At 35.3% G+C, this 57,671-nt stretch carries 60 protein-coding genes, 3 pseudogenes, 2 riboswitches and 1 other annotated feature (2 of these 66 only partly in view); of the genes and pseudogenes, 22 read left to right on the top strand and 41 right to left on the bottom strand.

What is annotated here, in order from left to right:
- The 5 genes from BM211_RS11400 to BM211_RS11380 all read right to left on the bottom strand — a co-directional run.
- Positions 1-151, bottom strand: partial view of a copper homeostasis protein CutC gene (locus BM211_RS11400; protein WP_090997269.1) — the 5' portion only. Its footprint begins 530 nt before the window's first position; 151 of the gene's 681 nt are visible here — the first part of the coding sequence; it begins with the start codon at positions 149-151; its stop codon lies off the left edge, out of view.
- Positions 152-210: 59 nt separating this feature from the next.
- Entirely contained in the window at positions 211-1,365 is a 1,155-nt protein-coding gene (locus tag BM211_RS11395; RefSeq protein ID WP_035434001.1) for an acyl-CoA dehydrogenase family protein, read from the bottom strand.
- A 207-nt stretch (positions 1,366-1,572) separates the two neighbouring features.
- Positions 1,573-2,202, bottom strand: a complete 630-nt coding sequence (locus BM211_RS11390; protein WP_035434004.1) for a YdcF family protein — start codon at positions 2,200-2,202, stop codon at positions 1,573-1,575.
- A 512-nt stretch (positions 2,203-2,714) separates the two neighbouring features.
- Positions 2,715-3,212 (bottom strand): GNAT family N-acetyltransferase, encoded by a 498-nt coding sequence (locus BM211_RS11385; RefSeq protein ID WP_090997266.1) that lies wholly within the window; start codon positions 3,210-3,212, stop codon positions 2,715-2,717.
- Positions 3,213-3,224: 12 nt separating this feature from the next.
- Positions 3,225-3,803 (bottom strand): GNAT family N-acetyltransferase, encoded by a 579-nt coding sequence (locus tag BM211_RS11380; protein ID WP_035434006.1) that lies wholly within the window; start codon positions 3,801-3,803, stop codon positions 3,225-3,227.
- A 109-nt stretch (positions 3,804-3,912) separates the two neighbouring features.
- On the opposite strand from BM211_RS11380, the pseudogene BM211_RS11375 reads away from it, so the two are divergent.
- Positions 3,913-4,734: pseudogene (locus BM211_RS11375) on the top strand (alpha/beta fold hydrolase).
- A 66-nt stretch (positions 4,735-4,800) separates the two neighbouring features.
- Here the strand turns inward: BM211_RS11375 and BM211_RS11370 are convergent.
- From BM211_RS11370 to BM211_RS11320, 11 genes are all read right to left on the bottom strand, one after another.
- On the bottom strand, positions 4,801-5,613 hold the full coding sequence (locus tag BM211_RS11370) for a GNAT family N-acetyltransferase (RefSeq protein WP_177206923.1): 813 nt from the start codon (positions 5,611-5,613) through the stop codon (positions 4,801-4,803).
- A gap of 270 nt (positions 5,614-5,883) precedes the next feature.
- On the bottom strand, positions 5,884-8,196 hold the full coding sequence (locus tag BM211_RS11365) for an AAA domain-containing protein (protein WP_371261868.1): 2,313 nt from the start codon (positions 8,194-8,196) through the stop codon (positions 5,884-5,886).
- A 400-nt stretch (positions 8,197-8,596) separates the two neighbouring features.
- Entirely contained in the window at positions 8,597-9,982 is a 1,386-nt protein-coding gene (locus tag BM211_RS11360) for a sensor histidine kinase (RefSeq protein ID WP_035436419.1), read from the bottom strand.
- A 1-nt stretch (position 9,983) separates the two neighbouring features.
- Positions 9,984-10,661, bottom strand: coding sequence for a response regulator transcription factor (locus BM211_RS11355; protein WP_090997327.1), 678 nt, complete (start codon positions 10,659-10,661; stop codon positions 9,984-9,986).
- 90 nt (positions 10,662-10,751) lie between these two features.
- A complete protein-coding gene (locus BM211_RS11350) occupies positions 10,752-11,999 on the bottom strand; it encodes a DUF1015 domain-containing protein (protein WP_090997257.1) in 1,248 nt (415 codons plus the stop codon).
- Positions 12,000-12,068: 69 nt separating this feature from the next.
- Positions 12,069-13,241, bottom strand: a complete 1,173-nt coding sequence (locus tag BM211_RS11345) for a 3-phosphoglycerate dehydrogenase family protein (protein WP_090997254.1) — start codon at positions 13,239-13,241, stop codon at positions 12,069-12,071.
- Between the two features lie 12 nt (positions 13,242-13,253).
- Positions 13,254-14,336 (bottom strand): 3-phosphoserine/phosphohydroxythreonine transaminase, encoded by a 1,083-nt coding sequence (gene serC, locus BM211_RS11340; RefSeq protein WP_035436429.1) that lies wholly within the window; start codon positions 14,334-14,336, stop codon positions 13,254-13,256.
- Between the two features lie 212 nt (positions 14,337-14,548).
- Complete coding sequence (locus BM211_RS11335) at positions 14,549-14,740, bottom strand: DUF378 domain-containing protein (RefSeq protein WP_090997252.1); 192 nt, start codon at positions 14,738-14,740, stop codon at positions 14,549-14,551.
- Between the two features lie 368 nt (positions 14,741-15,108).
- Positions 15,109-15,315: an NETI motif-containing protein gene (locus BM211_RS11330; RefSeq protein WP_035436431.1), complete on the bottom strand. Its 207-nt coding sequence runs from the start codon at positions 15,313-15,315 to the stop codon at positions 15,109-15,111.
- Between the two features lie 4 nt (positions 15,316-15,319).
- The gene (locus BM211_RS11325) at positions 15,320-16,495 is read right to left on the bottom strand and encodes an MFS transporter (RefSeq protein ID WP_035436434.1); all 1,176 of its coding nucleotides are present in this window, start codon (positions 16,493-16,495) and stop codon (positions 15,320-15,322) included.
- A gap of 221 nt (positions 16,496-16,716) precedes the next feature.
- Positions 16,717-17,613: an intracellular short-chain-length polyhydroxyalkanoate depolymerase gene (locus tag BM211_RS11320; protein WP_035436435.1), complete on the bottom strand. Its 897-nt coding sequence runs from the start codon at positions 17,611-17,613 to the stop codon at positions 16,717-16,719.
- Positions 17,614-17,807: 194 nt separating this feature from the next.
- Between BM211_RS11320 and BM211_RS11315 the strand changes: the two genes are divergently transcribed.
- The 3 genes from BM211_RS11315 to BM211_RS11305 all read left to right on the top strand — a co-directional run bounded on the left by BM211_RS11315 (position 17,808) and on the right by BM211_RS11305 (position 20,799).
- A complete protein-coding gene (locus BM211_RS11315) occupies positions 17,808-18,224 on the top strand; it encodes a MarR family winged helix-turn-helix transcriptional regulator (protein WP_035436439.1) in 417 nt (138 codons plus the stop codon).
- A gap of 17 nt (positions 18,225-18,241) precedes the next feature.
- Positions 18,242-19,441, top strand: a complete 1,200-nt coding sequence (locus BM211_RS11310; protein ID WP_090997247.1) for an MFS transporter — start codon at positions 18,242-18,244, stop codon at positions 19,439-19,441.
- Positions 19,442-19,536: 95 nt separating this feature from the next.
- The gene (locus BM211_RS11305; RefSeq protein WP_035436443.1) at positions 19,537-20,799 is read left to right on the top strand and encodes a serine hydrolase domain-containing protein; all 1,263 of its coding nucleotides are present in this window, start codon (positions 19,537-19,539) and stop codon (positions 20,797-20,799) included.
- A gap of 40 nt (positions 20,800-20,839) precedes the next feature.
- Here BM211_RS11305 and BM211_RS11300 read toward each other — a convergent pair whose 3' ends face one another.
- The 3 genes from BM211_RS11300 to BM211_RS11295 all read right to left on the bottom strand — a co-directional run bounded on the left by BM211_RS11300 (position 20,840) and on the right by BM211_RS11295 (position 21,902).
- The gene (locus tag BM211_RS11300; protein ID WP_035436444.1) at positions 20,840-21,208 is read right to left on the bottom strand and encodes a hypothetical protein; all 369 of its coding nucleotides are present in this window, start codon (positions 21,206-21,208) and stop codon (positions 20,840-20,842) included.
- Positions 21,205-21,342 carry an NAD(P)H-dependent oxidoreductase gene (locus BM211_RS25920; protein WP_141771627.1) on the bottom strand — a complete coding sequence of 46 codons (138 nt, stop codon included), beginning with the start codon at positions 21,340-21,342 and terminating at the stop codon, positions 21,205-21,207. The genes BM211_RS11300 and BM211_RS25920 overlap by 4 nt, the downstream gene beginning before the upstream one ends.
- Positions 21,343-21,650: 308 nt before the next feature.
- Complete coding sequence (locus BM211_RS11295) at positions 21,651-21,902, bottom strand: hypothetical protein (protein ID WP_035437014.1); 252 nt, start codon at positions 21,900-21,902, stop codon at positions 21,651-21,653.
- 100 nt (positions 21,903-22,002) lie between these two features.
- A riboswitch (SAM riboswitch) is annotated at positions 22,003-22,101 on the bottom strand.
- 147 nt (positions 22,102-22,248) lie between these two features.
- Between BM211_RS11295 and BM211_RS11290 the strand changes: the two genes are divergently transcribed.
- Entirely contained in the window at positions 22,249-22,440 is a 192-nt protein-coding gene (locus BM211_RS11290; protein WP_035436446.1) for a hypothetical protein, read from the top strand.
- Between the two features lie 324 nt (positions 22,441-22,764).
- Here the strand turns inward: BM211_RS11290 and rraA are convergent, their stop codons facing one another.
- Positions 22,765-23,244 carry a ribonuclease E activity regulator RraA gene (gene rraA, locus BM211_RS11285; protein WP_035436449.1) on the bottom strand — a complete coding sequence of 160 codons (480 nt, stop codon included), beginning with the start codon at positions 23,242-23,244 and terminating at the stop codon, positions 22,765-22,767.
- Positions 23,245-23,366: 122 nt separating this feature from the next.
- Between rraA and ybaK the strand changes: the two genes are divergently transcribed.
- Complete coding sequence (ybaK, locus tag BM211_RS11280; protein WP_035436452.1) at positions 23,367-23,840, top strand: Cys-tRNA(Pro) deacylase; 474 nt, start codon at positions 23,367-23,369, stop codon at positions 23,838-23,840.
- A gap of 34 nt (positions 23,841-23,874) precedes the next feature.
- Here the strand turns inward: ybaK and BM211_RS11275 are convergent, their stop codons facing one another.
- A complete protein-coding gene (locus BM211_RS11275; protein ID WP_035436454.1) occupies positions 23,875-24,117 on the bottom strand; it encodes a hypothetical protein in 243 nt (80 codons plus the stop codon).
- A 221-nt stretch (positions 24,118-24,338) separates the two neighbouring features.
- Between BM211_RS11275 and BM211_RS11270 the strand changes: the two genes are divergently transcribed.
- Complete coding sequence (locus BM211_RS11270; protein ID WP_090997245.1) at positions 24,339-25,637, top strand: histidine--tRNA ligase; 1,299 nt, start codon at positions 24,339-24,341, stop codon at positions 25,635-25,637.
- Positions 25,638-25,748: 111 nt separating this feature from the next.
- On the opposite strand, the gene BM211_RS11265 is transcribed toward BM211_RS11270, so the two are convergent.
- From BM211_RS11265 to BM211_RS11235, 7 genes are all read right to left on the bottom strand, one after another.
- Complete coding sequence (locus BM211_RS11265) at positions 25,749-26,345, bottom strand: hypothetical protein (protein ID WP_035436456.1); 597 nt, start codon at positions 26,343-26,345, stop codon at positions 25,749-25,751.
- Positions 26,346-26,567: 222 nt separating this feature from the next.
- A complete protein-coding gene (locus BM211_RS11260) occupies positions 26,568-28,223 on the bottom strand; it encodes a putative ABC transporter permease subunit (protein ID WP_035436459.1) in 1,656 nt (551 codons plus the stop codon).
- Positions 28,216-28,941, bottom strand: a complete 726-nt coding sequence (locus BM211_RS11255; protein ID WP_035436461.1) for an ABC transporter ATP-binding protein — start codon at positions 28,939-28,941, stop codon at positions 28,216-28,218. The genes BM211_RS11260 and BM211_RS11255 overlap by 8 nt, the downstream gene beginning before the upstream one ends.
- Positions 28,942-29,123: 182 nt before the next feature.
- Positions 29,124-29,318, bottom strand: a complete 195-nt coding sequence (locus tag BM211_RS11250; protein WP_035436464.1) for a hypothetical protein — start codon at positions 29,316-29,318, stop codon at positions 29,124-29,126.
- A 169-nt stretch (positions 29,319-29,487) separates the two neighbouring features.
- Entirely contained in the window at positions 29,488-30,504 is a 1,017-nt protein-coding gene (locus BM211_RS11245) for a tyrosine-protein phosphatase (protein ID WP_141771626.1), read from the bottom strand.
- Positions 30,505-30,612: 108 nt separating this feature from the next.
- Entirely contained in the window at positions 30,613-31,458 is an 846-nt protein-coding gene (locus BM211_RS11240) for a hypothetical protein (protein ID WP_090997239.1), read from the bottom strand.
- A 49-nt stretch (positions 31,459-31,507) separates the two neighbouring features.
- Positions 31,508-32,260, bottom strand: coding sequence for a GNAT family N-acetyltransferase (locus BM211_RS11235; protein ID WP_090997236.1), 753 nt, complete (start codon positions 32,258-32,260; stop codon positions 31,508-31,510).
- A gap of 163 nt (positions 32,261-32,423) precedes the next feature.
- Here BM211_RS11235 and BM211_RS11230 point away from each other — a divergent pair, with 163 nt between their 5' ends.
- Together BM211_RS11230 and BM211_RS11225 are read left to right on the top strand one after the other, a co-directional pair.
- Positions 32,424-33,263, top strand: coding sequence for a DUF2785 domain-containing protein (locus BM211_RS11230; protein WP_035436470.1), 840 nt, complete (start codon positions 32,424-32,426; stop codon positions 33,261-33,263).
- A 285-nt stretch (positions 33,264-33,548) separates the two neighbouring features.
- Complete coding sequence (locus BM211_RS11225; protein WP_090997233.1) at positions 33,549-34,031, top strand: NUDIX hydrolase; 483 nt, start codon at positions 33,549-33,551, stop codon at positions 34,029-34,031.
- A gap of 181 nt (positions 34,032-34,212) precedes the next feature.
- On the opposite strand, the gene BM211_RS11220 is transcribed toward BM211_RS11225, so the two are convergent.
- Positions 34,213-34,392 (bottom strand): hypothetical protein, encoded by a 180-nt coding sequence (locus tag BM211_RS11220; RefSeq protein ID WP_090997231.1) that lies wholly within the window; start codon positions 34,390-34,392, stop codon positions 34,213-34,215.
- A gap of 67 nt (positions 34,393-34,459) precedes the next feature.
- On the opposite strand from BM211_RS11220, the gene BM211_RS11215 reads away from it, so the two are divergent.
- Positions 34,460-34,762: a hypothetical protein gene (locus tag BM211_RS11215; protein WP_090997228.1), complete on the top strand. Its 303-nt coding sequence runs from the start codon at positions 34,460-34,462 to the stop codon at positions 34,760-34,762.
- Positions 34,763-34,879: 117 nt separating this feature from the next.
- Here BM211_RS11215 and BM211_RS11210 read toward each other — a convergent pair whose 3' ends face one another.
- Positions 34,880-35,194: a hypothetical protein gene (locus BM211_RS11210; RefSeq protein ID WP_090997225.1), complete on the bottom strand. Its 315-nt coding sequence runs from the start codon at positions 35,192-35,194 to the stop codon at positions 34,880-34,882.
- Positions 35,195-35,309: 115 nt separating this feature from the next.
- Here BM211_RS11210 and BM211_RS11205 point away from each other — a divergent pair, with 115 nt between their 5' ends.
- The 4 genes from BM211_RS11205 (at position 35,310) to BM211_RS11190 (ending at position 37,274) form a co-directional block, all read left to right on the top strand.
- Complete coding sequence (locus BM211_RS11205; protein WP_218160798.1) at positions 35,310-35,936, top strand: WXG100 family type VII secretion target; 627 nt, start codon at positions 35,310-35,312, stop codon at positions 35,934-35,936.
- 102 nt (positions 35,937-36,038) lie between these two features.
- Positions 36,039-36,569, top strand: a complete 531-nt coding sequence (locus BM211_RS26445; protein ID WP_177206920.1) for an HNH endonuclease family protein — start codon at positions 36,039-36,041, stop codon at positions 36,567-36,569.
- Positions 36,570-36,594: 25 nt separating this feature from the next.
- A complete protein-coding gene (locus BM211_RS11195; RefSeq protein ID WP_090997223.1) occupies positions 36,595-37,047 on the top strand; it encodes a YrhA family protein in 453 nt (150 codons plus the stop codon).
- A gap of 23 nt (positions 37,048-37,070) precedes the next feature.
- Positions 37,071-37,274: a bacteriocin immunity protein gene (locus BM211_RS11190; protein WP_090997325.1), complete on the top strand. Its 204-nt coding sequence runs from the start codon at positions 37,071-37,073 to the stop codon at positions 37,272-37,274.
- Between the two features lie 48 nt (positions 37,275-37,322).
- Here the strand turns inward: BM211_RS11190 and BM211_RS11185 are convergent, their stop codons facing one another.
- Positions 37,323-37,730 (bottom strand): hypothetical protein, encoded by a 408-nt coding sequence (locus BM211_RS11185; RefSeq protein ID WP_090997220.1) that lies wholly within the window; start codon positions 37,728-37,730, stop codon positions 37,323-37,325.
- A 114-nt stretch (positions 37,731-37,844) separates the two neighbouring features.
- A complete protein-coding gene (locus BM211_RS27085) occupies positions 37,845-37,967 on the bottom strand; it encodes a hypothetical protein (RefSeq protein WP_256217073.1) in 123 nt (40 codons plus the stop codon).
- Positions 37,968-38,093: 126 nt separating this feature from the next.
- On the opposite strand from BM211_RS27085, the gene BM211_RS11180 reads away from it, so the two are divergent.
- On the top strand, positions 38,094-38,384 hold the full coding sequence (locus BM211_RS11180) for a hypothetical protein (protein WP_090997217.1): 291 nt from the start codon (positions 38,094-38,096) through the stop codon (positions 38,382-38,384).
- 788 nt (positions 38,385-39,172) lie between these two features.
- Here the strand turns inward: BM211_RS11180 and BM211_RS11170 are convergent.
- Entirely contained in the window at positions 39,173-40,159 is a 987-nt protein-coding gene (locus BM211_RS11170; protein ID WP_090997211.1) for a tryptophan--tRNA ligase, read from the bottom strand.
- Between the two features lie 41 nt (positions 40,160-40,200).
- Positions 40,201-40,414, bottom strand: a binding site (T-box leader).
- A 136-nt stretch (positions 40,415-40,550) separates the two neighbouring features.
- On the opposite strand from BM211_RS11170, the gene BM211_RS11165 reads away from it, so the two are divergent.
- The 3 genes from BM211_RS11165 (at position 40,551) to BM211_RS26440 (ending at position 42,641) form a co-directional block, all read left to right on the top strand.
- Positions 40,551-41,705, top strand: coding sequence for a 1-deoxy-D-xylulose-5-phosphate reductoisomerase (locus BM211_RS11165; protein ID WP_090997208.1), 1,155 nt, complete (start codon positions 40,551-40,553; stop codon positions 41,703-41,705).
- A 64-nt stretch (positions 41,706-41,769) separates the two neighbouring features.
- Positions 41,770-42,222 carry a GNAT family N-acetyltransferase gene (locus BM211_RS11160; protein WP_090997205.1) on the top strand — a complete coding sequence of 151 codons (453 nt, stop codon included), beginning with the start codon at positions 41,770-41,772 and terminating at the stop codon, positions 42,220-42,222.
- Positions 42,223-42,258: 36 nt separating this feature from the next.
- A riboswitch (cyclic di-AMP (ydaO/yuaA leader) is annotated at positions 42,259-42,400 on the top strand.
- A 97-nt stretch (positions 42,401-42,497) separates the two neighbouring features.
- Complete coding sequence (locus BM211_RS26440) at positions 42,498-42,641, top strand: hypothetical protein (RefSeq protein WP_090997202.1); 144 nt, start codon at positions 42,498-42,500, stop codon at positions 42,639-42,641.
- Between the two features lie 38 nt (positions 42,642-42,679).
- Here the strand turns inward: BM211_RS26440 and BM211_RS11150 are convergent, their stop codons facing one another.
- Positions 42,680-43,201 carry a CGNR zinc finger domain-containing protein gene (locus BM211_RS11150; protein WP_035437029.1) on the bottom strand — a complete coding sequence of 174 codons (522 nt, stop codon included), beginning with the start codon at positions 43,199-43,201 and terminating at the stop codon, positions 42,680-42,682.
- Positions 43,202-43,340: 139 nt separating this feature from the next.
- Here BM211_RS11150 and BM211_RS11145 point away from each other — a divergent pair, with 139 nt between their 5' ends.
- The 3 genes from BM211_RS11145 (at position 43,341) to BM211_RS11135 (ending at position 45,437) form a co-directional block, all read left to right on the top strand.
- Positions 43,341-44,528 (top strand): MDR family MFS transporter, encoded by a 1,188-nt coding sequence (locus BM211_RS11145; RefSeq protein ID WP_090997196.1) that lies wholly within the window; start codon positions 43,341-43,343, stop codon positions 44,526-44,528.
- A gap of 121 nt (positions 44,529-44,649) precedes the next feature.
- Positions 44,650-45,072, top strand: a complete 423-nt coding sequence (locus BM211_RS11140) for a DUF5391 family protein (protein ID WP_256217078.1) — start codon at positions 44,650-44,652, stop codon at positions 45,070-45,072.
- Positions 45,073-45,116: 44 nt separating this feature from the next.
- On the top strand, positions 45,117-45,437 hold the full coding sequence (locus BM211_RS11135) for a YqfO family protein (RefSeq protein ID WP_035436495.1): 321 nt from the start codon (positions 45,117-45,119) through the stop codon (positions 45,435-45,437).
- A gap of 350 nt (positions 45,438-45,787) precedes the next feature.
- Here the strand turns inward: BM211_RS11135 and BM211_RS11130 are convergent, their stop codons facing one another.
- From BM211_RS11130 to BM211_RS11105, 6 genes and pseudogenes are all read right to left on the bottom strand, one after another.
- A complete protein-coding gene (locus BM211_RS11130) occupies positions 45,788-45,961 on the bottom strand; it encodes a Fe3+ hydroxamate ABC transporter substrate-binding protein (protein WP_090997193.1) in 174 nt (57 codons plus the stop codon).
- 377 nt (positions 45,962-46,338) lie between these two features.
- Positions 46,339-47,328: pseudogene (locus BM211_RS27510) on the bottom strand (MMPL family transporter); the annotation flags it as partial.
- 1,050 nt (positions 47,329-48,378) lie between these two features.
- A pseudogene (locus BM211_RS27505) lies at positions 48,379-49,284 on the bottom strand (MMPL family transporter); the annotation flags it as partial.
- Between the two features lie 468 nt (positions 49,285-49,752).
- Complete coding sequence (locus BM211_RS11115; RefSeq protein WP_090997186.1) at positions 49,753-52,278, bottom strand: glycoside hydrolase family 3 N-terminal domain-containing protein; 2,526 nt, start codon at positions 52,276-52,278, stop codon at positions 49,753-49,755.
- A 97-nt stretch (positions 52,279-52,375) separates the two neighbouring features.
- Entirely contained in the window at positions 52,376-53,641 is a 1,266-nt protein-coding gene (locus BM211_RS11110; protein WP_177206922.1) for an MFS transporter, read from the bottom strand.
- Between the two features lie 47 nt (positions 53,642-53,688).
- A complete protein-coding gene (locus BM211_RS11105) occupies positions 53,689-55,986 on the bottom strand; it encodes a glycoside hydrolase family 3 C-terminal domain-containing protein (protein WP_090997180.1) in 2,298 nt (765 codons plus the stop codon).
- A 154-nt stretch (positions 55,987-56,140) separates the two neighbouring features.
- Here BM211_RS11105 and BM211_RS11100 point away from each other — a divergent pair, with 154 nt between their 5' ends.
- A complete protein-coding gene (locus BM211_RS11100; protein WP_090997177.1) occupies positions 56,141-57,433 on the top strand; it encodes a helix-turn-helix domain-containing protein in 1,293 nt (430 codons plus the stop codon).
- Between the two features lie 212 nt (positions 57,434-57,645).
- On the opposite strand, the gene BM211_RS11095 is transcribed toward BM211_RS11100, so the two are convergent.
- Positions 57,646-57,671, bottom strand: the 3' end of a protein-coding gene (locus BM211_RS11095) for a GNAT family N-acetyltransferase (protein WP_090997174.1). It continues 382 nt past the right edge of the window; 26 of the gene's 408 nt are visible here — the last part of the coding sequence; its start codon lies beyond the right edge, outside the window; its stop codon occupies positions 57,646-57,648.

Raw genomic sequence — 57,671 nt, 5'->3', positions numbered from 1 at the left:
GAATAGAAACAGCGCGTATCACGTTTTTTATTAACGCAAAGCTTGGTGTAAGACCACCTTCTGTAAAAGCTGTAATTAATTCGATCCGTTTCCCACCGCCACGCTCAATCCGTTTGGCATCTTCTAAACATGTTGCGATGACTTCTAGCATTCTTAAACTCCTTTTTGTACATTGTCCATTTTATTATATACGAAAAAGGATAGTAGTACCTATTTTTTAACACCAAAATCTTGCAAAGCATTCTGTGCTAATAATGAAATTGTCATATCATCCATTGGAGGATTATGAAGGCCAGCTCGCACATGTAAATAATAACGGTGTAATGGATTTTTTTCAGATAAACTCCTTGCTCCGACGATACGCATCGCCTTATCAACTATAGAAATCACTGCATTTGTCACCGTATACTTCACCGCAGCCATCTCGGCTTGCATACACTGTTTATTTTCTTCTTCATACCGCTTTGCAACACTATATAAAAACGAACGGGATTGCAGCAACTCTAATTCTATTTCTCCTATTAATCTTTGCACATTTGGCACCATTGCAATCGGCTCTTTCAAACTATTCGGTTGATACGTTGCAGCAAATTGCAAAGCATACTGCCGCGCTGCTTGGGCAATTCCGAGATAACAAGCCGGAATGTGAAGAAGCCATCCTCTTCTCTTTTCTATATTACGAGGAGAAATTTTCTCAACAAAATATTTATACGGAACTGCTACTTGTTCTAAAATTAAATCATGACTTGCTGTACCGCGCATAGCTACACTATCCCACGTTTCTTCAATTGAAACACCCTCTGTATGACGCGGAACAAGAAATTCACCTACTTCTTCCGTTCCTTCTATAGATGCGGAAACAAAGAAATAATCTAATACCGGTGCCATTGTTGTAAATGTTTTTTGTCCTGAAATAATCCACTTATCTCCTTTTCGTAATGCTGTTGTCTCTAGCCTTCCTCCTCTTGTCGGACTCCCCGTGTTTCGTTCCGTTGCAGCACGGTTTATAAGCGCTCCGTTTTTCACCTTTTTGCAAAGCCAAGAAAACATTCTCTTATCCCATGAACGATTTTCTGAAAGTTCATGCATAATCCCAAGATGCCATCCCATACATAGTGCCGTTGCACCATCGCCTTGTGCAATGTATTCTTGAAAAAGTAAAAGATCATATAAGGATATGCCTATCCCACCTTCGTCCTTTGGAACTGTCCATGATGTATACCCAATTCCCTTTAAATCTACTACATTTTCAAAAGGAAATGAATACAATTTATCTAACTGCTGTTCTCTCTTTGAAAATAGAGTGATATATGGTTGTAATTTACTAAGCCGCTCTTGTTGCTCTTTCGTTCTTACAAAATCCATTTCATCAATCCTTTCATCGTCATCCTAAAATTATATGCATACAATTCTCTTTAGTTATTACACGACAAAAATTTCGTTCATGGATACTTCACTTTACACATTCTTTTCCTTAAACATATTAATCTACACTTCAATTGTCTCACTATTCCGATATAAAAACAATGTTTTAAACAAAAAAAGATTTCCTAATACATTAGGAAATCTCCCTTACCCATCACCCTTGAAAAACCGAACAGGTAAGGATGCAACATAACCAATATAAGAACATAACTCTTTAAAAAAGAACGGTAACTCTGTGTCTAGGCTGCGGTACGCAGACGTTGGTGTTGGTGAAGAATATGCATCCATACCGAGATGCTTAGCAATTCGCATCGCTCGTTTCATATGAAGTGGATCACTTACAATTGTATACGTTTGTATGCCATTATCTTTTCCAATCTGCAGAGCATTTTTTAAATTCTCTTCAGTAAAACGCGACTCCGTTTCAATTAAAATATCTTCATCCTTCACACCATGCTTTAATGCATATATTTTTGACGTACGTGCTTCTTCTAGTTCCGCTTCAAATTTCGTACCACCTGTAAAAATAATTTTTTTAACATCTCCATTTTGATAGAGAGAAATGGCATGATTAATTCTCTCGCGAAGCACCGGTGACGGTTTTCCATTCCAAGAAGCAGCCCCTAGCACAACTGCCGCATCTGTATTAACTTGATCTGTCTTAGAACGATAATGCCAAATATCATACGCCGCATACCCGACAAATACAATAATGGAACCAAGTATGAATAAGAGTGCCTGTACCACCCTTAATTTTATACTTCTTTTTTTCTTCATAAACTTATAGCCCCCGTAACTCATACATACTTTATACAAAATTCGTTTAATCGAATAATCGGTCAACTTGTTATTTGAATTCATCTGAAAGAAGGTATCTTCTTTAAAAGCAGTTCTATAATAGAGATTGTAATAAAAAGAGACTTTTATATTTCACATTAAGATATATCCGTTCCATTTTTTCACCATCTAAGTCACCGCTATGCAAGATTCAACATAATCGCTACATGCTTGCTCCTTTTGTTTCAAACTTTGCATGTGGTAGGAAAAGGCCTTGACCGCTTCTATGCGCGGCCAGATGCTCTCGTCCCCCCAAAAAAGAAAATGTTTTTAAATTATATAAAAATGGTCTATTTACAATAACAACTTATATTTCTCTCAAACTCTCAACTTCTATATTGTAGCGAATTTTTCCGCAGAATGGAATCATGAAAAAAAAGTATATAAAATACGTAATCATTTTGTAAGAAAAAAATGCCCCTAGCATACTAGGAGGCATTTCTCTTTGACTGTTATTTCAAAATCCAATATTTCATATCATCTTCCTGTAGCACACAACAAAAACCAGATTTCTCCAATACTCTTGCAGAAGCAGTATTACTTGTTAAACATTCCGCCTTAATTGTCGTTATATTCTCCTGATTTAATAACCACTCCACAAGGCCTTTTACCATTTCTGTAGCATATCCTTTTCCTTGGTAATCTGGGACAATACTATAGCCTATTTCAACAATTCCATTTACATCTGGACCGCCTTTACAGCCCATATCACCAATTATTGTATCATCATCTTTATGAATAATAAGACCACTCCACCTACTACTCTCTGGATTTTCCTGTAGCCTCTCTGCTTTCCAAGGTAAAATTTCCGCATAATCAAGCATTGGCCATTGATTCGAAACTTTATAAGGAATTACTTTTGAAAGCTCCTCATTCCCTTTTATTGTAGCCTCTACTAATTCTAATGTGAAAGTAATCATTTTTAAACGTTCTGTTTCTATATACGGCAACTTTATCCCCCTCTACCTATAACACATTAATTTATTTTCTAACTGTTCTTTTATACTTGGCCAATCTGCTGAAATAATACTATAAACAACCGCATCCCTCACGTATCCATTTGGAAGTTGGCGTTCATTTCGCGTTACTCCTTCTTTAACTGCCCCTAACCTTTCAATTGCTCGTTGTGACTTTTCATTACGAGCATCGGTTTTAATTTGGACACGTAACATGCCTAGCTCTTCAAATGCATAGCGAAGCATCATATATTTGCACTCTGTATTTACACTTGTTCGTTGTACAATTGGACTGTACCAAGTATGCCCAAGTTCGGCTGTTTTACAATCAATTGATACGTTGTATAGCCGCGTCGTTCCCACAATCTCATTTGTTGTTTGATCAATTACAGTAAACGGAAGGTCAATTCTCTTTTTATACTTTTCTATTGATTCTTCAACTAATCTTTCCATATCTTCCATGCAATCCATTTTCGCGATTAAATATGTCCAAATATCTGGGTATTTTTCAATGATGGCATACAATGGTCTTACATCATTTATAGATAGTAACTGCAATTTTGCTCGATTATGTACAATTTCCACTGGACAGTCCCCTTTATTTTTCATTTCAATTATATAATAATATTAATTGTATAAATTTTCAAAACTTTGGACCAAAAAAACTTTAGGAGGAAATATATTTTGAAACGTTATTTTATTAAAAATAGATGTACATATTACAGAATGGGGAAGAAAAAATACCCCTGTAATCTTTTGTTTACACGGATTAGGCGGCACGAGTCTTAGCTTTATCGAAATTGCTGAGCAACTTAAAGAGGAGTATAGGGTAATTGCAATTGATGCGCCTGGACACGGTAAAACAGCTCCATTTGAACAAGCTGAAGAATACGAAATGCCTCGTTTGGCGACGTGGCTAAATGACTTATTGGATCATCTTGATATTGGCCAATTTTATTTCTTATCACATTCTTAGGGAAGTTTTGTATCATTATTTTATTTAGCGGAATATCCAAAAAGAGTAAAAGGTTCCATTCTCATTGATGGCGGTTATCAAACGAAAAGACTTAAGAACCAAACTATGGAAGAAGAAGTAGCGTACTATGAAAAAGATTTTGAAGAATATGTGTTTGATGATTGGAAAGGGTTCTTCAATAGTGAAAAAAAAGTATATACAAGGTGGTCTCCACTCATAGAAATGTCAGTAAAGGATCTTGGCTTCGAAAAAAACAATAAAATATATTGGCACGCAAGAGGCATAACAGCTGGAAATATTATTAAAGCTATGCATAAACACGAAACAGCAGATATTTATGAAAACTTGCCATCCAATATCATATTACTAAGAGCTACATTGCCGAGCAGCTGGAACGAATACCGAGATAAGACAGCAAATATTTTTGAGCAGAAAATAAGAGGAACCGTAAAATGCATTCCTAATACAACTCATATGCTACATTGCGATAATCCAGAGGTTGTAGCAGAGGAAATAAGAAAAAATTGGTCTTGTTCTTAATTAACTATCCCCACCTCTCTTCTTTGCTTTTGTCTATGTCTTGAGGTGGGAGAATCTTATTGTCCGTTAATGCATGATAAATGTAAAACTATAGTCTGTTACTTCTTTAAAACCAAGTTTTTTGTATAAACTTCTAGCCGAGATATTATTAGAAGATGTTTGTAAAATAGGGGTTTTACCACGCTTCAAGCAATCTGAAATCATATAAGACAATAATATCCCCCCATATTTTTGTCCACGAAATTGTTCTTCAACATAAAATGTTGTGAATTCAATGTAATTCTTTGTATAACTTCCATATCTCCCCACTCCGATTGGAACATTGTCATGCATAACAAAAAAAATCCCTTTCTCAATATCATTGCTTATTTTTTCTTTATTGATTAAACGCTGCAGCTGCTCCTCACTACTCGGCTGAAAAAAATGAATAAAAAATTTATGAATGTATGATATGTCATATTCATTATGAATTGCTTTTCTAACTATTGAAATATCTGTATCATGAATCAATTTTTGACTATATACATAATGAATATCTCTACTAATTTCTTTCTTTATCCCTAAATACTTAAAAATACTTTCTACATATTCACTCTTCCCAGCAAGAAGTATAGAATTTCTTTTCAAACACTTAATCTGTTGTGCGATAACTTCAAGCTTGGTTTTGTCTTTTACCCAAAATGTAGTAAAAGATGCATTCCCTTCATCCTTTATATACAAAATACTCGTTACTTTATTGTCAGCCCTCTCCACATACCATTCTCCAAGTTGTTCATTTTCTAAACCTTGAATCGCTAATGTCTGAAACATCTCTTCCCTATATAAACAACATCGTATTTCTTCTTTACAATTTTCATCTATTGCTGTTAACAATTCCATTTCTTTCACCTCATAACATTTATTCGACAAATTCGACATCATTCCTTTACACCAAATAACCCCAGGAACTTTTTGTCTGAGGTTATTTTTGATTTATTTCCTAAACTATATGAATCCATTTTAATTTTCCGTCATATAGATTGCTGCTATGCAGAAAAAAAGAATCCTACACTTGCTTTCTCCTTTTGTTTGAACTTCGCATGTGGCAAAAAAAGGCCCTGACCGCTTCTATGCATGGTCAGATACTCTCGACCGTCTAGAAAAATGGTTTTATGTCTTTATATCTAAAAACCCTTTTAATACTCCAATTGTTTGCGGTGCTTGTAGTCTCGCTGTTATATACGGAAATTCCGGACTACCATCAAAGATCATCTGAGATGTTAACGGGGCACCTATCCACATGATTTCATCATCGATGATAACAAATGGCATTACTTTATTTTGACGATGCACTTGTACGTTTTTTATCGGAACTTGAGCTTCTGTATAGATCATTACGGATGCTTCTGCACGTGCTAATGCTTGCCATACCCTCTTATCCATGCGACTTGAATTAGGAATGGATATAATAATTTTCTTTTTCGCTAAAATTATATCTTTTAATAATACTTTCGTTTCTTCTTTGCTTGTTTGTACAAACCACCGCAATCTTTTCGTAATCTTCCGCTCTAGAATTGATCTTGATGTTGTACGATCATACACATCTCCTTGCCTTTGTAAATGAGAGGTTAAATGAGATAAAGCTTGTTTTCGCGAAAGATTTTGCCTCATATACTGACAATCTGATAGCTGAATAAATTTCCCCCTCGCTCTCGTTACTGCAACATTAACGAGGCGGTGATTTTTTTGATCAAAGAATAGCACACCCGGCCGTTCTTGCGGATAACTATCAACTGTATCGAATAAAATCATATCTCGCTCAGATCCTTGAAATTTATGAACGGTTGCTGCTAGTACAGGCGCATTTTTGAACTTTGTTTTCTGAAGCAATTCCCTAATGCATGTTGATAAAAAACGCGACTGTGCACGATATGGAGTTACAATACCAATTGACGGTATTCCATCCATTAAACCAATTAGCGTAAGCTGCATTGCTATTAGTCCAGAAAAAATATTATAACGTGAACTTGATGCTACGTCTTTTAATGAATAAGCGCCCATATTACTTGTATCTAGTAAAACTGCTGCTTCTTTCATGAAAGGCTGTAAAGTCGCTATTTTATCTCGCTCTGTAACAGAAGGATGATTGAACACTTCATTTTTATAAATAAATTCGTTTGTAAAGCTTGAAATATGCGGATGCATACGACGCTGCTCTTGCAACATGTATAAGTTCGGATGCTTTTTACGTTCATTTACCGCTTCTACTATACCCGCATGGTAAAACATATCTTCTTTTAGCCACTTATTCACAAGTTCATGGTTTGATAAGGCAATTGGTGGTAATTGTAAAAAGTCTCCGCACACTACAATACGTTTTCCTAAAGAAGCTGCTAATGCAATTTGCGGAACATATGCCATACTTACTTCATCTACGACTACAAGGTCAAACGTTCTTTCATAAACAAGTGAATCGATTGCACATTTCGATAATGTTGCCCCAATGACTTTTGCATTTTCAATATACTCTTTTTCAACCTCTTTCACTTTTGCTTTTTGCTTGCGAAGATCTCCTTCTATTTCCTGCATTTTTCTCTTTTCAGCAGAAGTCGCTTTATAAGAAAGAATTTTTTGTCTTAATTCTTGTCTTAATTCTTCTAAATAAAGCCTTTCTTCTTCCCATTCTTCATTTGTTGATTCCACTAATCGCGTAGTTAGTAACGTTTCATGATTACGAATTTGGTCATTTTGACTAAAACCATACCGAATCACATCTCCCGGTACCCACTTTTCTTTTTTCTCAATTTGCCTTGTTACTTCGCCCATTAATACATCAACCGCTGCGTTACTATGAGCTAATACAAGAACAGATTTTCCACTTTGATAATGCGTTGCAATAATGCGTGATAAATTGTATGATTTTCCGGTTCCTGGTGGTCCCCAAACGTACGTTGTTGCATTATAAAAAGCACGGTATGCAAGTTCATTTTTCACTGTTTTCATTTTCGCAATATGTTTTGGTTCACTCGTTCCTTGTAGTAACCGTTTCACGCGCTGACGCCTTTGTTTATCTTTTCTTACTTCTTTTAAACGTTCTTGCAACTGTTCTAAAAGCTGCCACGGCTCACTGTACAACGCCGCTTCCTGTATATGTTGCTGCATATAACAATTGAGTTTGACTTCAATGTCTAAGCCTTGAACAGATAGTACTTCCCCAGTTGCTTCCTCACCGTCAAATTCAATTCGAATCGGTGTTCCGTCTGGTAAACTTACTTCAGAAATGAGTTGAAATACATAAACACTACTTTCATAATCTGTATATAAAAAACGTCCATTTATAATGGATAATTTACTTCCACCAACTGTCTTCCAATGTTTAATTTCAAATGCTAACGCTTCATGCCACTCTTTCATTGTTTCTGTTAATGAAGGAGTTTGCGCAGATGTAATCATGTTTAAGTCTCCTTCCTCTACTGCAAACATACTTTCTCACTATACCACAAATCTATAGCTTGCCTAAACGTGAAAAACTTCCTGATGGAGAATAGATGAAGTGTTTTGAAATAGAACATTAAAAAACCGCAGCAAAATTTTACTGCGGTCTTTCGTTTTATCAATCCTTTTTGTACAAGCTTTCTATTACGTAATATCAGCACGCAGTTACTCATCTAGCATTCTTTCCTCGTTTTTAAACATAACTATAAATTTTTCGATATTTAAATCGCTGCTATGCAGAATCCAACATGATTTGCACTTGCTTTCTCCTTTTGTTTTCAACATTGCATGTGGTAGGAACGGGCCCTGACCGTTTCTACGCACGGCCAGATACTCTCGTCTCCCCTCTAAAAAGAAAAGGGGTTTTATTTCGTTTTTTTATTTGTATTTATATAGTTCTTTTCGGAAGGTAAATTGTAAACGTAGTCCCCTCGCCTTTTACACTGTGTACAGTAATACTTCCTTCATGAAGATCAATAATTTTTTTCACAATCGAAAGCCCTAATCCACTACCTTCAATTGTTCTATTTCGCGCCTCATCTACTTTGTAGAATCGATCAAAAATCTTGTCAATCTCATCTTCGCTCATACCAATCCCTGTGTCAGAAATCGTAAGACACAATTCCGTGTCTTTCTCTTCTCCATCAAATGAAATGGTCCCGCCACTCTCTGTGAATTTAATACTATTCGTCAATAAATTTGTCCACACTTGGTGGAGCAAGTTTTCATCTCCATACACTTGTATACTCGGAACATCCAATTCAATTGCGACATCTTTTTCACGCCATTGCCACTCTAGCATAAAAATAACATCTCTTATTTGCTTTCCGACATCAAATGTTTTCTTATCTAAAACTCTCTCTTCTTTATCAAGAGAGGCAAGCGTTAATAATTGTTTACACAAACTAGACATACGTCTACTTTCTGATTCAATAATTTCTAAATAATGTTTACGCTCAGATTCACTCATCTCATTTGTTTGTAATGTCTTCGAAAATCCTTGAATCGATGCAAGTGGAGATTGAAATTCATGGGAAACGTTTGAAACAAACTCTTGCCGCATCCGATCTAAATCCTTTAAGCTTTTTGCCATTTTACGAAAACTAACAGCCAGTGTTCCAATTTCATCTTTTCGATATTCTGGCAGAGCTACTTCATACTCTCCGTTTGCAATTTTTTTAGTTGCACTTGTAAAAAGCTGAATAGGACGCACAATAAACCGAGCTGCAATTGCAATAAGAATAATACTTAATCCAACCATTAAACATAATAATACAGCAAAGAAAATACGCATTTCACCCAATTGCTGTTGTATATCTGGACGAATAAAGAGAGCGTATTGCTTATCATCATGTTGAATTGGAATCCCAATACTATTTAAAAGTTCATTATCAAAAAAACCTGTTATAAATAACCTTGTTGGATAAGTCGAAATCCCGTTATATGTATGCCCCTTTAATACACTTTCTATCGTTTCGTCACTCACGTTAATTTTTCGAAATGCATTTCCATATCGTTTTCCTTGTTTTTGATCATTTACTACATAAATTTCAAAACCGAGATTAGAAATAGATTTCAAATATTCTTCTCGATTTTGTTCATCGGATTGCTCATATAAATGTTTTACTTCTTGTGCGTATTTTAAAATTTTTTCACTGTTATATGGTTTCAAATAAAGATGATAATACACATTCGATAATAAAAAACCAATCATACTGCTAACTAACATAATGACAATCGATATTATTACAAATCGTGAATATAATGATCGCATTTTATTTCAACTCCAATTTATATCCAAGACCACGTACCGTCTTAATTTGAAAATCATCTGTCCGTTTCGAAAAACGATCACGCAATCGCTTAATATGGACATCTACAGTGCGTTCATCACCTGCAAAATCCACTCCCCAAACAAGTTCAATCAATTCTTCACGAGAAAAAATCCGCCCTGGATAACTCGCAATCTGTGATAACAACTCAAATTCTTTTAACGGTAACAAAATAGTTTGTTCATGACAACGTACTTCATAGCTTTTTCGATCGATTGTTGTTCCATGTAATTGAATAATATCTGCACTTAGCATTTGATAACGGCGTAATAATGCTTTCATTCGGAATAGTACTTCAGCAGGTTCAAATGGTTTTACAATATAGTCATCCGTCCCAACAGAAAAGCCCTTCTCCTTATCTACTAACTGATCTTTTGCGGTTAACATAATAACTGGTATATCATAATACTTTCTAATTTCTTCACAAAGTGTGTATCCATCTATATGCGGCATCATAATGTCAACAATCGCTAAATGAATTGTTTCTTTCTCTAATATAGACTGTGCAGCTTTTCCATCTTCAGCCTCCCACACTGTATACCCCTCTTTTTGAAGGTGATAACGAAGAAGTTCTCTTATATGTAAATCATCATCTGTCAACAAAATATGTATCATATATATCAAACCCTTTCCATCAGTCAGTACGACTTTACATTATAAGATAGGTACAAAATATGCAAGAAAAAAAGAGAAAGCAAATTGCTCTCTCTTCTATTCTAACGAATGAATAAATAAACCACTGCGAAGTTTTGGTTCAAACCATGTTGATTTTGGTGGCATTACTTCCCCTGCATCTGCAATAGCTAGTAAATCTTCTATTCCAGTTGGATACATTGAAAAAGCAACCGCCCATCCTCCCTCATCAATCATTTTCTCTAACGCCGTCAGTCCTCGTATTCCTCCAACAAAATCAATTCTATCATTTGTGCGAGGATCATCAATTTGTAAAATGCGATGCAATAGTTGATCTTGTAAAATCGATGCATCTAGTCTAGTTACAACATTATTTTCATCAACTCTGTTTTCTTTTACGGTCAATTTATACCATACCTTATTCAAATACATTCCAAACGTATGACGCTCTGTTGGTTTATAGGGGGCTTCTTCCGCTTTATCTACATAAAAATCTTGAGATATCGCTTGTAAAAATTGTTCTTCTGATAATCCATTTATATCTTTTACAATGCGATTGTAATCCCAAATTGCTAATTCATCTTTCGGAAAAAGTACAGATAAAAAATAATTAAATTCTTCTTCACCTGTATAATTTGCATTCTCTTCACGTCGCATTATTCCTACTTTTACAGCCGATGCAGAGCGATGATGACCATCAGCAATATATAATGACGGTATCCCCTCAAACAGTTTAATTAATGTAGCAATCACTCTTTCTTCATGAATAATCCACACTTTATGCCGAATTGTATCATCTGCCGTAAAGTCATAAACATGATTATGCGTTATTTTCCAATTCGCAATTATATTTTCAATTTCACTTTTCCCGCGATATGTTACAAAAATAGGTCCTGTATGTGCATTACAGACATCAACATGACGAATACGATCTATTTCTTTTTCAGCTCTTGTCCGCTCATGCTTCTTAATTGTATCGCTTATATATTCATCAATCGATGTACAAACAACCAATCCAGTTTGAGACCGACCATTCATTGTAAGTTCATAAATGTAAAAACATGGTCGTTCTTCTTGAATAAGCACACCTTGTTCAATCAAATGTTGTAAATTCCCCCTCGCTTTCTCATACACCGCGTTAACGTATGGAGAAATAGATGGATCTAAGTCAATTTCTGCCTTATCAACACGCAAAAACGAATACGGATTACCTTTTGCAGTTTCTCTTGCTTCTTTACTATTGAGTACATCATATGGAAGAGCAGCTACTTCTTTTGCGCGCTCTTGTGTAGGACGAATTGCCCGAAATGGTTTAATTGTTGCCACCAAAATCTCCTCCTTTTCCGCATTAACATGTAGTAAGTTCGAAAAGCCCCTACTAATAGGAACTTCGCATTATACAATCATTCGTACCGCTACGACTCCTGTAATAGCCCTTATATTTGCCACAATATCTTCTTTAATAATATCATCAATGCCATTATCAATATCAATTATTGTATATGCAAAAGAGCCCTTACTACGGTTAATCATATCTGCAATATTTATATGCTGCTCGGCTAAGCGTGTCGTAATTTGCCCAACCATATTTGGAATATTTTGATGAGAAATTGTAATTCGATTCTTTCCGATATACGGTAGTTCTACATTCGGATAATTAACTGAATTGCGGATATTACCCGTTTCTAAAAAGCTTCGCAATTGCCGCACTGCCATAACCGCACAATTTTCTTCTGATTCGTATGTAGATGCCCCAAGATGCGGCGTTGCAATAACATTTTTCATTTGCAGTACACGCTCGTTTGGAAAATCTGTTATATACTGATTCACAATCCCCGTATGAAGCGCTCGTTCCAGCGCATCTTCGTCAACAAGCTCTCCGCGAGAAAAATTTAATATACGAACTCCTTTTTTCATTACTTGAAATGCATGTTCATTTATGATACCTCGCGTTTGTTCCACCAATGGAATATGCAAGGTAATATAATCGCATGTCGCAAAAACTTCTTCTAAACTAAACGCTCGCTGCACTTGTCTCGATAGTCGCCAAGCTGTTTCAACAGAAACATATGGATCATAACCTACAACGTCCATCCCTAATGATAAGGCATCATTGGCAACGAGAGCACCAATTGCACCTAGTCCAATAATGCCAAGACGTTTCGAGGCAATTTCTGAACCAACATATTGCTTTTTCCCTTTCTCAACAAGTTGCGGTACTTCTTCACCATGCAGCTCTTTTGTCCATACGATACCGTCTACAACATTACGTGATGATATAATTAAACTTGCAAGTACAAGTTCTTTTACAGCATTTGCATTCGCCCCAGGTGTATTAAAAACAACAATCCCTTTCTCTGTACACCGTTCTACTGGTATATTATTTACACCTGCTCCCGCTCTGGCAATTGCCTTTAAATCACTTGCAAACTCCTCATGATGCAATGAGTAGCTTCGCAATAAAATACCATCAGGATTCTCAACTGTTTCTCCTATTTTATAACTCTCTTTTGAAAACGTAGCAATTCCTTTTTCAGCAATTTGATTCAACGTTTGAATATGAAACATTTTCTCATCCCCTTATTTGTACTTCTTTTCAAATACAGACATGAAATTAACAAGTGATTGTACACCTTCCGCTGGCATAGCGTTATAAATACTAGCACGCATGCCGCCAACTGAGCGATGCCCTTTTAATTCTTCAAAACCATGCTTTTTGGCTTCTTGAATAAATAATGCATTCCGTTCGTTTGAAGACGTTGTAAATGGAATATTCATTAAAGAGCGATATGTAGTATGTACTGGTGAAGTGAACATGCTTGATTCATCTAAAAAGTTGTATAGAATTGCTGCTTTTTTGTAATTTCTTTTTTCAATCTCCTGTACGCCTCCCTGCGCTTTCAGCCATTGCAAAACTAGTTTTGTTACATAAATACTGAAAGTTGGCGGCGTATTATAAAGTGAATTATGTTTACTGTAAGTTTTATAGTTTAACATGGCCGGGCAAGAAGAATTAGCAGCACCAATTAAGTCCTTACGAACGATAACAACTGTTAACCCTGCCGGTCCTAAATTTTTCTGTGCTCCAGCATAAATAAGCCCGAATTTTGTAACATCATACTCTTCAGATAAAATATTGGAAGACATATCCGCAACGAGTGGGATTTCTTTTGTCTCAGGAATGTTTACATAACGCGTACCTTCAATTGTATTATTCGTTGTAATATGAATATAATCTATTTCTTGAGAAAGAAGTGTTCGATTGAATTCTGGAATGGATGTAAATCGGTCATTTTCAGGAGATGTAACAACCGAAATCGTTCCCATTTTTTCTGCTTCTTCGATTGCTTTTTTTGACCAGGAGCCCGTATGCACATATGCCGCTTGTTTATAGTGGTTCATTAAATTTAGTGGAATCATGGAGAATTGTAAAGATGCGCCTCCTTGTATAAAAAGGACTTCATAATTTTCAGGGATATTCATTAACTCACACAATAAACTTTTCGTTTCATCTATTATTTCCTGAAAAGCCGCTGATCTGTGACTCATTTCCATTATTGACATACCCTTTTCCTGATAGTTCAATAATTCCTTTTGTACTTGCTCTAAAACAGGAATAGGAAGTGTAGATGGTCCCGCTGAAAAATTGTATACTCGATGCATCTTATTCCCCTCTTTCGTTTTTTTATAAATTTTAAAACTTTCTGAATTATAACTCATATAAAATACCCGGTCAAATTGTTTTTCCTATTTTATTCTAAGAAGTATCGAAACCGTTCTCATGAGTAATTTTTCCTGAATCTCTTTACTTCGTATTGAAACAAAAAAATGTTAAGCACGTCTGCTTAACATTTTGAATAATAATTGTATAATTGCTAATTATTTGCAAAAAAACGGTCATAAATTTGATAAAGTGCAGAAATACCAATAAGCCAATAGACGGTATCAACAAGCGCTGGTACAGAACCAAAAATTTTTTCCACCAGATTAAAATCTAACGCAACAAATAACCAGTTTAAACCGCCAATAATCACCAGAATTGCTGTAAGGTAAGACAAAAATTTCATTGTGATTGCCCCCTTGGTGAAAAATGGTGAAAGGCCTTTCGCTATATTATATGCATGGAGTTCTTGAATTTGCCCATTATTTTTATTTTTTCGTTTTTAAAAATATAATTTAAATTTTAGCTTAATAGCGATGCGTTCTTGCCAGCTTTCCAATATAAAATCCACGCAAACTATATAGATTTTAATTTTTATACATATAAGTCGCTGCTATGCAGAATACAACATGCTTTCTCCCTCTGTTTTAAACCTTGCATGTGGCAGAAAAAGGCCATGACCGCTTCTATGCATGGCCAGATACTCTCGCCCGCTTAAATAGAAAAAGGGTTTTTATGTCGATTTTTTAATTTGTATTTACATAGCGTTGCACTTTATACCGTTTTTAATTTTCCTTCAAATATTATTTTCCGTCCGCATGGCTCTACAACCGTTTTCCCATCTCTTTTCACCTCATGGAAAATAGGCTCTTCCATGCGGCGAGACGGTGTATATCCTTCCTTATCCATTCTTTCGAGGCACTGTGCAATTGTTTCATCTGACAATACTTCAAATTTCTTCTTTTTTAATTGCTTTGTCATTATTTTACCTACTTTCTACTTTCCTTATCATTGCTTGATTTTTCATATGTGTCACATAAACAATAGATATTACTGCCATTATGATCATAATGGAAAAGAAAAAGCTTGTATACTGTATGTTCTCTATAAATAGCCCACCTAATACAGGCCCAGTAATGCTTCCGATACTAAAAGCAATTCCGCACAAAATATTTCCTGCCGGTAATAAATGTTTTGATAATAAATCAGTCATATAGCCGAGTCCGAGTGAAAAGCATGATCCAATAACCATACCAGCAAGTAACATACATATAAATACAAGCCAATAATAACCATCGAATATAGCCGCTAATAGAAAAATCACTGTACTGACGCTAAATGTCCATGTTAAAATCCGTTCTCTTCCAAGACGATCACTAAGTATACCAAGTGGTATTTGCGTAACAATTCCACCAATCGAAAATGCTGGTAATAAAAATGAAATTTGTTCAACTGACCAGCCTTTCCTCATCGCATAAACAGGTAAATTGCTATTAAGCATCCCTTCTAACACTCCATATGCTAACGGTGCAAGTAACGCAATCCACCCTACTATCCAAACTTGCTTATAGCGCTGCAAAGATGTTTCACTTTCTTGATTTGCTTCTCCTTGATCAGGAAATGCATTTTGCGTTGGGATCAATAATAACCATCCTATTAAACAAAGGACAGTTGATACAATAAACGGTGTTGCAATCCCGTATTGTACCGTACTCGCTAAATAAGGCCCCATCGCAAAACCGATACTGAAAAATGCTCCGTATATAGAAACTTGTTTTCCTACCTTGTGCGGACTAGCAGTCGTCGTAATCCACGTTTGCGTTCCAACATGAAGCATATGATCCCCTACCCCAACGAAAAAACGCAGAACAAACCATACCCAAAAAGAAAATGTTTGCGTAAATACAAATAATGCTCCAACAACAATAAAACCTCCAATTACAATAAGGGGTTTCATTCCAAACTTTTGCATCGGTTTCTCAAGCCAAGGTGAAATAACAAGAATCCCTATATATAATGCCGTTGCATGAATGCCGTTAAAGCTTGAACTAATTCCCTCCTTCTCAAAAATCATTGCAATTGCCGGTAACAACATACCTTGTGAAAGCCCAGAAATCGCAACAATTCCAACCATAATCCAAAACGTATACCTTCTCCCCATTTCATTACGCTCCTTGTCTAAACTCACATCCTTTATTATAGCTGGTTAATCCATAAATCGTATACTTTCAATTTCCACAAAAATAAAGCTAGAAGTCCAGACTTCTAGCTTACATCCTTTCCATCTACTGGAAGAAAGGTTTTAAATTCTAATTTTCAAATATATACATATACAACCCTATTATAGGATACGTTTCTTATTTGCATTATGAAACAATGCAGCTACTCTTTCAAAAATGTATTTACTTCATTAATAAACACGTTTAAACAATCAACAAATGGAGAATGGCCACAATCTTCTAACATGACCAATTTTGCATTTGGCAAATGCTTTGCCAACTCATCACCAACTACTTTTGGCACCACATAATCACGATCACCTTGGAGAACTAATGTTGGCACTTGAATGCGATTCATATCCCCGTTCCCAGCTACAACTCCGTTATGCTCATCTGATATATTAAATGTTACAAGTCCATAATTTACATCAACAAAATTGCGCTGCGTTAACATATCATCAAGATATTTCTCATAGCGATCTGGACTAGGTTGATGATGCGTATAAATAAGTAAATTCCAGACATTTCGATAATACTGCTTATCCTTTTGTTTTATAGCTTCAACAACAGGTGCAATTTGAACAGCATCTTTCGCTATTTCTTCTTTTGTTTTTAAAAGATGAGACACAATTGGTTGACCATTTATATCCTTCTTAAAAATGGGATATCCTTTCAGTCCTACTGATTCTACCAGTATAAGTTTATTTACATACACCGGATAAGCTGCTGTAAACTGCATCGCAACTCCTCCACCCATTGACCATCCGACCAATGAAAAATTTTTCAATTGTAATTCATCTACAAACAACTTCACATCTTCTGCAAAATCATTCAATGAATTAATCGGATGATGATAAGTTGAAAAGCCAAAACCACGTAAATCAAGAGCATAAATATGATAAGAATCTTGCAGTTGTTCTATAACTAAATCCCAATGCTGTGAAGATGTCATATTCCCGTGAATAAGCACTACTATCTCTGTTCCATTCCCCGCTTCTTGATAAGCAATTGTTTCTCCATTTGATAATGCCACTGATTTCATAATGGTAGGTTTCATTATTCGCTTTCCCCCTCAATAATATCAACAACACACGTTAAAAAACAGAAAATTCTAATTTAATAATATCACATAGAATATATGTTCTCAATCTGAAATTCAACTTATTTTTACAAAAGCAAACCGATAGATTACTAGACAATCTAGAAAAAAACAGATATAGTTAGCTAGGCAACTAATTGGAAAGGGCAAAAAATATGGACGAAAAACAACACTTTTTTCACACTGTCAGCCAAACCGCTCGGAAATTTTCTAAGAGATTCAATGAACGTGTTTCCCCAACTGGTTTATACAGTGCACAATGGGCTGTAATTTTCAGACTAGATCAAACTGGATCTTGCACGCAAACAGAATTGTGTCAATATTTAAATGTCGAATCTCCAACAATGACCCGTACTTTAAAACGTATGGAATTAATGGGATGGATTACTCGAACAGAGGGAACAGATCGACGTGAAAAGCTTATTTCTTTGTCAGAAACAGCAATCGCAATGATACCGAGTTGGCAGCAAGAAGTAAACGCATTTGAGAAAAAGACATTACAAGATATTAGCGAGGAAGAGCTTCGTCTTGCGTTTCATGTACTACAAAAAGTAATTCGAAATCTTGATTAAAAATTGGAGGGATGACTATGGAAAGTCAAAGGCTTTGGACGAAAGACTTCATTGGAACATGTTTGAGTAGTCTATTTCTCTTTTTAACATTTTATATGTTGATCACAACCTTACCTGTATATGTAATCGAGGGATTAAAAGGAAAACCTGAAGAAATGGGGCTTGCTGCAACAGTATTTCTTATTTCTTCAGTAATCTGCCGACCATTTACAGGGAAATGGCTTGATGATTTAGGACGAAAGAAGATTTTATTTATCTCCCTTTCGTTATTTTTAGCCGCAACAGTAATGTACTTCGGTGCGCAAAGCTTATTTTTACTACTTGCTCTTCGCTTCTTACATGGTATCGGCTTCGGAATGGCGACAACAGCTACCGGTACAATCATAACAGATGTAGCACCCCCCCATAGACGCGGTGAGGCACTTGGTTATTACGGAGTATTTATGAGCTTACCGATGGTTATCGGTCCTTTTTTAGGTTTAACGATTATTTCTAAATTCTCATTTACAGGGTTATTTGTCCTTTGTTCTATATTTTCTATACTTGCTTTTCTCTGCGGACTTTTAGTAAATATTCCAAATGAAAAAACAGCTGTCAATAAAGAAAAGAAACGAATGCAATGGAAAGATTTAATTGAGCCTTCAACAATTCCAATCGCTCTTACTGGTTGTGTACTTTCCTTTTCCTATAGCGGTATTCTTTCATTTATTCCCGTTTATGCAAAAGAGCTTGGTATGAGTGATATTGCTAGTTATTTCTTTGTTGTATACGCAATTGTAGTTGTTATTTCTAGGCCATTTTCAGGAAAAATCTTCGATCGGTTTGGGGAAAATGTCCTCATTTATCCATCAATTATTATCTTTATGATTGGTATGTTCGTTTTAAGCCAATCACATACGCCGTTTTGGTTACTAGCTTCTGGTGTACTTATCGGCTTTGGGTATGGAACTCTAATTCCAAGCTTCCAAACAATTGCAGTTAGTGTGGCACCAGATCAAAGGCGTGGATCTGCAACAGCTACTTATTTCTCATTCTTTGATACAGGGATTGGTATCGGTTCTTTCGTACTAGGAATTATCGCAGCACATTCCAGTTATCAGCATATGTATTTTATTTCTTCGATTATTGTTGCATTTACATTACTGATTTACTATTTTCTTCATGGGCGTAAACAAAAGTCCAAAAAACAAACAACACAAGAAAAATTATCTGCCTAATCCTATAAGAGAGAGTAAACTTCTACGTTTACTCTCCTTTTTTTGCTTCTCAATAGGCTTATCTCTTATAATAAAACTAGAAGGAGGCTAATTTTATGAGACTAAAAAAATCCCCGCTCATTTTAATCATTTTGATTTTTGTATGTATATTGACTGGTATGGGATTTACGTTATTCAATCCAAATAAAAATTTTTCTTCCAGACAAACAGTAACGAAAAAAAACTGGTTACAAGATCCTTGTCTCCGTTGGTCTTATTCACATATGCGCGAATTTGCTTCAACAAAAGTTGTTGCTAAAAATCAAAATTATATATCCTCGATTCCAACTAATTCGCGAGATTTAGATAACCTACATATTACAGATGAAAATGAAAATAATACAACGGTTCGGAAATTATTAGAAAAACATAAAACAGATGCCTTTATTGTTTTACAGGATGGAAAGCTTGTTTATGAACGATACTTTCATGGATATAAAGAAAACGAACCGCACGGTATGGCATCAGTAGCAAAAGTATTTACAGGACTGCTCGTTAATACCCTTATTGAAGAAGGAAAGCTAGACCCCAATGCAACTGCAGAAACTTATGTAAAAAAATTAAAAGGAACACCATTTGGGATCGCAACAATTCAACAACTTTTAGATATGCAAGTTTCAGTAGAATATCCAACTCACGGCTTTAAACAAGCTGGATTAGATAATCAAGATGCACAATTATATTTAGCAAGTAACCTTCTTCCTCGCAACAAAAACTATAATGGACCGACAACAATTTATGACATGTTACTAGAAGCAAATGAAACAGCTGCTCCAGGAGAAACATTTTCGTATAATAACGGTTCTGCTGAAACACTTGCATGGGTCCTTCGTACTGTCACAGGAAAATCGCTCACAGATCTAGTAAGTGAACGTATTTGGTCACCAATTGGCGCAGAAGAAAATGCTTATTACGTTGTTGATGAAACCGGAGTGGAACAAGCGAGTGCAGGATTAAATGCCACCGCACGAGACATGGCAAGATTCGGGGAGATGATTGCGGGCGATGGTGTCTATGACGGAAAACAAATTATTTCTCACTCTATAATTGAAGAAATTAAACAAATTAACCAATACGAACTCCCAGTTGGGGATGGTGAGGAATATTCTTATCATGATCAGTGGTGGATCTCCCATAACGAACAAAATGCATTTGAAGTACTTGGCAGTTATGGACAAAGGTTATATATCGATCCAACTGCACATATGGTTATCGTTCATTTTTCTTCTAATGCCAATCATACTGGAGAAATACAATTTGCATATAGTGATATGTATTTACAAATCGCTGAATATTTACAGAATAAGCTCTCTAATTAAGTTTATACTTTCGAAGTTTTCGTTACGAAAAGGAGTTGCCTTATGACAGCTCCTTTTCTATAATTGTAATTACATATTCCCATTGTTCTTCTGAAAAACATAACGGTTTTAACTGAAATACCATAGAACAAATCTCTTCTATATAATGGACATTTCCCTGTAAAAATTCCCATCGGAGCACCTTAGGTATATACAAATCTGCAACTTGTTCACTTTGTTCTACTAAAATGTCTACTTCTCTCTGACAAACACCTCTTATAAGATACCCTTCTCGCACTTCTTGTTTAACTTTAGAATATTGCTTACTTTTCTCCCTTATACAAAATAAACAATCAAGATAAGAGCAAAACAAATCATCTTCTCTTTTACATACATTCGCAATTTTGCAGATCAGTTCCCTATTTTTCATAATCTTGTTACCTTTTCATATTCCTTTTGTAGCCATTTCTCTCTTTTTTCTTGTTTATAATTTTTCACTTGTTTCAAAAGTGCACCGCTGAAGCTATATGGATTTGGATGTGCATATACAATTAATATGTTCATTGCAAACGACACCTTCCTTTAATTCCCTTTTGACTTTTTCTATACTCACATGCTATTCTAATACATGTCAAAGGGCAAGCCTCTTTGACAAAATAACTGACACCTATTCGGCGATGGTGTCTTTTTTATTTGTTAGCCGAAAACGCCCATCTTTCGGGGGCACATTTAATTTTTTGACACTACACACTCAGCACCATTTCCTTGTAAAAAGACTGCATAACACAGTCTTTTTATCTACATAACTCTTTTCAAAAAATGAATTTCCAAGCAAATATTACTATAAAAAAGGGAGAATAACTCCCTCTATGTTATTTTACCATGTAGTAAATCCCCTTATCATCTATACATTCATGTTGCTCTGCTAAAGTAATTTTCCCATCCAACTTTAACTCATCTAGCAGTCGCAGTATGTAAAATTGCTGCAACATCTTCTTTGCAAATTCCCCTTTATGTTCAGTAGCAATATGTTGTTGAATATCCAATAATGTAATCGGCTTTTCCTTTTCTTCCATATATTTATAAATCGCATTACGTAGTGTAATATATTTCTCAAGTGTCATCGTATGCTTGCTCCTTTCTTCTCGTTGTCCATCTTTCATTATCGGTTTTTTTGCAATAAAAAAACCTCTTCGATAAGAAGAAGCGGATTATATCTCTTCCTTCTTATCTTTCAGAACAAAACTGTTCTGCTGGAATTAGCACCTGCATCGCGGTTGCTGGGTTTCATTGGGCCAGTCCCTCCACCTCTCTGGATAAGAAAATATTCACTTTATCTTTTACTATAATGAACACAGCCAAAAAAGGCAATTCTCATCATAATAATCAGGATTTGTTTTTTGAAGTGCGCTGATATTTTATTCCATTTTGTTCATACTAAAAATGTAAAAGACCAAAGGAGGCACAGTCATGCAAAAAAATGCACGTGGTCACGTTCAAGATTCTTGTCAAGCATTACACGAAGCAAAGAATTGTTTACAAAATGCCTTACAAACAGTTGAGAAATCAGATAATCGTCAACGCATTGAACAATCTTTACAAGCTGTTCAACATGCACTGCTTCAATGTGATAGTACAGCTGAAGTTTTATCTCAAGATTGAACTCCCTCCACCTACCGTGCACTTCTGCACTTTGCGCGCTTGAGGTGGGGGGCTTCTCGCCAGATATGATAAACCTTATACCTCCATATTTTCAAATTCTACACCTCAAAATGAATTTATATAAATAAAAAAGACACTTCTTATAATAAAAATAAGAGGTGTCTCAAAAGGCAAACGAATATGTAAGTCGCGATCCTACTGTATATATTTATGCCTTACAAGAAAACTTTATTCACTATATACGTAAGTGAAATTTCGCATAAAAACTGCATTGGGTGCCGCATAAACACATTTAGCACTTCTGTTGCTTTCTTATATTATTTCCTACTGATGAATTTCTGTTTTACATACAATTACACCATCTTCGTCAACATAAACATAATTTCCTGGAATCCATGAAACTCCGCCAAAAGACACTGGAATATTTGTTTCTCCCTTCCCTTCTTTCACACTTCGCTTTGGCATCGTTGCAATCGCTAAAATGCCAAGTTCGATATTCCGAAGCTCCGCACAATCACGAACGCATCCATAAATAATTATGCCTGCTAAATTCCGCTGCCTTGCTATGTTTGCTAAGTTATCACCAAGTAATGCACAATTTGTTGAACCTTCTCCATCTACAACTAATACCGTTCCCTCTGGTACCATCTCTAGCGCCATTTTTACGAGTACGTTATCATCTTTAACCTTTACTGTCTCGATTTTCCCATGAAACTGCTTCTTCTTTCCATACGATTGAAGTAATGGCTTACATACTTGTACTTCTGTTTCATTCGCATCATAAAGATCAGTTGTTCTCCACATCATGTTCCCTCTTTCCTTTTCACGATTTATGTTACATATTCTTGTCCTTTCTTCTTTTCCCTGTCTTAATTGGCGAAATTTTGTATACTAATAAAGAAGAAATAAAAAAGGAAGTGTGTAACATGAGTAGTAAAACAAATGCTTGTCGTTTTTTAGATAAGCACAAAATTGCATATACAGTTCACGAATATGAATGGGATGAAGAAAACTTAGATGCAAAACATGTCGCTGAGCAAGTTCATTTGCAATTAGAACAGGTCTTTAAAACACTCGTCCTTCGCGGCGATAAAACCGGGGTAATTATGGCTTGTATCCCTTCGCATAAAGAGCTTAATTTAAAAGCGTTAGCATCTGCAAGTAAAAATAAAAAAGTTGAAATGGTTGCAATGAAAGAAATACTTGGATTAACAGGATACATACGCGGCGGTGTTTCACCACTTGGCATGAAAAAAATTTATCCACTCTTTATTGACGAATCTGCTGCAAATTTAGACCCAATTAGCATTAGTGCTGGAAAAAGAGGATTACAAATTTTTATGAACGGCGCCGACCTAATCAAAATTAGTAACGCAACACCTACTTCCATTACTTCATAACAAAACCTGTCTCAATAGATGAGACAGGTTTTGTTTACATTTCTCGGCGAATTGCTGATAACACATTAATATTCGTTGCTTTTATTGCCGGCCTTAGTCCGGAAAAAATCGCAATAATTATACTAATAGAAACAGAAATAACAATAAGAAATGGAGGGATTATTGAAAATATAAATCCTTTTGGTGCTTCCGTTTTTGCAAATTCCTTTAATAAGATCGGAATTAATTCATTTCCCCCTAAACTAATAAGGCATGGAATAAAAATTGATAATTCCAATAATTCGTAGTATACTACTTAAAAATCTATAGGAGAGATTGCTTATGTTTAGAATAGATTGTTCTTTCCAACTTCATCATCATACATAAAGCCTTGTATCCGAAGAAATTTTTTCTTCGTGGGTACAGGGCTATTCCTGTTTACCCACGAAGCGATTATAAAGCTATGTGGGTATTTTCATACCTGCATAGCTTTTTTTATTTTAAAAAGGAGTGATAAATATGAACTTGCAAAATGTAAAAGGGACAAAAGACTATTTACCAGAAGAACAAATGCTGCGCAATACAATTAAACGGACTTGTGAAGAAATATTTGAGGCCTATGGCTGCAAACCGCTAGAAACACCTATTTTGAACATGTATGATTTGATGGCTTATAAATACGGGGGAGGATCTGAAATTTTAAAGGAGATGTACACGCTTCAAGATCAAGGGAATCGTGAACTTGCATTGCGTTATGATTTAACCATTCCCTTTGCAAAAGTCGTCGCAATGAATCCAGAAATTCGTCTCCCTTTTAAACGTTATGAAATTGGGAAAGTATTTCGTAATGGCCCAATTAAACCAGGAAGAGTTCGAGAGTTTGTACAGTGTGATGTCGATATTGTTGGCGCTGAATCTATCTTAGCAGAAGCAGAATTAATGGTAATGGCTCTTGACATTTTTAACAAATTAAACTTAGACGTAACCATTCAATATAATAATCGAAAACTATTAACAGGGTTGTTACAAGCAATTCAAATCCCTGAATCACAGTTACAAGATGTTATTTTATCTGTAGATAAACTTGAGAAAATCGGTATTGACGGTGTAAGAAATGATTTAATGAATCGAGAAATACAAAGTGAAACGATTGATATGTTATGTAAGACGTTAGAAACATGTATGTCTATGCCACTTTCTGAATTTGATAAAATGTTCCCAAATTCTCTTGTTAAAGAAGGAGTTACTGAACTTCAAGAACTTAGGCAATACTTGGTGGCACTTGGCATTCAACGTAATACAACGTTCTCTCCTTTTCTTGCAAGAGGACTCACAATGTATACTGGAACGATTTATGAAATTTTTTTAGCAGATGGCAGTATTACTTCTAGCATAGGTAGTGGGGGGCGCTATGATTACATTATCGGTGCACTTCGAAATGATAATAAATCTTATCCAACAGTTGGAATCTCGTTCGGTTTAGATGTCATCTATACCGCTCTTGTCCAAAAAGAACGAGTCTCCCCTTCTATCGATATCTTTATTATTCCGCTTGGAACACAGGAAAATTGTCTAAAAATTGCTCACACATTGCGAACAAACGAAAGTTTAAAGATAGAACTTGAACTGGCAAATCGTAAACTAAAGCGAGCCCTTAACTATGCAAATAAAGAAAACATTCCGTATGTACTTATTATCGGTGAAGAAGAGATAAATAACGATGTAGCTGTTTTACGAAATATGAAGGAAGGAACAGAACAAACGATTCCTCTTGCTTCTATTGAAAATGGAACTTTCAAACAATATATACGTCGTTAATTGAATCGATCTAACTAATTATAAAAGGAGAAACGTATACTGCTTCTACGTTTCTCCTTCTATTACATAGGCTATATATAAGATAAGATTTAATTTTGCATTCATTTTTTATTAAAGCTTATTCAAAAATTGATTTAAATCTTGCTTAGTTTTCGTCGTTAATGACTTTAGCTTCTTTAAGTCTTGTTTTTGTTTTCCCATTTCAACAATGAGTGGATATAAATTTTGCTCAATTGTTTTATAATCGGTTGCATGCTTTGTTTCCACTTCTTTCTCAACTACATCCCATTTATCAGTAAGTTGCTTGCCAAGTTTATTTACAGCTTCTTGTTTTGGATTCGCTTTCAATTGCTTGTCCACTTCGTCTATTAACTGTACAACTTCCTTTACCCCACTCTTCACAGTAGCATTTTGCTTTCCGTTTGTTGGTTTTGTTTCAGTTGTTCCGGTTTTCTCATTTTTTGTTTGATCTGCATTCGTTGATTTTGTTTCAGCTTTCCCATCTGCACTTGTTGTTTTTGAATCTTTTTCTTCGTTTTTACCCGTAGTTGTTTGATCTGCACTTGTTGTTTTCGCTTCTTCTTGATTGTTTGTTTGTTCCTTTTTAGTTTGAGTTGCTTGATCTTTTTCTGTTGAGGTCCCGCAAGCTGTAATGGAGAGCATCGCTCCAATCGCAAATGAAGCAATAGATATTTTTTTCAATTTCATAATAAGCCTCCTAAAATTACATTTTCACCTCCCAAATAAGTTTCTATATACTCCCAAAAATCCCTTTTTATTATTTATAACAAATAAAATTTTCTCAATAAAATCCTTCAGTCGAATCAATAACCTATCCCGTCAGACACGCTGCTTCGATCCCATACTTGTTGCCATTTTCCTATAGCAATATAAAATAAATCCTCTGTATTGTCACAGAGGATTTACGATTTATTTAATATTTGCTAGAATACGTTCAGCACCAAGCTGCAAGCTACGCGACACAATTACATTTACAATTGTGAAAACAACGAGGATACTTAAAAACATCCCCCACATTCCAAGTCCTAATGAGAAATATAACGCACATACTCCGCCTACAGTAATGCCGACTAACAGTATATTCGCAAAAAAGTTCCAAAGCGTAGTATAACGACCTTTAAACATTTTTTGTTCGGAATCCCAATGAATATCAGCTGTTTGTGCATCCCACCGTGTGCCAATTAAATTGTTTAACCATAGTCCATTTGCGCAAAGCAAGAACCAAAGCAATGTAAACATTGGTGACACACCGCCTACAATAATCAGCACAATACCAAAGACCGCTAAAATAGTCGTATTAATGAGCCAAGCAGTAAATACTTTTGCAAAGAAAACACCTTCTGCTTTAACTGGTAAATAACGATTGATAAACCAAGTACGACCTTCCCTCGAGAAAGAGGTTGTCGCAATAACATTGGATCCCATTAAAAACATACCTGCACAAAAAGCAAGACCAAGCGCAAGACCTGTTGTTTCACTATCTTTTATAAATTTATTTAACCAAGCTAAGTTCCCGTCTTGTACAAAAATAATAAAGAAAAACATAATTGGCATTACAAAAGTTTGCACAATACAATTAAGGAAAAATTGTGGCGTGCGAAACAAAATACGAAATTCTTTTTTCACATATGCTTTCCAATGTGAATTTTGCACAGTAGCTTTATTAAAATTCTCAGAAGAAATCACTTCTTTTTTCGCAGTGCTATTTGAAATGCCAATAACCCCTTTTAAATATGTACGACCTGCAACATAGAAAAACAAACCATAAAATGCTAACGAAATCGCAGCGAAAAGAAGTAAAAATAGACTTCCTTTCCACGAAGCACTTTCTGTTAACGCCATTACCCCAAAATAGGTTGTCGGAAAATAGTTTGTCATTTCTACTAGAAATGAAGACTGATTATTTGTAAGAAAATCTGCTGCTGATTGCCCAGAAGCAGCATTTCTATTTTTCCATTGTATAAATATATTAATACCGACAATTAGTAATAAAGTAAATAACCCCATTAGCATATTACTTCGATCTTTATCTTTTGCGATATTTGTATAACGCATAATGAGTGTCATAAGAAGCGAAGCAAGAACTAACGGAATAATTGGGAAAAATAAGTAAACGATTAAAAAATAAACATAGTATGTAATAAATGCACCACTTTGTAATCCATACACAATAAAGACTGGAAATAAAACAAACGAAGTCATCACATATTGTGTAATTAAAACAGTAATAAACTTCGCCGTAATAATGTGCGCTGGCTTAAGTGGTAATGGTAATAACATTTCAACGTCATCGCTATAATAAAAAACTGTTAAAATCGTCGTAATACTTAACAAAAACACCCAGATACTACCAACCGCTAATCCCATGCCAAGCAATAAATTTTCCTGATTAAATTGTTTTAATACAACATACATTCCATTTGCAAGTGGACCTATAAATAAAAATCCAACAAACAAAAGACCCAATAATGAAAGTAAAGATACAACACGCTTCTTCTTATCAGTTAACATATCAGCATAGTTCATTTTTAATAATATTTTTGTTAACATCCAAATTTTATTCATTTTCTGTCATCTCCAAGAACATTTTTTCTAGAGATTCATTAGATTCAAAGTGCTCTCGTATTTCTGCTAAATTCCCTTGAAATTGAAGTGTCCCTTTATTAATGATGGCAACTTGATCACATAATTTTTCAGCAACTTCTAACACATGCGTTGAAAAGAACACCGTTTTCCCTTTATCTGCGTGCTCACGCATCATTTGTTTTAATATAAATGCCGATTTTGGATCTAATCCAGTCATTGGCTCGTCTAAAATCCAGACATCTGGATCATGCAAAAGAACTCCAATAATAATAATTTTTTGACGCATTCCATGTGAATAACTTTGAATTTGATCAGACAATGCCTCGTACAAACTAAAACGTTCTGCTAGCGTTCGGATTTTTTCTTGGCGCACGTCTTTCGGAACATCATACATATCCGCCATAAAATTTAAATATTCAATCCCCTTTAAGCGTAAAAACATATCAGGACTGTCAGGAACATAACCAAATAACCTTTTCGCTTCAAGCGGCTCTTTCGCAATGTCTTTTCCATTTACCGAAATTGTCCCACTATCAAGAGAATGAATACCTGTGATCATCTTAATTGTCGTTGATTTCCCTGCACCATTTGGGCCTAAAAATCCAAAAATCTCTCCATTTGGCACTGTTAAGTTCAAATCTTTCACTGCAAATTTACTACCATTATAACTCTTTGATACATTAACAATTTCAATCATTCATATCCAGCCCTTCTCGTTTTTTCCAACAATTACATTTTGATTATAACATAATACGTTTCTATGCTTTAGAATATTTTAGAATTATCAAACAGCACACACCTTATCTTTTCCCGAATAAACGAACAGCAAGACCCCCACTTCTGGAAGCCTCACCTTTTTTCTACTATCTATGTTCGCCCTTATCCATAAAAATATATATAAGAAGCTACTCCAACCGCTAAAACAACTCCTAAAAGTAGATATATAATTGAAAGTCTTGTAATATTTCCTTTCGTTGAAGTTCCATAATTCTCTTCTTCATTTTTCCCTACCATAATCGTCAACATAACTGTCACTGCTACTATGATGAATACCCCTAATATCCATGCTAACATTTCCCCATCTCTCCCTTCATTTCAAATTTTACGTTATTTATACTATTTATAACGTGGATATCTTTGTAATTATTTCAACAATTTTCAAATTAATTGTAAAATAAAGAAAATAAAAAAGATAGAGGTTTTAAAAGTAACCTTATGACTTTTAAAACCTCTATCTATTATCTTATTTTTCTTCTAGCAATAAATTACGCAAAGCATCTAACTGTTCTTTCGTAAGTCCAATTCCTTTTTCAGCATATTGATCCAATGAACCATATACATTATGAATTTCATCAAATGCCGCTTGTAAATATTCAGCCCTCGCTTCAAACATTGCACTTAAAATTTCTATGCTTGCTTCATCTTGAAGCTGCGCTCCTAAAAATGCCATCATTTTTTCATTCAACTGTTCACGAAATCCATTACTTAGTAAATAATCCTGCATTACTGTCTCTTCTGGTACACCTAATAACAATAATAATAAAGCAGATGCAAAGCCGGTTCGATCCTTTCCTGCTGTACAATGGTTTAAAAGCGGTAAGTTGTTAGCATCTTGGATCAGCTCTAAAAATGTCACAAATGCTCCATTACTAGTTACAAAATCTCGGTTCATCTTCACTAAATATTCTCCCGGCTTGCCAAGCATTGATAAATCTCCTAAACGGAAGAATTCATTAATATTTAAATCTTTCGCTAAATCTTGCATAACTGGCAAGGAAACTTGACAAACATCTTGTATCTTTGGGTTTGGTTTATGTTGCACTTCGAAATTTGTACGATAATCGCAGATAGTTTTTAAGCCCAAATTATGTATATAACAAATATCTTCTTCTGTTAATCTTGCTAATTCTTCAGAACGGTACAATTTCCCCCATTTGACTACACGTCCATCTTTTGTTTCATACCCGCCTAAATCACGAAAGTTAAACGCACCTTGCAGTGATAGGCGGCGCTCTGCTACTGTAATACGATCTCCTTTATTCGTAACCAATCGAAAATAGACACGCATTGCAGGATTTGGATCTTCAATTGTAACCGCAGAAGCGTCTGTTACAATCGTTAATAATTGTCCATTTTCTTCAATAGCCTCAGGAGATGCACTCCAATATACATGCACTGATTCTTCTACACTACCCCATTTTATAGATAAAGTGCTATTATTTTCTCGCTCTACTTTTACATCTAAACCTGTTTGTTTCATGTTCGTTTCCATTCTTTCACCTATCACTTTCTCTATTGTTTCTCTCCCCCTATTCTATACCACATATTGTAACGCGTCTTACATATTTCATGACATTTTGTAATCAATTTATAAATACGGAGAAAACATTTTTTCTATATCTGTAAAAGATGTACATGGGATTCCTCGAAAGACATATGCAATTTGTTCATTCCCAAGATCTTGATATACAACTGTACCTCTTTGCGGATGCACGTAGTATTCACAATTTCCAATCTTTTGCGGGGAGCTATAATTTCTTATCCATGAAGATACAGGATAATAGCTATAATTGATATGCCGGCATGCCCATAATGTATATAACTGCTCTCTTGCATCCCAATATACATATTGTGTTTCATTATCACCAAAACCAACAGACTCTAATTCCCATGAATGAGGGACTAAAAGCGGTAATGATACGAATTTCTTTTCTTCAGGAGTACACCATATAGAGCAACGACTGATTTCGCCTCCACCCTTTTCTATTTGAGCATGAAAACTTAGTTGATGAAATGGTAATTTCATTTGTTGTTTTGCATTCTCTAATTCAAACGGCTGCAATCCATATAAAAATTCTTGTATCTCATGCTGCTTGATAAATCCATCATCAATAGAAATTTCGATTTGTGTTTTCCACTTAGAAGTGACGTAACTATCGCACCCTTTATAATTGATACCGCGCCAATAGATAAGTGTATTATATTGAAAACACTCCCCCTGCGCGTGATACAGACAACTGTCTGGAAAAGTTGGTTCCATAAAGTCTAGAAAAAACTGTTTCACTCGAAATATTCCCGTAGGAGTAATCACCTGAAACCAAAGCGTTTCCCACTTTTCACTCTCCTGCCGCTGCGAAATATGTTCTACATGCCAGTCTGGAAATAAAGTTTCTGGATATAACGGAATGATTCTTTTAAATGATTGCTTTAACATCCAATTCCCCCTTCATTTATTTCTTCAAGACTTCAAGAGAGATCTTCATTTATCCTTTTCTAATCACTCTTGTGAATTTCTCTATTTCCCCTAACTGTATACAGTTATTGTTAAAAAAAACTTGTTTCATAGCATCGTTCATTTCGTCAGTACTCCCTATATAATATGAGGCACCAATTTCTTTTAAGATGTACAATGCTTTCTCATGAAGCATTGCCCCGTATCGTTTACCACGCATATTCGGAACAACACCAAGATAAAACAATCTTCCTTCTTCTACCGTACCTGGCTCTATATGCGGCAATATAACACCTACTGGATCTTCTCCTTGAACAGCAACTAAACAATGTTCATTCCATCTGCCGCCAATTTCTGTTTGAAAAGCATATAATAATTGGTCTATAGATAATGTTTCTTTCGTATGTATAGAATCCCGCATAGATTCCAGCCAAATTGTTTTAAACGTGCCTTCTCCTACTTCATCGATCGTTTTCAGCGTAAACGGAACTTCCACATCTGTAACATCAGATAAATCTTTCAGCACCGTAACACAACTTTTCTGATACTGAAATTGTAAACGCTGAAACACTTCTTCATAATGTGTATAATTTGGACTTTTGGATGAAACAACAAAATGTAAATGGAAAACTCCTTTATCTGTTGCTGTTTCTATCCAATATTGCACAACCTCTAACACTTGTTCCATTGTAAAGGAAACTGTATTATTTTCTTCAATTGTAATATAATGTGGCTCTCCTACTAATATCTTAAAATCTCGTTCCAAATTAACAAATTGATTCATTCTTTAACCTCTTTCTGTATATTTTTTTAAATAACATGTTTTTTATTTCATGAGCAGGAGTTTTTATGAAAATGTAGAATACTAGAAATTTGATGTTTATAACAGCAATCTTCAGTTAAGAAAAGGGATCGTATCGATAATATTACAATGAGGAGGAACATCATTGAATACCATTATGCTGCAGCAATTATTAGAAACGATTCAAAAAAACGGATATTTATTGCCTCAAAATACCGATTTAAATCAATTGAGTTTACATATGCTAGAGCATATTGGTACGTTAGACAGCTATTTACGTGATCAATTGATTTACTCTACCTTTTCTTACTTTATTTCAGGTGATTATTTCGATACAGCTCAGTTAGAAAAATTACTTACGCTAACTTTAGAAGAACAATACTTATATTGCGGCATCATATCTAATATCGATGATAGCGTGTTTACACGTTCTTTCACAACGTTATTAATTGCATTAATATTATGTGCAGATAATAAAACAAATTTTTTAACACAAGAAACGGTTATGATCGTAAAAGAAAAATTGGTAGATTATATGAACCAAGAAATTGATTTAAGGGGATATGTAGATCCTCACGGCTGGGCGCATAGTGTTGCTCATGCAGCAGATGCTTTCGATGCCCTTATTCAAAATTCAAAACTGCTACAACAATGTTACGAAGAACTAGCACATTGTCTTTTAAATAAAATATTCGTTTATTCTATTGTGTATCATTTTGATGAAGATGAGCGTATTATTACCCCTCTTCTTTCCATGATATCAAAAGGATTCCCGCAAAATCAGCTATTTGAGATTATTCATGTCAAACTAAACTTGCTACCGCAATACAAAACAAGACTTCTAGTCAATGAGTTTTGTAGTTTATGTACAAATATTAAAACCTTCCTACGCAGTTTATACTTTAGAACTATACATAATATGCAGTTTAGTTATTTAGCATCACAAGCAGAAGCGATGTTAAATAAACTACCATCGTTCTATTAATTTATAGTGGGAAAACATAAATATCGCAACTACATTTATTCAAATTTAAAAAACGAAAAAAACTTCTTTCTTTTTGGAAGGACAAGAGCATCTGGCCGTGCACAGAAGCGGTCAGGGCCTTTTTCTGCTACATGCGTGGTTTACATACAAAGGGAGAAAGCAAGTATTAATCATGTTGTCTTCCGTATAGCAGTGACTTATATGTCGAAAAATCAAAATAGAGTTATATACAAAAACATACTTACAATTGGTACGTATGTATTATAAATAAAGGATAGGTGTTATATGGGATATATCGAAGAAATGCGCAGCCTAGTTGGAAATCGACCACTCATTTTAGTAGGTTCACATGTAATTATTTTAAACAAAAATAATGAAGTACTTCTTCAACTTCGCAGTGATTACAATTTCTGGGGCATTATTGGCGGTGCGCTTGAATGTGGTGAAACTTTAGAAGAAGCCGCTAAACGTGAAGTCTATGAAGAAACAGGTTTAATCGTGAAACAGTTAGAAGCATTTCAAAACTTTTCTGGGAAAGAATTTTTCAATGTGTATCCAAATGGAGATCAAGTACACGGTGTTCTCATTACATACATTTGTCGTGATTTTGAAGGAACATTACGCATCGATGACGCTGAATCAAAAGATTTACGATTCTTTCCTATTCATGATCTACCTACAAATATTGGATCAGTGCATAAATTAGTTTTAGATACGTTTTTAATGAACAATATAGATAAGAAGCTGACTAAAAATCCCACTTTTTAGTTAACCTCTTTCACTTTTCGGTATGATTCAGCTCAGCGAATCAACCACTATTATGTCGAATATCACTGAAAGATCTTTATATCGTGTCGAAGCGCCGATATATTGCAAAGAACGGTCGATAACGGAGAAAAGGACTGGCTTCAAAAGGCACTTATGTGCCTTTTGGGTCAGCTTTTTCACATTAACACCCAATCCGTTTTTTTATTTCCGCTAAATTCACCTTAGCAATTCCCCTTACCCGCTCTGCTCCTTCTTCTCGAATGATATATTCTGGCAATATAAAAATTTCGCCGAATGTGCCTATACTTTTAATTATAAATTGCCATATAGTAAACTTCTTTCTATTATTAGAAAATAACACCTTAAAACCCCATGGCTTATTTGTTATACTGAATAACGTAATAGATTCATGTTAAGGAGGACATATTTTGAAAGACACTGTAAAAATACTAAAATGGGTAAGTGGTGGTTTGGAGGCCCTATTAGGAATACCTGTACTAGGTGGAGCAATTATTGTTTCTTTATTTTGGCTACCTCTTCTCTTCATGTTAGCATTACATATCATTACTTTAGTATTAGCTAAACAGAGTGGTATGAACGCTAACGGTAATATTTTAGGAATTGTAACATCTTGTATTGCTTGGATTCCATTTGTCGGGATGATTATGCACATTTTATCGGCTATCTTTATTATGATGGACGCAGCTCGTAAAGAAGAAACTTCAATTTAACATTCATCAAAAAAGGTAGAGTTAAATGTATTTTATCTTATACACAAAAGCTCTTCTCATATGAGAGGGCTTTTTACTTTATTCATTAAATCTCGTGAAAAAGTATCTTCTAAGTACCTAAATACAGCAACCTCTTCTTTTTTTCATTTCTTTTACATAAATTGATTCCTCACGTGTCAATGGTTCTAATAATATCAATCCTGACATGTTTCTATATACCTTTCTAAAATTCACTTTATCTTCCTCGCTCAGAAGTTTACTAAGAAATAGTTCAACAGGAACAGGTGTTAAAGAATTATTATTTTCATCAATAAAATTAATATCTATGTTGTTATCAATTTCCCGAATGTGAAACAAGAAATTTTTATTTAGCTGAGATACTTGTACTAAATACGATGTTATCTTTTGTTCATCGATTACTGTCAATTCCACTAAAACCACCCCCTTTATTGTTATTTTATGTAAAATTACGGTTAATTTATTCATAAAATCCGCTATGCTTTTATTGACAATTTTATACATAAAACAGAAAGGTGGGGAAAAGCAATTGGGGCAAGTACGAGTTGATCCGGATAAACTGGAAGAAGCTGCAGATTCTATATCGCGAAATAGAGAAACTATGGAAAAAATAATTCGAGAACTTTTACAAGTCACGTTCGAATTACAGATATCTTGGGAAGGTATGGCACACAAACGATTTTTTGATGAATTTTTCTCAAAAAAGAAGAGTATGGACGATTTAGTCAAACATTTACATCGTACTGAACTTGAATTAAAGAAAGCTGCAAAAACATTCCATGAAGCGGATGAGAAAGCGTTTGGTGATTTTAATCAGATGGGTAAGCTGTGGGACGCCTTTCAGCGAGGAGGTACAAGAGCAGCAGAAGACACTATTTTTGATCCACTTAAAAAAGCATGGAACCAAACATCAGACTTTTTCGGACACTTGGTTGATGACACAAAAGAAGAAGTTAAAGATACATACCAATTTGTGAAAAACCTGTGGAATGATCCTATTGGAACATTAAAACATGAGTGGGACGAGGAAGTCCAAGAGATGTACGCTATACGAAATGTTTTATCAGATTGGTATATAAAGAACATAGAATATGTAGATGCAGAAAGTATCACAGAATCAGTAGCATACGGAGCAACTAATTTAGCGTTCTTTTGACTTGTCACAAGGGGTGCCGGTGCTGTAGGTAATGGCGCGAGATGGGGGGGAATTTGTCATCCATGTCTGAGTTTCAGTTAGGAAGTCGTTTAGAAACAGCTTATGCAGGTGGAGGTTCCTTGGAATATAGCCTTGGTAATGCTTATCAAGAAGCTACCTTACCAATATACTAAAAGTACCGTAGATGAAGATGTTTTTATTGGTAAATTATATGGTAAAGATGTAACTCTTAAGGATGTCAAAGTTGAGGATATCAATTATTCTAAGAGGACTAAAGAAGAATTTGAAGTTCTTCGGAGAAAATTTGATAGCAGTGTAAGGAAAGAGTTTCTTAAATCTTTAGTAAATGACCCTGTTAAGCTTGCTGAACTCAAGAATGCTGGAATATCAGATGCAGATATAGAATTGATGAAAATAGGAAAGCCTCCAATAGGATGGCAAGTACATCATAATTTACCTTTAGACGATGGAGGAACAAACGACTTTGAAAATTTGACTTTAATACAAAACCACCCATATCATAAAGCTATAACTAATACACAACGTACATTAACTAAAGGTTTACAACCTGGAGATAGTGTAGACATAAGCTGGCCTATCCCAAAACACAACATCTATCCTAAAGGGGAATAAATAAACTTAGAAAGAGGTTTTTTATATGTGGAAAAACTTTATTTCAGAAATTGAAACTATACTAAAAAGCGTTAATTATAAGCTGAATACACCTGCAACAGATACTGAAGTTCTGAGATTAAGAGAACATGTGAAAGAGAAATTTAATGTTGATCTACCAAGTGAATACGAAGAGTTTCTTAAAACTGTAAATGGTTTAGATTTCGACGGACTGGTATTTTATGGGATCGACTCTTCTTTACTAGAAACAGAAAGAGATGAACAAATTTGCGGACTTATAGAAACGAATGAAATTTGGTATGAAAATGAATTTCAAAAAGAGTATCTTTTCCTTGGAGATTCAAATATAGCATGGTTTTGTAAAAACTTATCTGATGGTACTTATTTAGAGCTTGATAAACCATCTGGTACAATAATGAATACATATAATGATTGCAATACAATGCTTGAGGAAGCATTAAAAATAACCCTTCTTTAGTATGGCGCATTAAATTGAACAAAATGACGAAAGAGGAACTTATTGAACTTGTAACAAAGATTTGCAATCCTAAATTACCCGAAGAAGAACTTAATGAATATGTATATCAATTTAATAATAGTGGTGTGCCTCACCCATCTCCAAGTGACTTGATTTTTTTGAATTTTAGAAACTTAACACCCAAAGAAATAGTAGAGATTGCGTTGAACTACAGAGAAGAAAAATAAAATATATAAAGAACAAGCCGCCCATCTAAAAACGAGCGGTTCTCTTCATTATCTAAGCCAATTTACATAAGATTCAGCAAAATACATCCAACCGCCTTCTTTTAATCCTCCACCATTTACAAAAATCCACTTTCCATAGCGATAGTGTACGTCATATGCTCCAGCATTATTAATCTGCTCAACAACAGCATCTCCAGCACTTGCACCTTTTCGGATATCCATAATATAAGAAACTCGTTTAATGATTTTTCCTCTTATTCCGTCCGTTTCTCCTTCATAAACACGCTCAATAATCTGTTCATCTATATTTGATAAAAACAAACAATATTTTTTCAAAGCTTGAAGCACATTCTTCTTCGTTTCTTCTCTATTAAGAACAGGTAGGTCAATATCTAACATAACTATTCCTACTTCACCAGCTTCAAAAATGTATCCAATGGCAAAACCACCAACCACGGTTTTCTATCCGCCTTAATTGCTAATGCATCTGGTTGCTCCCGTTCATCTTCCGACCAATTGTATAATGTCTTGAACCCGTCTTTTCTCGCCTTTACTTCCCATTTAAGATCTCTAATCCTTCACGTCATTAGAATACCCATTTAGTGCACCAGAGAGTAGCATACGAGCCCCTCCTATCAAACTAGCAAATTCACGTTCACGTCTTGTACCTTTATCTCGTTGACTCTTTCCCATACTTAAATCTCCATTCTATAAAAGGATTATTTTGTTGACTTTTAATCATGCATACAACCAAAGGTAAACCATGATATAATATTTTTAATTACATAAATTTACCATCCCCTAAAAGGAGGACGGAAAATGAATAAATGGATTATCGCTATCATATATGCTTCTCTTTTAACAACATTGTGTTATTTATCAATTAAAACTTTATTTTCACTTGTCTCGGATGCCACTACATTCCCAATTCTTCAGCTTTTTGTTGGTGTATTAGGATTAATATTTGGTATTTTGATATTAACATCTGGAATAAAAAAATATATTTCTTTTGCTACCGAAGATGAAAAGGAGCGCCGAAAACTCAAAAACATGTTTTCTATCATCTCAGTTTTATCTTGCTATGCTACAATTATGTTATTTTTTATCTAATTCATCTTACAATTTTTACATATACTAATTCTGTTTCATTTGAATAAACCTCCATGTTCCGTTAACACTGTAGATACCTTAGTCTCCACTTCCCTTGAGGCTGAGCAGATAGCGAAGGCTATCTGCTCTTTTTTCAAAACAAATTAGCTATATTTACTAATGTTATTTCTCGAAAAATCATGTTAAAGTTGCATAGCATAAGTTTTTACATGTCAGTATTACATTTTAGGTCTCGTATATTAACGAGACCTCTTTTTTAGCGCAAATACGCATCTTTAAATTGGACACATTTACCAATATTATTTTTTTGAACATTCATGTTAATTTTACTTAGTCGAGTGCGCCATTACTTGACACATTACCCGTAGAAGTCCCGTATACCCCGGGACTTCTTTTTTAAGCATTCCTGAGTTAATCAACAAAAAATTATGTTTCCTTTTTAATTGCTCCAATATAGTTTCCAAGATGCGGATGTCCAGTTGGTTCAATTCCTGGTAACATAACTTTTTTATTCGCAACTATTCCTCCTTTTACATATAAAAAAGCCCCTCAATCCTAAAAAGGACGAGGGACTCCCGTGGTACTACCTTTATTAGCTACAATTTCATAGCTCTCTTTATGATCTGAATAACGTCGAAACAACCGTCAAAGCCTACTCAATTCAGCTTACAGCTCCAGAGTCCATTCCATATTTTTCCCTTTTGTTTTAACCTATAATGCTCACTTTTGTGCAGGTCATAAACGCCCTCCACACCTAAGTGAAATAAATCCATTGGGTGGTTTTCACCTTAACACCCAATCCGTTTTTTTATTTCCGCTAAATTCCCCTTAGCAATTTCCCTTGCCCGCTCTACCCCTTTTTCCATTGCTTCTTGAAGTAAGTGCGGTTTATCCATATACATTTTATATTTCTTCCTCGGCTCTTCTAACTCACGATTGATGACATGAAATAGTTCTTTTTTTACATCACCCCAGCCGATGCCTGTTGCGTATTTTTCTTTCATTTTTGCGATTTCCTCAGTTGTCGCAAATTCTTTATACAACATAAATAATGTTTCAAGTTCCTTCGGTTCACTTGGTAAGGAAGAATCTGTTTTAATTTTGAAAATCAGTTTTTTCAGCTTTTCTTGTTCTTCAAATAATGGAATGACATTTCCATAGCTTTTACTCATTTTTCGTCCATCAAGGCCTGGTACAATTGCACCTTCTTCTTGAATGATGTACTCGGGCAATGTAAAGATTTCCCCAAATGTGTTGTTAAAATATGAAGCAATATCTCGCGCAATTTCTACATGCTGAATTTGATCTTTTCCAACTGGAACATAATTTGATTGAAATAATAAAATATCAGCTGCCATTAAAATAGGATACGTATATAATCCCATGTTTACACCAGTATCTACATCTACTCCTGCTTCTATATTTTGATCAACTTTTGCTTTGTAAGCATGAGCACGGTTCATTAAGCCTTTCGGAGTAAGGCAAGCTAAAATCCAGTATAATTCTAAGATTTCTGGTACATCTGATTGACGATAAAAGATTACATGCTCATCCAAACCTAATGATAACCATGTCGCTGCTACTTCCTTCGTATACTCACGAAACTTACTTGGATCTTGTACAGCATTTAATGCATGATAATCGGCAATAAAATATAACGCTTCCCCTTTTCTTTGTTTAGAAAGCTGTAATGCTGGTTTAATTGCTCCAATATAATTTCCAAGATGCGGATGTCCAGTCGGTTTAATTCCTGTTAACATAACCTTTTTATTCACAACTACCCCTCCTTTTACATATAAAAAAGCCCCTCAATCCTAAAAAGGACGAGGGACTCCCGCGGTACCACCTTTATTAACTACAAATTCATAGTTCTCTTTATGATTCGAATAACGTCGAAACAACCGTCAAATCCTACTCAATTCGGCTTGCAGCTCCAGAGCCCATTCCATATTTTCCCCTTACTGATTCCCACCAACCATCAGTTCTCTGCGAAGTTCCAAATATGTACTCTTCTCTTTCATCGCTTTTTCTTTAATTTCCCCTTATTATACCACAGTTTTTTAGATAAAAGGGAACTTTCTGTCTTATTAAGCAGGAATTTTCCTTTTTTTATCTAATTACATATAAGTTCACGGAAAAGATTCATTCAACTATGGAGGATTTATTATGGTAAAATACATTTCAATTCTAGGATCAACTGGTTCAATTGGGACATCTGCTCTAGATGTAGTCGCTGCTCACCCAGAACATTTTCAAATTATCGGTTTAACTGCAAATGAAAATATTGAAATGTTGGAACAACAAATCCAAACATTTCAACCACGTATTGTAAGCGTGAGTACGAAAGAATTAGCAGATACACTGCGCTCACGAATTTCTACTCAAACAAAAGTTGTATACGGAGAAGATGGCTTGATTGAAGTTGCTACGCACTCCGATAGTAATCTTGTCTTAACTTCCGTCGTTGGTGTAGCAGGACTGCTTCCAACAATCGAAGCCTTAAAAGCGAAAAAAGACATTGCGATTGCGAATAAAGAAACATTAGTGGCAGCAGGTCATATTGTTACAGAATTAGCAAAGAAAAATGATTGTCGCCTTATTCCTGTAGATAGTGAACATTCTGCCATTTTCCAATGCTTAAATGGTGAAAATAATAAAGAAATTGAAAAGTTAATTGTAACAGCGTCTGGCGGTGCATTTAGAGATAAAACACGAGAAGAAATGAAACTTCTCAAAGCGAAAGACGCGCTAAAACATCCGAACTGGTTAATGGGAGCAAAATTAACAATTGACTGTGCAACATTACTAAATAAAGGATTTGAAGTAATGGAAGCACATTGGCTATTTGACGTTCCCTATGAAAAAATCGATGTTATGATTCATAAAGAGAGCATTATTCACTCTCTTGTAGAGTTTGTAGATGGCTCTATTATGGCTCAGCTTGGGGCATCTGATATGCGTATGCCGATTCAATATGCATTCCACTATCCATCGCGTTTAACATCTTCTTTTAAAAAATTAAATTTATTAGAAGTTGGCAGCTTGCATTTTGAAAAACCTGACTTAGAGAAATTCCCTTGCCTTCACTATGCTTATGAATCCGGGAAAATTGGAGGGACAACTCCGGCTGTATTAAATGCTGCAAATGAAATTGCGAATGCTTTATATTTACAAGATAAAATTTCATTTTTTGACATTGAAAAAACGATCTATTCTGCATTAGAAGCTCATCATAATATTGCGACTCCTTCATTAGAAGAAGTATTAGCAGCAGATCAATGGGCACGCCGATATGCCAATGAATTACTGGTGAAGATGTAAAAATAATGATACGAAAGAGTGAGAATCTTATATTCTCACTCTTTTCATAAAAGGAGACCTTTATATGATTCGAAAATTATCTCCTTCTTCTATTGAAGAAGCTACTAAAATTTTAGAAGTTCAAATTCCCGCATATAAAATTGAAGCACAGTACCTTGAAAACAATTCAATTCCACGATTATATGACACAATTACTGATATTCAAAATTGCAATGAAGTCTTTTACGGATACTTCATTGATGATACGTTAGCTGGATTTATTTCATTTTTAAATGAGGATGATGTCGTTGATATTCATCGCCTCGTTGTTTCTCCTACGTATTTTCATAGAGGAATCGCAACCGCACTACTGCAACACCTATTTCAACTACATGAAGAAACGACAAACTATATAGTACAAACTGGTAAGAAAAACGCGCCTGCGATTTCTTTATATAAGAAGTATAATTTTATAGAAACAAAAGAAATTCCATTACCAGACGGTCTCGTTCTTGTACAATTAACAAAGCTAAAATAGATTGATTAACTTGGATAAATATGTTAATTTTATTTATATAACCTTTTGCTGAATCCAAATTTCGGAGCGGGGAAACCACTTCTGTGGCATATGCCACTTGGGGCGAATCTTATTAGTAGGGATACTCTCACATTCCGAGTCCGACAGCTAACCTCGTAAGCGCATTGAGAGAGGAAGGTGCTTTTTACTTATGCTACCAAGCATTCCTCCTTAACTCTAACAATATGTTTTTTATGTAATTCAATTATATTGTTAGATAAAAGGAGATGATTTTCATGTTACGTATATCCGACCATGACAAGAAAACAATGGAGCAAAGAGTAAAATTAGAACAACAACGTCCGTATTATACAGCCAAAACAGCAAGTTGCATTCAACATAAATATGTTATGCAGCATATTGTTCAGTCCAAAAATTGAGAAAATAACAGAAGCCTTGCATAACTGCAAGGCTTCTACTATTTTATATAACTTGAACTTGCTTTTCTCTTCGCTCGGTGCCTTTTTACTTTTGCGATTGTCCCGCAAGCTCGTCCCCCTTCTCCTTCTGCATACATACCGCACCAACGTTTACTACCGTTACGAGATTGATCGTAAAATACCCATTTACAATCTGGACAAGCTTTCAATCTTTCCCACTGTTTGTTTGTAATCGCAGAGATTATAATTCGCAATGAAAACGTATATAAATTTTCCTCACCAATTGCTCGATATGTAATGATGTCAGCTTCATCCATCGTCATTACTTGCAATGGATATTTTTCAAACAATGGCTTTAATGGCTTTTGTTGTTCCACTGCCTCACGAATCGTATCCCGGAAATTTTTCACTTCATTCACTGAACCAAAAGGGAGTTTTTCATTCCACTGTTCAATCATAAACTGATGTATATCTTCTTCTGATTCAAAAAAATCAACTGGTTCTCTCGTCTCATTTGGTATTCGCCATGTATTTAAAAGTGACCTTATACTTTCTAACATCTCTGGTGCAGTTTGATTGTTACTCAAAATCACCACCAACTTTCCAAAGTTTACTTTATCTCTTATTTTCAGTATAATCATAACATAAAATAGTTAACCATTAAAAATAATAGATGGTTAACAAAAAGGAGTGAATACTTTGAGATCTTTTTCATTACCTATTCGTTTTGTATTATTTTCTTCTTTTTTCATGACGCTCGGTCATTTTGCTGTGATGGCTTTTCTTGCTATCTATTTATCTAATTCTTTACATTTTTCCGCTATGCAAGTTGGTACAATTTTAACAGCCCTTACGATTACCTCTCGAATATTCCCACTATGTACTGGAATACTTGCAGATCGGATTGGCTATATTACAATGATGATAATCGGAATGATTTTAAGAGGGATCGGTTTTCTTTCTTTAGGCATATTTTCTGGATTCCATCCCATTATGATTGCAACAATATTCATTGGATTTGGAACGGCTTTCTATGAACCTTCTGCACGCGCTGTCTTTGGTTCCCAACCAGCCCATATTAGAAAAGATACCTTTACATACTTAAACCTCTTTCTAAACGGCGGAGCAATTATTGGACCGATCGTAGGGAGTATATTGCTTAAGTGGAATCCTATGTACCCTTTTATATTTACCGGATCACTCATGTTAGTTCTAGCATTCCTATTCTTTCTTCTTAGATCTCGCTTTCATGTTACAGTGCATGAAACACAACTTTTAACAGGAATAAAAGCAGCTGGACAAAACAAATCCTTTTTATCCTTTTCACTGATCATGGTGTTTTTTTATTCGATGTTTACACAACTTACGGTTGCATTACCTCTTCATATGAATAATATAAGCCACGATCAAAAATTAGTAGGACTCGTCATTACAATAAACGCCATTACAGGTTTTTTATTTATGATCACATTTAAATATCTCTTCAAAAAATATCATGCTCTTTCTCTTGTAAAGTATGGTGTATTACTAATGGGGATCTCTTTTCTTCTCATCCCGTTTTCTTTTCATCCAAATTGGCTACTAATGTGTGTCGTTTTATTTACAATCGGAGAAACACTTGTATTACCGAATGCCGATATCGCTGTTGCAAACTTTAGCAACGAACAATACACAGCAACCTATTTTGGTTTTTTCCAACTATCACTTGCCCTTGGATTTACGATTGGCAACTATACAGGAACTTTCTTTACGAAATATTGGCAAAATATGAGTTTCCCTTGGATTATTTTTGGCCTTTTAGGCGTTGTTGGATTTTCACTTCTTCATTTTTTAAATCGAGCTGTTAAAATGGATGAAAATCTATTGCATATAAAACAGAGTATGTAACGTTTTTACATACTCTGTTTTCACCTTCGTATACGTTAAGTCACTCTATAAAATTCCAAATATAACCTTTTGTTCATATATTTGTTATAATGTGAATAGGGAATAAATTACTTTGAAAGGAATGAAACAGATTATGACAAAAGACACAAACAAATTTCGTGTTATTTTCATGACGTTAGTTTCCGCGTTACTCTTTTGCTCTTTAATAGTCGCAGGTTCACTTTCTCCACTTACTGATTCTGGGCCTAAAGCCAATAAATTTGGTACTTACGGTATGTGGGCAAGTATAGGTATGATTCTTGTATTTTATATTCTGCCTTTAATTTTGTATATGGTAGGAGTAAATGTAATGAAAATCGTCATGGCCGTCTTTTGTGGATTTGGGATTCTCACAATCTTGACAATACTCGTGGTTATTTTAACGATGGGTAAATCCCCTATTTTACTAGTACTTTGCATTGCTACATTAATCGCTAATATTCTGTGGTATTTCATGGCTTTTCATTCCCCCTCAAAGCTAAATCAGCAAAAACGCATTATCTAATATCACTAGTTATTTACGATAATATCTACCTTAAGGAGCAAAAAATGGAAATTACATTTGTAAAAATTGAGGTGTTATTACCAGAAGGATACATAGAAACATTGAGAAATAAACTAAACGAAGTGGGCATTTTAGCGGTAGGTAAGTATGATCATGTTCTTTCTTACTCACTTGTTAAAGGATCTTGGAGGCCGCTAGAAGGAGCGAAACCTTTTAGTGGTAATACAGGTGAAATATGCTTTGGCACGGAATATAAAATGGAATTTAGATGTTTGTATGAGAAAATTGAAGAAGTGTTAAGTATTATCAATAGTATTCATCCTTATGAGGAACCCATAATTCATGTATTGCCATTATTGTTCTGAGCGAAACATAATAAGATTTGTTTAAACTAATATGTATAGCTTTGGAATAAAGTCGTATCGTTTAAAAGAAAGTTATACTTTAGGGATCTGTAAATTCATTTAAGAGATTATAACGATGTATCAAGACCCCCCAGTTTTAGTAATTAAAACAAATGATGAAGATTGCGAAGCTGTTGGTTTTGAATAAAGTTTGATTAAAAAGTAGTTTATAACATTGATTCCATCATAAAAAACCCCTCTATTTTTTGAGCAAAGATTGAAAAAAATAGAGAGTGGTTATTTTTTATACATGAACTTTTTATAAAAAAGATTAATAGTTTCAATAAGAAAATCATTAAAAACAGCCCTGATTATATATTAAGTTTGTTTTTACAGTTCTCGCAAATAAATTTCCCCTCTAAATTTAAATAGGCTTTAATTTCTGTAAATCCTTTTTTCTTAGGATATGGTACGATTACTAATGCTTGTTCATCCTTGTTAATATCTTCCTTACAGTAGATGCATTTCGGAACTATCAATGCCACTTTAATCTCCTCTTTCACCTTCCTATTTTTACACTATATAAATATCAGAATAGCCATACTTTTATTATACAACACATTAACGTACAATTTTCTTTTTTGATATAATCCCTAAGAAATATAAATAGAAGGTCTACGTTTTGACCATTTACATCAATTTTAACAAAAATAGGAAAGGTTACCCGTAATTCGATTGGAAAATTGCATTGTTTCTTGAATACTTTCAAACTCTTTTTTTGAAAAGAGGGCAACTTTTAAAGTTACCCCCTATGGATACTCTTGTCACTTTGGAAAATGAACATACTTGAAGAACTGCTTCTGCACTGGCACTTCATCTGTTCCTTTTATTTCCACCTTATCGTCATTTTACTGTGTATATGTTACAAGATCTTTCCAATTGGTAAGGATTCTTTATTCTCTTTTGTAAAACGTTTGGATATGAACTCAGGAAGTGCTATCAGTGCAGGTACGAATATTGGCAGAAACACCATGCACAACGCCGCAATACCTACTATCACTGCAGTTGCCATTTCAATTAAAATAGACATTCCTGATGGTATTAGTGTAGCAAAGGTACCAGCAAGTATGATTCCAGCAGACATTACTACTCCGCCAATATGCTTGGAGGCTTGAACAATTGCTTCCTTAGGAGAAAGATCAGGATGTTCCTTAAAACGCATCATTAGAAAGATACTATAGTCAACTCCCATTGCGACAATAATTATAAAGGAGAAGAAAGGTGCAAAGGAAGTAATTCCATCTAATTTCAGCACATCATACACAACAAAATTTGTTGCAATCATTCCGATGTTATAAGCTCCTATTATTGATCCAACTATATAAATTGGAATCCAAATGTTTCTGATGATGAGAACAAGCACGAGAAATACACTTACAAGAATGATGATTTTCGTTCGATTTAAATCATTCTCTAGTACCTTATTCATATCATTGGAACTAGAGCTTGGACCCGCGGTGCCAAATTTAGCATCAGAAAGAGCAGTTCCCTTTAGTCCGTTTGATACTGTATCATTTATTTTCTTGACTGTTTTCAGAGCATCTTCGGAATAAGGATCGGCCTTTAAAACAACCGTCATTTTAGTAAGCTTTCTGTCAGAAGACATGTAGTTGTCCATCGCTTTCTTAAAATCGCTGTTGTTTAAAGCGTCTTTCGGAATAAAGAAAGTTTGGGAACCTGTTAATTGCATCAGATAAGTGTTCGTCTTTCCTAGACCATCTGCTATATCATCAAGTCCATTACTACTTTTATTGATCCCATCTTTTAGCTGGTCCATTCCACCAGAAAGCTTTGACAAACCGTCATGTAACTGCTGCTGGCCATCCTTTATTTTTCCTACTCCTGATTTCATTTGTGCCATGTTTGTAATGATTGATTTCTGGCCAGCGCTTCCTTTCTTCAAACCATCTGAAAGTGCTGCTGCACCCTTCTGAAGCTCATCTAATCCACTTATCATTTTCGTTTGAGCTTCATCAAGCTGTTTTAATCCTTCATTTGCTGTTAGGAAGTTTGCATTCAAGATGTCATAGTTTTTACCTAATTCCGCAATACCACCACTTAACTGGGCTAATCCAGATGTAAGGGAGGAACCTGTTTGTTTGAGTTGCAGATATTGCTCATCGGAGGCTAATTGTTCCGGATACTTTTGGCCTAATGCTCCGATTAACTGATTCATGCCTCCAAGTCCCTGCTGTATTACTGGAAGCTGCTTCTCTATGTTCTTATAACCGTCTCTTAGTTGTGAGTATCCACCTTGAAGCTCGGACATGCCGTTTGAGACTTCGGTAGTTTTACTGCTGATTGTACTAAGTCCTGTCTTAATCTTTCCAATGCCATCACTGATACCTGCTGCACCCTCTACCCCCTGCTCCATTCCGATATCAACTTGATTCAAACCACCTGTGATACTGCCTAGTCCAACCTCTATATCACCTGTGCCTTTAATGAGATCATTGACACTAGAAAAGTCAGGTGATGTTAAATTGCTGCTAATGTTATTCAAACCATCACGAATCTTGATTGTGCCATCCTTTGTTGCATCCATACCTTTGGTAACAGCCTCTGTTTGATTGCTGATATAAAAATCATTGATTTGCTCAGCAGCCGGTTGTGTTACACTTGAAACTTTTTTGACGCCTTCAATGTCATTTATTTCTTCCGTAAGTTTGTCTATAACCGACAAGGACTCATTATTATTCATTACTTTGTTGCTTTCAATTGCAACTGTTGTTGGCATTGCCTGTCCTTTGTCGAAATGCTCCGCTACAATATTAAAGCCCTTTGAAGCTGGAGACGAATCCCCTAATTCCTTTAGCGTGTCAAAGGTGAGTTTTTGTGTATTAAAATAAATTGCAGGAACCGTAAATGCCAGTATGACTAACGTTGAAAGTACAGGATACTTAACAGAAACCGAAGTCACCTTAGCCCATAATTTGTTCTCCTTGTGTCCTGACGAACTTTTTGATGGCCAAAACAATTTATTGCCCAGCGTTTTCATTAAAATAGGAGTAAACGTTAAAATTTGTAGAAGGAAGATTGTTATACCAATTGCAACAACTGTTCCTGATTGGTATATATCAAATTTTGCGAAGCCGAGGCTCACAAATGCGATAAATACTGTAAGGATGCTGTAAAATATCGTTTTACCCGCTGTTTTGTAGGTAATAACGATCGCATCATCTATAGAATGACCATGGCTCCTTTCTTCCTTAAATCTGTTAAAAAGCAAGATATTATAATCGGTGCCAACACCGAATAATATTAAAATAAGCAGCAGTTGTGTAAGGCTTGTAACAGGAAAATGAAGCTTTTCAATAAGCTGCCCAGTAATCCCCATGGAACATAGGTAGGATAAACCAACTGCCAGCAATGAAACCAATGGTGTAACAATCGAACGGAACATGATGATTAGAACCACTAAGATGAATATAATAGTTAAAGCGCCGCTTTTGTCGACCCCTGCGATTGATAATTTTGCATAATCATCATTGATAAAGTCTTCTCCTGAGAGGTAATAAGTGACTTTTACATCTTTTAACTTTTTATTAAATTCTTTTTTAATGACATCAATATTCCGTCCCTTTACATCAAGTTTGAAAGAAACTAATAAAGTAGTTCCATCTTTTGAGATAAGGGAACTTTTTGCATCCGGCATACTAAAAGGATCAATGATATCACCTACTCCAAGCTCCTTCTTACTCGTTTGAATCGCTGTTATTCCTGTTTGAATCTGACTCATGTCGTCATCCGACAATTTATCCTTGTCGTAGAAGACAATCAGGTCGCTATTCCCCTTAACTGTACTCATCTTGTTTAAGATAGAACTCCCTATTTTGGAAGGATTGTCAGCACTTAAATTTCCTTGTCCCCTTTTTCTAAGGATTTCATTCACATCCGGTTGAAAAACGGTAAGTAAAACGGCAGAGACAATCCATATAGCAAATATTACCCAACGCCATTTTAATATCCTTCTCATTAGAAACCTCCTAGTGATTGATTTGTGTATGTAAGAAGAATTTTTGTTCGTTTTAAAAAATGTATTAGACTCAACACTATTACTACAACAGCTTTGCATCGCCTAAAGGCCGGTAATCTATACAATAATAGTTTTAGATTGAGTACCGTCATACTCACCTTTAGCTATATAAAAAACAAAAGAAGTATTAGACTAGGAATTGTATTCTTGCAACGGGAACCTGTAAAAACACTTCCCTCCAGTCTAATACTTTCTTTTAATAGTCTAAAACATTTTTTTAATTAAACAGATAGCCCATTATTATATCTCCAATAGTTCAAAGGCTACCTCTTTCAATTCCTTCGCGTTAGTACCAATATAAAGTTTAAACTCCCCTTCCTCTGCTTTATAGTTTAAGTGACTAGTATAATATTTCAAATCCTCTTCTGTGATGGTGAAGGTTACTCTTGTCGACTCCCCAGAATTCAAGTATACCTTTTTAAAACCTTTTAATTCTTTAACGGGCCTGACAACACTTCCGTATAAATCCTGAACATAAAGCTGAACAATTTCCTCACCGGACATGTTTCCATTATTCATTACTATGACGCTTGCCTGGATCTCATCACCAAAGGTCATTTGATTTTTATCCAGTTCAATTTCAGAATACGTAAAGGAAGTATAGCTTAAACCATAACCGAATGGATAAAGTGGTTCGTTCGGACCATCAAGATACTTTGATATAAACTTCTCAGTTTGGTTTTTGTCCGTTAATGGTCTTCCGGTTCTAAAGTGGTTGTAATAAACAGGGACCTGTCCAGTTTTGTATGGAAAACTCATAGTAAGCTTTCCAGAAGGGTTATAATCTCCAAATAGTACATCGGAAATGGCATGACCGGCTTCAGAGCCTAAAAACCATGTTTCAACGATAGCATCTACATTCTTCTCAAACCACTCAAGAACTAAAGGACGTCCATTTGTTAAAACAAGGACAGTGGGCTTGCCCAATTTGATGATTTCTTCTACTAATCTTCTTTGAACCTCAGGAAGTTCAATCTCCATTCTCGAAGCTGCCTCACCTGACATATCACTGCTTTCACCTAAAGCAAGTATCACCATCTTGGCTTTTTTTGCTTGGTGAAGGGCTTCCTCAAAGCCACCATCAATTTCATCATTAACTTTGCAGCCTTCCGCATACAAAATGTTGTCCTTATTATAAACCTTTTCTTGTATACCTTCCATCAACGTAACGGTTTGTTGACCGTATCTTGAAAATTGCCAAGGACCCAATAAATCTTTGCTGTTTGCAAACGGTCCGATAACCGCAATCTTATCGTTTTGTTTATTTAAAGGAAGAACACCATTATTCTTTAGAAGTACAATAGATTTTTTAGCAAGTTCCCTGCTCTCTTTCAGATGGTCCTGACAGAAATGATATTCTTCTTCTTTGTCTGGTCTAATGTAGCGGAAAGGGTCGTCCATGATTCCAATTTTAAACTTATAGGTAAGAATTCTTTTAACAGCTTCATCTAATTGACTCTCACGTATTCTTCCTTCCTTAAGGAGTGCTGGTAAATGATTTAAATAGGCAGTCGTAACCATTTCAATATCCATCGACGCGTCCACAGCCATTTTAGCGGCATTTTTTTGATCTTTTGAAACTCCATGAATCATAATTTCATCAATAGCTCCATAGTCCGAAATCAATATACCATTAAAACCAAGTTCATCCCTTAACAGATCTTTTAATAACTCTTTATTTCCCGCGACTGGGATTCCCTGATATACATTGAAAGAGTTCATGACTGAACCGGCACCCGCCTCCAGTCCTGCTTTAAAAGGAGGGAGATAGACATTTCTTAATGTTCCCTCTGAAATGTCTACTGTGTTATAGTCCCTACCACCTTCTGCAGCGCCATAGGCAATAAAATGTTTTAAGCATGCCATGATGGTCTCTTCGCTAAGTAGGTTATCCCCTTGAAATCCCTCTACCTGGGCTTTTGCAATTAATGATGCTAAATATGGATCTTCGCCTGCACCTTCAACGACCCTTCCCCACCTAGCATCTCTTGTCACATCGACCATTGGTCCATGATTGTAGGTAATACCTGAAGCGGAAGCTTCCTTTGCAGCAATCGCACATGCCCTTTTTATTCCTTCCATATCCCAGCTACAGGACCAAGCAAGCGGGACAGGAAAAACGGTTTGATGACCATGGATTATATCAGCGTTAAAAAGTAATGGAATCCCTAATCTTGATTTTTGAATAGCAATTTTTTGTAATTCAAAAACTCGATTAATATCAAATGCACCTAAAATCGACCCAGCTTTGCCCTCGGCTACTATCTTCTCAGCAGGCTCAGACTCAACATCTCCTCCAAATGAAAAATTAGATGCCAAACACTGGCTCATTTGACCAATTTTTTCTATAATCGTCATTTTACTTACAATCTTGTCCACTTCGATTTGAATTTCTTGCTCTGTTCTGTCAACAACCAGTTCAGGCTTTCTATATTTTTCAACTTCGTTCATTAGTGCATGTGTTAAAGAGATTCCCTCTCCCTTTTGCCCCTCAACTGGAAGATTCCCAAAGGGATGAAGAGTTATCGAACCATTAAACGTGTCTTTGGTAAAAGTAAGATTGATCTCCACAGGTTCTTCTGAAAGAAGTACGCATTTCCCTTGCGCATGAAGCTGTTCCCCTTCCACAGTTACTGATTCAATTTGCATATTTAATTGAGCAGGCTCTTTAACAGTAGAAGTATACGTATCCTTTTTATCAACTGCAAAAACAAATTGCATATTCGTAAATGGGGTTTGTACTACGGTATTCCAAGTCCCAAGCATTTTTCTACACTCCTTCTCAGGTAAATATCCTATGAAATAGACCCGCTCCGATTTATGAAGCGGCAAAATGAAAAGAATAAAATAACTAACCTTTATATTAAATAAACTCAAGAGTTTGATCGTTTAAATCACTCGATCCTTTTTTTTCGGATGACATTTCTGGAACTTTAAGTACCGCAATAGCTCCTAAGATACTCAAAATGCCAATCACTGAAAACGCTAACTCATACCCGCCAAGTCCAAGTAAAAATGGCATAATTGCCGGAACAATTGTTTGTGGTAAAGCGTTTGCAATATTTAATATACCCAGATCCTTCGCAGCGTCTTCCGGGTTTGGAAGGACACGTGTAAGAAGAGCCATATCTACTGCATAAAAGATACCCGAGCCAATAGCTGAAATAACCGCTAAAATTAAATAGATTGTAAAATTCGAAGTAAATCCTTGTAAAATCAAAGCCAATCCTATTAAAATACCAGCACCAATAACAAATGGTTTCTGACGCTTCAAATAGTCAGATAAGAAACCTCCGATGATACTAAATAAAAAAGTGATGATTGTACCAATTGCCGTTAACAACGCCACTTTACCTCCTAACTCTGCTGCGGAAAAATGAAAACGTTGTGACAGGAACAATGTCCCGAAGGAACCTGTAGCACCAACGAATAAGACAAGAAATCTAGCTAACCAAGTATATGCAAATGCAGGATATTTTCGCGGACTAGGGATAATTTTTGAAAAACTAAACTTTTCCTTTTTTGATTCCCTAGAAACCGTTGATCCTGAATCTCTTATCAAACTAACCGCAATAATCGCAAAAACAACCGGAATAATTGCTAACACAACCCATTTTAAAACTTGAGATTGACCCAAGGCGTTAGCTAGCGTAATACCAATAATTGCTGCAACCGAAGTAATTGAACCTAAAATGCCTGAAATCGATCCACGCCTTGTTACTTCAACTTGGTCTGCTACCAAAGCATTATTCGCAGATAAAACAAAGTTAAAAAACATTTGTGCACAGGACCAGGTTAATACAACTTGCCACACTTGATTACTAAATCCGATTCCTAATACCGAAGCTCCCCCTAATATACTTCCTATTAGAATCCAGGTGCGACGACGACCAAATTTTAAGCGGGTCCGGTCACTGATGGCACCAGCCACTGGATTTGCAATCATAGCGACAATTGCACCAATGGATAAAACGGTAGCCATTGCACCAGCCACGTTTTGAGGCGCGATTGCCTGCAGTTTTAATGTAATCAATAATGCCATTGGGGGTATAAGAGCTATATAAATACCAGTATTTGAAATCATTAACGCTGTAACAAGACGTTTAAATGGTGTAACTGCAGGATTCATATTCATGCCTCCAATAGATTTGAATAATTGCAATGAATTTTTATCATTTACACTGTTTCTTTAGCCAAATGCCCGTTTAATTGTTGTATAATCCCCGATAGCATTTCTTCTGTCATTGCACCCTGACTGAAGTTAACCATTGCTCGTAACGGCATATATTTCATCATCGCAATCATCATTTCAGATTGAGTAGTCTCACTTGGATATGTATTCAAATGCGGGTTTCCTTCATTCATTTTTGCCAGCAGTTCCTGTGCTATTGGTGCGAGTATTGGATTCATCAACAAATCTCCAATGGTTGTATTCCTATGAACCGTCTTCTTAATGAGAACACTTGATTCGACATAAACAGTGTCCTTAAGGATTATATCTCTGGATGATTTCCCGATTAAAATTTCAAATTGTCCTGATTCAACATGCCAGTCTTTCAGTTCCACGTTATAGTAAGCAAACGCGCGTTTATCCAATAGGAAAGTTACTGTTTTCTCCTCATCCGGCAATAATTCCACTTTTTCAAAACCTTTTAGTTCTTTTTCAGGTCTAATTACATTGGTTTCCACATCGCGGACATAAAGCTGTACAATTTCTTTTCCCGCTACATTTCCAGTATTTCCCACATTGACTGTCACTGTAACCTTTCCGGCGTCTTTCATTTCCTTTTCGCTTATGGAGAGTTTGCTGTATTCAAAGTTTGTATAACTCAAGCCAAATCCGAACGGGAATAATGGTTCAATCCTTTTCTTATCATAGTAACGGTACCCTACGAAAATCCCTTCCTTGTACTCTACTCTATCTCCTTCACCAGGGAAGTTAAGGTACGATGGAGTTTCTGACAATTGTCTTGGAAATGTTTCTGCTAATTTTCCGCTTGGATTCGCATCACCAAATAATAGATCAGCAATTGCTCCTCCAAGTGCCTGTCCGCCTAAGTAGCCTTCTAAAAGTCCTTTTACTTTCGTGATCCATGGCATTTCAATTGGAGCACCGTTACTTAATACAACAACAATATTGTTATTTATTTCTGCAATAGCTTGGATCAATTGGACATGGTTTTCCGGCAAGTTCATATGCTCACGGTCATATCCCTCAGATTCGCACCTGTCAGGAAGACCAACAAAAATGATTACTGTATCTGCACCAGTAGCAACTTCTTTTGCTTCATTGATAAGATTTTTATCCACCTCATCACTTTCAAGGAGGTATCCCTTTGCGAATAACACACTGGTATTCTTACCTGAAACGTTCTCAATCTCTTCCAAAATATTTTCTAATTTTGTAGGCTTTATATGGGAGCTTCCGCCACCTTGATATCTAGGTATCTTTGCAAATTCACCGATTACAGCAACTGTGCCTTCTTTTTTCAAAGGAAGGATTTTGTCTTCATTTTTCAAGAGAACCATACTTTCTCTTGCCACTTCCCTCGCAAGACGGTGATGGGCATTTATGTCATAGACAGCGTTTTCCTTTTTGTTTTCAGCTGCCTTAAAAATGATACTTAAAAATCTTTCTACAGCAAGGTCCAACTTTTCTTCGGAAAGCTCTCCGTTTCTTACTGCCTTAATAATTTTTTGTTCGCCGATTCCATTGCTTGCTGGCATTTCAAGCTCCAATCCGGCGGAAAGAGCATCACCTCGTTCATTTACTGCTCCCCAGTCAGAAACCACAAAGCCTTCAAATCCCCATTCATCCTTTAAAATATTATTTAACAAGGATTCGTTTTCTGATGCGTATACACCATTAACTTTGTTATAAGCTGACATTACTGTCCATGGCTTCGCTTTCTTTACAACGCCTTCAAAACTGGCAAGGTAGATCTCGCGTAATGTTCTTTCATCTATAATTGCATCGGTGGACATTCTACGGTGTTCCTGATTATTTGCAGCAAAGTGCTTCAAAGAGGTCCCAACCCCTTGACTTTGCACACCATTAATATGACTTGCTGCCATTTCAGAAGAAAGGTACGGATCTTCTGAAAAATATTCAAAGTTTCTTCCACAGAGTGGAGAACGTTTAATATTTACCCCAGGTCCAAGTAAAACTGCGACATCTTCAGCCTGACATTCTTCTCCTAATGCAACGCCAACTTTATTAATTAATTCTCTATTCCATGTACTTGCTAAGCCTACAGCGGATGGGAAGCAGGTTGCAGGAACGCTGTCAAAAATCCCTAAATGATCGGACCCTTCCTTCTGTTTGCGAAGTCCGTGTGGTCCATCGGTTACCATAATGGACGGAATCCCCAAGCGCTCAATCCCTTTTGTATGCCAAAAATCTAAACCTGAACAAAGACTAGCTTTTTCTTCTAATGTCATTTTGGATATAATCTGCTTTATATTTCTTTTCATATCGCTTCTCCTGTTTAATTTATTTTTGAAACCGTTTTCTTAAAACTATTATAGGTTTTATTTTTCTTCAGATATGGTATTATTTACAGAAAAAAGGTAATAATTACAGTTGAAATTTTTTAATCTATCAAAATTAAACGAGTGGAGGAAAGTCATGAATTTCCCTAAACAAGAGGATTTTGAATACATTTGCAGACTAGGTTTTGAGGTGTTTAAAATACCTATCTTTTTCTTAAATAATCAAGGAGAATCGGTATTTGAACATTACATTGATCCTCAGCATCACCTGTATGATGACTTAAAAGGAAAATTACTAAATCAATTGTTTTTAGGGGATAACACGCTGCACTTCCCCGTATTTACAGAAACTGATTACTTGGGAAATCTATTCTCGATTAATATATTTTTCGAAGAACAATTTTACGGAAAAATTATTGTTGGACCTGTCCTTTTTTCCAAAATACCGGAGGAATCCATTAGAGGAATTCTTAACGACTTTCATTTAAGCATAAATAAAGAGAAATTGATGGAATATTACCGTTCCCTTCCTGTTATTAGTCAGTGGGATTTCATTAACATAAGTAGATTTCTTTTTTATACGGTTTATCAAAAAGAATTGGATACGGTTGATATACATCAACAAAATAGATTGTTGGAAGAAAGGAGGTTTAACATTGAACAGCCAGAAATTCAAGTATCAAAACAACGACAAACAACAATGTCATATATTGATCCACTTTATGAAAAGAAATTTTTCTGTTGTATCACAGAGGGGAAAAAGGATGAGCTGATTAAAGTATTTCAGACTCGACCTAAAGAATGGGAAATAGGTGTTCTTTCGAAAACAAGTCAATTACGAAGCATAAAAAAATTGGCTATCGCTGCGATTACACTTGCTACCAGAGCTGCTGTTGACGGAGGTCTTAGTCCCGATATTGCTTACACTCTAAGCGATTTGTTTATCCAAAAGCTGGAGGAATTGAACGAATATAGATCAGTGAACCAATTGTTAGAAAATGCTTTTGTAGAGCTTACTGAACGAGTTTATAAAGGAAAGAAACTGAAATATTCCAAGCCCATTAATACTTGTCAAATTTATATATTTTCCCATGTATACGAAGATATCAGCCTTTCACGATTAGCTGAATTAGTCGAAATGAATCCAAACTATCTGTCTAATCTTTTTAAAAAAGAAGTTGGCATTACAATAAAAGAATATATACAACAGGCTAAGGTGGATGAAGCAAGGAGCTTATTGACCTTTACACCACATTCTTTAACTGAAATTTCGACTCTTTTAAACTTCCATGATCAAAGTTATTTTACTAAGGTTTTCAAAAAAATTGTAGGTGTGACTCCAAGCCAATTTAAAAGAGGGATTATGGAGAGTCCAAAAAAGGAAGAGCAAATTCCAAGTTGTACGATAAATAAAAAGAATCCATTTTGAAAAAAGATTGATCAAAACGGATTCTTCTCCAGCAGATTTAAGTTTGGTTTTTATAAAAAAATTGATCATTTCTACCTATGTTGTCCCACAATCGCGCCCGATCGTTGAAGGTCATTGCCTATTCAATATAAGCATTTGCTAATTCTAAAAGGAGTTTTGGCAGAAAATCGCAGTTTTTCTGCCAAAAACCCCTACAATAAATTAATTCGAATTTATCGATTTATATTCTTTTTCATAC

This window comes from Bacillus sp. 491mf (assembly GCF_900112415.1).
Classification (GTDB): Bacteria; Bacillota; Bacilli; order Bacillales; family Bacillaceae_G; genus Bacillus_A.
This window is presented reverse-complemented; position numbering and strand designations above follow the sequence as displayed.

Excerpts from the sequence above, each read along its gene's own strand:
- BM211_RS11140 (WP_256217078.1), top strand. The coding sequence starts at position 44,650 with ATGAAACAGATTATGACAAAAGACACAAACAAATTTCGTGTTATTTTC.
- BM211_RS11160 (WP_090997205.1), top strand. The coding sequence starts at position 41,770 with ATGATTCGAAAATTATCTCCTTCTTCTATTGAAGAAGCTACTAAAATT.
- BM211_RS11195 (WP_090997223.1), top strand. The coding sequence starts at position 36,595 with ATGTGGAAAAACTTTATTTCAGAAATTGAAACTATACTAAAAAGCGTT.
- BM211_RS27085 (WP_256217073.1), bottom strand. The coding sequence starts at position 37,967 with ATGGGAAAGAGTCAACGAGATAAAGGTACAAGACGTGAACGTGAATTT.
- BM211_RS11110 (WP_177206922.1), bottom strand. The coding sequence starts at position 53,641 with ATGAATCCTGCAGTTACACCATTTAAACGTCTTGTTACAGCGTTAATG.
- BM211_RS11330 (WP_035436431.1), bottom strand. The coding sequence starts at position 15,315 with ATGACAAAGCAATTAAAAAAGAAGAAATTTGAAGTATTGTCAGATGAA.
- BM211_RS11100 (WP_090997177.1), top strand. The coding sequence starts at position 56,141 with ATGAATTTCCCTAAACAAGAGGATTTTGAATACATTTGCAGACTAGGT.
- rraA (WP_035436449.1), bottom strand. The coding sequence starts at position 23,244 with ATGTGGAGAACAACTGATCTTTATGATGCGAATGAAACAGAAGTACAA.
- BM211_RS25920 (WP_141771627.1), bottom strand. The coding sequence starts at position 21,342 with ATGAACATATTAATTGTATATGCACATCCAAATCCATATAGCTTCAGC.
- BM211_RS11270 (WP_090997245.1), top strand. The coding sequence starts at position 24,339 with ATGAACTTGCAAAATGTAAAAGGGACAAAAGACTATTTACCAGAAGAA.
- BM211_RS11315 (WP_035436439.1), top strand. The coding sequence starts at position 17,808 with ATGGACGAAAAACAACACTTTTTTCACACTGTCAGCCAAACCGCTCGG.
- BM211_RS11395 (WP_035434001.1), bottom strand. The coding sequence starts at position 1,365 with ATGGATTTTGTAAGAACGAAAGAGCAACAAGAGCGGCTTAGTAAATTA.
- BM211_RS11245 (WP_141771626.1), bottom strand. The coding sequence starts at position 30,504 with ATGAAACAAACAGGTTTAGATGTAAAAGTAGAGCGAGAAAATAATAGC.
- BM211_RS11345 (WP_090997254.1), bottom strand. The coding sequence starts at position 13,241 with ATGTTTCATATTCAAACGTTGAATCAAATTGCTGAAAAAGGAATTGCT.
- BM211_RS11305 (WP_035436443.1), top strand. The coding sequence starts at position 19,537 with ATGAGACTAAAAAAATCCCCGCTCATTTTAATCATTTTGATTTTTGTA.
- BM211_RS11290 (WP_035436446.1), top strand. The coding sequence starts at position 22,249 with ATGCAAAAAAATGCACGTGGTCACGTTCAAGATTCTTGTCAAGCATTA.
- BM211_RS11365 (WP_371261868.1), bottom strand. The coding sequence starts at position 8,196 with ATGTTTGCAGTAGAGGAAGGAGACTTAAACATGATTACATCTGCGCAA.
- BM211_RS11390 (WP_035434004.1), bottom strand. The coding sequence starts at position 2,202 with ATGAAGAAAAAAAGAAGTATAAAATTAAGGGTGGTACAGGCACTCTTA.
- BM211_RS11335 (WP_090997252.1), bottom strand. The coding sequence starts at position 14,740 with ATGAAATTTTTGTCTTACCTTACAGCAATTCTGGTGATTATTGGCGGT.
- ybaK (WP_035436452.1), top strand. The coding sequence starts at position 23,367 with ATGAGTAGTAAAACAAATGCTTGTCGTTTTTTAGATAAGCACAAAATT.
- BM211_RS11370 (WP_177206923.1), bottom strand. The coding sequence starts at position 5,613 with ATGGAATTGTTAACAGCAATAGATGAAAATTGTAAAGAAGAAATACGA.
- BM211_RS11150 (WP_035437029.1), bottom strand. The coding sequence starts at position 43,201 with ATGTTAGAAAGTATAAGGTCACTTTTAAATACATGGCGAATACCAAAT.
- BM211_RS11105 (WP_090997180.1), bottom strand. The coding sequence starts at position 55,986 with ATGAAAAGAAATATAAAGCAGATTATATCCAAAATGACATTAGAAGAA.
- BM211_RS11165 (WP_090997208.1), top strand. The coding sequence starts at position 40,551 with ATGGTAAAATACATTTCAATTCTAGGATCAACTGGTTCAATTGGGACA.
- BM211_RS11240 (WP_090997239.1), bottom strand. The coding sequence starts at position 31,458 with ATGTTAAAGCAATCATTTAAAAGAATCATTCCGTTATATCCAGAAACT.
- BM211_RS11235 (WP_090997236.1), bottom strand. The coding sequence starts at position 32,260 with ATGAATCAATTTGTTAATTTGGAACGAGATTTTAAGATATTAGTAGGA.
- BM211_RS26445 (WP_177206920.1), top strand. The coding sequence starts at position 36,039 with ATGCAGGTGGAGGTTCCTTGGAATATAGCCTTGGTAATGCTTATCAAG.
- BM211_RS11115 (WP_090997186.1), bottom strand. The coding sequence starts at position 52,278 with ATGCTTGGGACTTGGAATACCGTAGTACAAACCCCATTTACGAATATG.
- BM211_RS11190 (WP_090997325.1), top strand. The coding sequence starts at position 37,071 with ATGACGAAAGAGGAACTTATTGAACTTGTAACAAAGATTTGCAATCCT.
- BM211_RS11265 (WP_035436456.1), bottom strand. The coding sequence starts at position 26,345 with ATGAAATTGAAAAAAATATCTATTGCTTCATTTGCGATTGGAGCGATG.
- BM211_RS11255 (WP_035436461.1), bottom strand. The coding sequence starts at position 28,941 with ATGATTGAAATTGTTAATGTATCAAAGAGTTATAATGGTAGTAAATTT.
- serC (WP_035436429.1), bottom strand. The coding sequence starts at position 14,336 with ATGCATCGAGTATACAATTTTTCAGCGGGACCATCTACACTTCCTATT.
- BM211_RS11325 (WP_035436434.1), bottom strand. The coding sequence starts at position 16,495 with ATGGGGAGAAGGTATACGTTTTGGATTATGGTTGGAATTGTTGCGATT.
- BM211_RS11310 (WP_090997247.1), top strand. The coding sequence starts at position 18,242 with ATGGAAAGTCAAAGGCTTTGGACGAAAGACTTCATTGGAACATGTTTG.
- BM211_RS11250 (WP_035436464.1), bottom strand. The coding sequence starts at position 29,318 with ATGTTAGCATGGATATTAGGGGTATTCATCATAGTAGCAGTGACAGTT.
- BM211_RS11180 (WP_090997217.1), top strand. The coding sequence starts at position 38,094 with ATGAATAAATGGATTATCGCTATCATATATGCTTCTCTTTTAACAACA.
- BM211_RS11360 (WP_035436419.1), bottom strand. The coding sequence starts at position 9,982 with ATGCGATCATTATATTCACGATTTGTAATAATATCGATTGTCATTATG.
- BM211_RS11135 (WP_035436495.1), top strand. The coding sequence starts at position 45,117 with ATGGAAATTACATTTGTAAAAATTGAGGTGTTATTACCAGAAGGATAC.
- BM211_RS26440 (WP_090997202.1), top strand. The coding sequence starts at position 42,498 with ATGTTACGTATATCCGACCATGACAAGAAAACAATGGAGCAAAGAGTA.
- BM211_RS11225 (WP_090997233.1), top strand. The coding sequence starts at position 33,549 with ATGGGATATATCGAAGAAATGCGCAGCCTAGTTGGAAATCGACCACTC.
- BM211_RS11300 (WP_035436444.1), bottom strand. The coding sequence starts at position 21,208 with ATGAAAAATAGGGAACTGATCTGCAAAATTGCGAATGTATGTAAAAGA.
- BM211_RS11295 (WP_035437014.1), bottom strand. The coding sequence starts at position 21,902 with ATGACACTTGAGAAATATATTACACTACGTAATGCGATTTATAAATAT.
- BM211_RS11260 (WP_035436459.1), bottom strand. The coding sequence starts at position 28,223 with ATGAATAAAATTTGGATGTTAACAAAAATATTATTAAAAATGAACTAT.